The following is a 57,671-nucleotide window of genomic DNA, read 5'->3' as shown; positions in this document are numbered from 1 at the left end:
GGAATCCAAAGACACCAAATGACTTTCTTCCCTCCCGGAAACCTTGAGCCTAATAACGGTATCATCCGAAATTACCAAAGGTCTTGCATTTAGGTTATGGGGTGCAATAGGAGTAAGTATCAATGATTTTGCAGTAGGGGCAATTACAGGACCACCACAGCTAAGTGAATACCCGGTAGATCCGGTGGGCGTTGCCACAATTAACCCATCTGCCCAATAGGATGTTAGGTATTCATCGTTCAAATGTGTTTCTACAGTAATCATGGAAGTGGTATCCTTCCTGCTCACCGTAATCTCATTCAACGCAAAGTTCAATATCTTAAATTCAGGAATATCGGATTGTGCACTTACCTCCACCAGACTGCGCTCTACAATGGTATATGCCCCCGAAACGAATTCCTTTACTACCTTGCGCACATCTTCTTTTCTAAATGTGGATAAAAATCCCAGTCTGCCCGTATTTACTCCTACAATAGGTATTCCTAGGTCACGAACATAGGTCGTAGCCCTTAAGATGGTGCCATCGCCACCAAAACTCACAAACATATCAAAATGGGCGTCAAGGCCATTAGAGTCCGTAAATATGGAGAATTCGCCCACATTACGTTTGGCCATAATTAAACTGTAAAACTCTTTTTCAAAGTAGATTTCAGCATTTTCTTTATGAAGTTCATCCAATAACTCCACAATGTAATCCAAAACGTTATTCTGGCAAGTAAGTCCGTAAATGGCAACTTTCATAGGAGTTAAACATTTAGATATTTATCCAAATAATCAGATCTCTGTTTTAAATCCTCTATAAATTGATCGTCGTTATTACCGTAAAGTATGGTGTAGTTATACCTTCTGAAAGACTGTATAATTTCATTTAAATGTGTTGTACCTATTTTAATAGTGATCTGAATAACGTCGTTTCGGATATCCGTAATAAACCCGCCAATCAATTTAACATTGTTACTTTCCACTATTTGGGCAATTTCGCTAAAGGAGTAATCCTTTAAACCCTTTGCCAAGACGAGGATTCCACCTGGTTCTGTAAAAAATGGCGTATCTATAAACTCATCAACAATATCTATAAGGTCGTAATACCCTAAAACAAGGCCATTATCATCCAAGACGGGCAAAAGGTTTGCCTCGTTCTTTGAAAATATTTCCAGGACATCCAGCCAAGAAGTTTCCTTTCTAACAAAAAAAGTTTCCAGGTTATATCGATAATCCTCTATCCTCTTGTCCTTTTCATAATTATCAAGATCATTTTCACCCAAAACCCCAATAAAAACATTCCCTTCTACCACTGCAACATGGGAATAGGTAGATTCATTAAAGAATTTGATCACTTTTTTCAAGGAATCACCCACTTTAAAAATCGGCAATGTGACAATTATGTTGTTTTGAATGTTCATAACTTCATATTATAACGCAAAATACTAATAAAAATTTCTAAGAACCCGAATCTTCCAAAGTATTATTTACAAAAAGACCTAGCTTTTGCGAGCTGTTAAAAAACAATCCCGATAAATTATCAATACTCCAAAACCTTTCTATTCCAAAAGCCCTCAAAAACCACTTAAACCCAGTTGTCTATATTTTTTCACAATGGTTTAACCGAGCTTGAAAAACGAATTCTTCATAATAAAAACAGCAAAAGGTATGCCTAATTTGTATTTTTGCTTTTTAAACATACCAAAATCCTATGACAAAGCTTAGCGTTAATGTAAATAAAATTGCAACATTAAGAAATTCACGTGGAGGAAATGTACCCGACCTGTTAAAAGTAGCCAAAGATATTGAAGATTTTGGAGCTGAAGGCATCACCATACACCCAAGACCTGATGAAAGACATATAAAATACCAAGATGCAAGGGACTTAAAGAAATTGGTCCGCACCGAATTCAACATAGAAGGAAATCCCATACAATCTTTTATGGATTTGGTTTTGGAGGTAAAACCCACACAAGTCACCCTAGTCCCCGATGCTGTTAACGCCATTACGTCCAACGCCGGATGGGACACCATAAAACACAGGGATTTTCTAAAGGAAGCAATATCCACGTTTAAAGACAACGGAATAAGAACTTCTATTTTTGTGGACGCCAATATTGAAATGGTCAAAGGTGCCGCATTGACAGGTGCCGACCGCATTGAACTATATACCGAAAGCTATGCACACGAATATGCCAAAGGAAACAAGAAGGGGGTTGTAGCTTTTACGGAAGCTGCCAAAACAGCCCATCAATTAGGATTGGGCATAAATGCAGGACACGACCTTAGTTTGGATAACATAAAATATTTCAAAGAAAACATACCCCACTTGCTGGAAGTTTCCATTGGTCATGCCCTAATATGCGAATCCCTGTATCTAGGCCTGGAAAATGTAATTAATATGTACCTAAACAAATTAAAATAATGCCGGTATTGCATTCCAATATTTTAGGGGAAGGACAACCTATTATTATACTACATGGTTTTTTGGGCATGTCCGACAATTGGAAATCCATGGGCTCCAAATATGCCGAAGAAGGCTTTCAAGTACACTTACTGGATTTGCGCAACCATGGAAAAAGTTTTCACTCCACCGAGTTCAATTATGATTTATTGGCAGAAGATGTAAAACATTACATGGACTACCACCATTTGGGAGACGCCATTATTCTTGGACATTCCATGGGAGGAAAAACGGCCATGCTTTTCGCCTGCCGCTATCCCCAATTAACAAAAAAGTTAATTGTAGCAGATATTGCCCCCAAATTTTATCCACCCCATCACCAGGATATAATTAACGGTCTAAACGCCTTGGATATTAAAAATATTAGCTCTCGAAATGACGCGGATGAACAATTGTCCAAATACATCAAAAACGTAGGGATCCGTCAGTTTTTGCTAAAGAATTTGTATTGGGCAGAAAAGGGGGTATTGGGTTTCCGCTTCAATCTTGAAGTTTTAAGTGAAAAAATGGAAGAAATTGGCGAAAATATAGGATCTACGGACACTTACACAGGACCAACACTTTTTTTAAGGGGAGACAGATCGGAGTATATTACCCCAAATGATTTATCGGTTATAAAAAGGCATTTCCCTTTGGCCACGGTCGAAACAATAGACAAGGCCGGACACTGGCTTCATGCGGAGAATCCAACCCAATTTTTTGAAAAATCTATTCTATTTATCAAATAGACAATTCCTTTTTTACTTAATAAAATTTGCAGGGAAATTCTATACCCATTCGTAAAAACCATGAATATTACCCCCTCAACAGACAAAATAATTGTTTACTTTTAAAGGGATAATTTCATTGAAAAAACATTCCATTAACCAAAAAAAGTAAAACATGAACCTGATTTTAAGAATTCTCCTGAGTGCCATAGCAGTGGTTATTTTAGCAAAAATACTGCCCGGGGTGGGTGTGGACTCGTATACCACCGCCATTATTGTAGCCATTGTTCTAAGTTTGCTGAATTTTATTGTAAAACCCATCCTGGTCATCCTAACCTTGCCGGTCACTATCCTTACCTTAGGGTTGTTCCTGCTCATAATCAACGCTATAATTATCCTTTTGGGCGACTACTTTATTGATGGCTTTCATGTAAATAATATTTGGTGGGCATTGCTTTTTAGCCTTTTGCTTTCCTTTCTGCAATCTATATTTTATTCATTTCTAAATGATGACAAAAATATCTAGGGTACCTTTTTGACATTCAGTAATTTAAAAACTTGTTGGAGATTAGAAAATGTACTACTTTTGCATCCCATTTTATTTTAGTAAAATTAGATATAGAAATGAACATCACTAAAGAGCAGATTGACGAATTAAATGCAGTAGTAAAAGTTGCGGTAACCAAGGACGATTACTTCGATAAGGTAGAAACAATCTTAAAGGACTACAGAAAACAAGCAAATATACCAGGTTTCAGAAAAGGTCAGGTGCCCATGGGATTGATCAAGAAACAATACGGAAAAGCCGTTTTGGTAGATGAGGTAAACAAACTGTTACAAGACAATCTCAACAAATATCTTACAGAAGAAAAATTGGATGTTCTAGGAAATCCACTTCCAAAACAACAGGACAACTTTAACTGGGATTCTGAAGAATTTGCATTTGAATTTGAATTGGGACTTGCCCCTAATTTCAATGTAGACCTTAAGTCGAAAAAAGCCATAACGCACTACAAAATTGTTGCCGACAAAAAAATGGTCGATGAGCAGGTGGAGCGTATTCAAAAGCAATACGGAAAATTGATCAACAAGACCGAAGTTGGAAAAAAGGATGATGTAAACGGTGTTTTTAAGAACGAGGCAGAGGAAATAGACAATAAGACGGTAATCGAGATCGAAAAAATAAAAAGCAAAAAAGCATTGGACAGTCTTTTGGGCAAAAAAGTGGGCGATGTAGTTACCTTAAACACAAAGGGATTGTTCAAAGAGGATTATTTATTGGGCAGTTCTTTGGGTATCGATGGTGAAAAATCCGAAAAATTAGATATCGAAGTTACTTTCACCATTGAGGAAATTAACGAAAAAGAACCAGCAAAATTGGATCAGGAACTTTTCGACAAGTTGTTCGGGAAGGATGTTGTTACCTCTGAAAAAGAGCTTAAAGAACGAATCAAGGAAGATTCGGAAAAGCAATTTGAGCAACAGTCCGATCAGAAATTATTAAATGATGTTACAGAACATTTTATAGACAACATCAAATTTGACCTTCCTACGGAATTTTTGACCAAATGGATTCAGATGACCGGGGAAAAACAATTGACCGAGGAAGAAGCGAACGAAGAATTTGAAAAATCGGAAAAAGGCCTGCGTTACCAACTAATTGAAGGCAAGATTATTCAAGAAAACGGTATTCAGATACAGTTTGATGAGCTAAAAGAATTTGCAAAAGGCTTTATTAAGCAACAAATGGCGCAATTTGGTCAGTTGGACCCTAAAGAGGAGGAGTTGGATAATATTGCCGCAAGGGTACTTTCCAACCAAGATGAGGTAAAACGTCTTTCAGAACAATTGATGAGCCAAAAGCTTTTGACCCTTTATAAGGAAAAGGCAAATTTAAAAACGAAAGAAGTTACTTACGAAGACTTTGTTAAGGAAGTATACGGGTAATTCAAATTAGTTGAACCTTACATTTTAAATACGCTTCGATAGGAGCCAATAAAATAAAGTTTCACTAAAAATAAGTATATTTACAGTGTCGAAGAGTTGATTTTCGACACTTTTTTTATCTTATAAAACTATTGATTAAAATATGGATTACGGGAAAGAATTCAAAAACTATGCTATTAAACATCAGGGAATAAATAGCATGTATTACGATACTATTTTAAGTAGTATGTACCCCACCAACCTTACTCCAAACATTATTGAAGAAAGACAGCTAAATGCAGTAGCAATGGATGTTTTTTCGCGATTAATGATGGACCGGATCATTTTTCTCGGAACAGGGATCAATGACCAAGTTGCCAACATTGTACAAGCACAGTTATTATTTTTGGAAAGCACGGATGCTTCCAAGGACATACAGATATATATCAATTCCCCAGGTGGAAGTGTTTATGCCGGTTTGGGAATCTATGACACCATGCAGTTCATTAAACCCGATGTGGCTACCATATGCACAGGAATGGCTGCCTCTATGGGAGCCGTACTCCTATGTGCCGGAGCAAAAGGAAAGCGTAGTGGACTGACCCATTCCAGGGTAATGATCCATCAACCACTTGGCGGCGCACAGGGCCAGGCCAGTGATATTGAAATTACAGCCAGAGAGATCCTAAAACTTAAAGACGAATTGTACCAAATCATTGCACAACATTCTGGACAACCCCTTGAAAAAGTAAGTGACGATAGTGATAGGGATTACTGGATGAAAGCAGACGAAGCCAAGGAATATGGCATGATCGATGAGATCTTGGTAAGGGATAAGGACTAGAGACGACTAAAAGATTCGAAAAATCCGGGTTCCATTCTGTACGGATGCACCAAAGTGTGGATTATTTCGTTACTATTATTGAAAGTGATAAAATGATATGGCAAAAGAAAATTTAGAATGCTCTTTTTGTGGTAGAAAGAAACCAGAAACCAATCTATTGATTGCAGGTCTTGATGCGCATATATGCGATCGTTGTATAGAGCAGGCACACGGTATTGTCGCCGAAGAATCCAAACAGACCAAAAACAATGATCTTTCCTCCGAATTAACATTGAAGAAACCTTTGGAAATAAAGGAATTTTTGGACACCTATATTATTGGCCAGGACCGTACCAAAAAAGTAATGTCCGTTGCTGTGTACAACCATTACAAAAGACTTCTACAACCAAAAAGCAAGGAAGACGATATAGAGATCCAAAAGAGTAATATTGTAATGGTAGGCCAAACCGGGACCGGAAAGACCCTTATGGCTAAAACCATTGCCAAGATGCTCAATGTACCTTTGGCCATTGTTGACGCTACCGTACTTACTGAAGCCGGTTATGTTGGGGAGGATGTAGAAAGTATACTTACCCGCCTATTGCAGGCAGCAGATTACAATTTGGAAAAGGCAGAACGCGGTATCGTCTTTATAGATGAAATTGATAAGATTGCACGTAAGAGCGACAATCCTTCAATTACTCGCGATGTATCAGGGGAAGGAGTTCAACAAGGACTTCTTAAACTATTGGAAGGAACAGTGGTTAATGTTCCGCCCAAAGGAGGTAGAAAGCACCCAGATCAAAAATTTATAGAAGTAAATACAGAAAATATTCTATTCATTGCCGGAGGTGCCTTTGATGGAATTGAAAGGCATATCACCAAAAGGCTGAACATGCAGGCCGTAGGCTATAGCGCATCCAAAGCTGAAGAAAAGGTAGACAACGAAAATATTCTACAATACATTGTACCTAAGGATTTAAAGGACTTTGGATTAATACCGGAGATTATTGGTAGACTACCTGTACTCACCCATATGAATCCATTGGACAAGGAAACCCTAAGGGCCATTTTAACAGAGCCCAAGAACGCCATAATTAAACAATATGAAAAATTGTTTAAGATGGATGGAATTTCCTTTAAGATTACGGAACAGGCGTTGGACTATATTGTAGAAAAGGCCATAGAATATAAGTTGGGAGCAAGAGGTTTGCGCTCCTTATGTGAAGCCATTTTCACAGACGCAATGTTCGAATTCCCAAGTTCTAACGAAAAGGAGTTTAAGGTAACAAAACCTTATGCCGAAGAGAAATTATCCTTTGAAACCATTAAAAAGTTAAAAGCAGTCTCTTAAGACTGCTTTTAACTTTTATAAAACCTATAAATTGTTTTCCATAAATAAGATGGAAACGCAGGTGTTAAGCTACATATTGTTTTTGCATAACCTTGGCCAATAAATCTTGGCAGACCTTGCTGATAATTTTCTCATCGGTGTAGAGTTCATGCCCAAAACCCTTCACAACTTCAACATCTACACCAATTTGATCAGACCATGTAGATAATGGCCTAAACTCATCATTTTGTCCATAAAGCAGTTTAATACCCGCTGCTGCCGGCCTCTCGCTCTCAAAACGCAATCTGGTACTGGAAGTAGTATATAACGATTTTAAGGGCAAGCCTTTAAGCGCAGCTTTCCAGGCTATGGAACCACCAATACCAAAAGTCAAATAATGACTGGGCTCCGTTTCCTTTTTAAGCAAATGGGCAACCGCAGTTTCCACTCCCCCATCAATAAATTCCTTGTGGATATTTTCAGGAGAATTTACCTCCAAACTTATATTTGCCAAATGCTGACAATCATAAAAGGTAATATCATAATATTGTTGCAAATAACCCAAATAGGAGGTAATCCATAGCCCTTTTTTAGAACCCCACATATCTGATAATATCACTAATCTGTTCGCCATAATAAAAAGTATAAATTGTTAAAGGGAAACATTTAATACCTCTAAATTGAACATATTGACCGTTTTAATCACATTTATTTGTTCATCTGAAGCAATTCCTCGATATAATCCCTTTTATTGGACAATCTTGGAATTTTATGCTGCCCTCCCAACTTATCTTTTGATTTTAGCCAGTCATAGAATAGGTTTTCCCTGGCAATATGTACTTTGGGAAGTTTTAAAGTAATGTTGTTATAACGCTTGGCCTCATAATCAGAATTCAAGGATTTTAGTGCATTATCTAGAATTTCGGTAAAATAAGCCAGTTCTTCGGGAGCCTTTCTAAACTCTATTATCCACTCATGGGCACCTTTTTCCTTGCCTTCCATAAATATCGGCGCCACCGTATAGTCCTTTATTTCGGACCCCGTTTTTTTACAAATGGTCTTCAAGGCTTCTTCAGCATTTTCTATGATCAACTCTTCCCCGAATACATTAATATGATGTTTGGTTCTTCCGGTAATCTTGATCCTATAGGGATTGGTAGAGGTAAACCTCACCGTATCACCTATTTTATACCTCCACAGACCCGCATTGGTAGTAATTATTACCGCATAGTTCCTATCCACCTTCACATTCCATAACGGCAAGGTGATCTGCTCACTTGTACCGTAAGTTTCCATAGGAATAAATTCATAGAAAATTCCATAATCCAGCATCAGTAAAAGATCGTCCGCATTATTTCTATCCTGAATGGCAAAAAATCCTTCGGAAGCATTGTAGATTTCATAGTAATTAAAGTTTTTGCGCGGTAAGAGCCTGGAATATTGATCCTTATAGGGGTTAAAGCTTACCCCTCCATGAAAATATACTTCCAAATTTTCCCAAACCGTAAAAAGGTGCTCCTTTCCTGTTTGCTCCAGGACATTATTTAGGAGCACTAACATCCATGATGGCACTCCGGCCAAGCTGGTTACGTTTTCCTGAACACTTTCCCGGATGATGGCCTGTAACTTAGTCTCCCATTCGCTCATTAGGGACACCTTGTTACTAGGGGTACTACTCAGTTCTGCCCAGAAAGGCATATTATCTATAAGAATGGCAGAGAGATCACCAAAAACAGTACCATTATCCTGATAGAGTTCCTTACTCCCGCCCAATCGCAAGCTCTTGCCCGTAAACAACTGCGAGTTTTCATTGTTGTTTAAATATAGACAGAGCAGATCCTTACTGGATTTATAATGGCAATCCTCCAAAGCCTCGGAACTAACGGGTATAAACTTGCTCTTAGCATTTGTAGTACCACTACTCTTAGCGAACCACTTAATGGTTGTGGGCCAAAAGATATTTTGCTCCCCCCTTCTAGAACGCTCTATCATAGGTTCCACCTCCTCATAGGAGACTATAGGTACCCGCTCTGCAAAGGTTTCATAACTGGCAATAGATTCAAAATCGTACTTCCTTCCCATTTCGGTATCCTCGGCAAAGGACAATAACTGGTGCAACACCTCATCCTGCACCTCCTCAGGGTACTTTAAAAAAAGTTCAATCTGATGATATCGCTTTTTCAACAGCCAAGAAGCAATGGAATTGAATAATGTTATTGGCATTTTTAGGTATCTTTATCGCTGTTTAAAGCAGGGTTTTGAGCTAAGTGCCTGTTATAGAATTTATGAATGCTTTTTTTATGCCTGTTTTTGCACAATATCTTGTAAAATTTACAACACTAGCCGTTGCTAGGATTATAAATTTACCTTAAAAAAGTATCAAAAATGACATATAAAAATTATAACTATAAATTCCTAAACAAGCTCTAAATTAAATCGGCTAAAAATAGCTTTAATTGAATTCATATTCAAATTGATTTTACGTTAAGCAGAAAAAATATGCAGTATCAAGGAGTTTTAAGAAAAATGCAAACCGAACTGGCAGATCCCATTCAATATTACCTAATATTTGATGGTGACTTTTTAAATCTGAACCAGGTATTGAACAAGGAACTTACAATTTCCTTTATAAAATATCAATGTCTAAATTGCGGGGAAGATCGCCCAATTTTCAGACAAGGTTTCTGCAGAACCTGCTTTTATGAAATTCCTACAGCCGGGGATTGGATCATGAGGCCGGAATTAAGTACGGCACATCTGGGCAAGGAAGACCGTGATCTAGAATATGAAAAAAAGGTTCAGTTACAGCCGCACATCGTTTATCTTGCCAATTCCAGCAATATCAAAGTAGGCGTAACACGCAAATCGCAGGTACCCACTAGATGGATAGACCAAGGTGCCCATGAGGCTATAGAAATTGTTGAAGTCCCCAATCGTTATTTGGCCGGTGTTACGGAGGTTGCTTTAAAGGAGCACATCGGTGACAAGACCAACTGGCGTAAAATGTTGACCAACAATGTAGATGATGAAGACCTTGTGGAATATAGAAATAAATTAAAAAAATACATTCCGGAAGAGGCGGCCACATATTATATAGAGAGCAATACAGAGACCCATCTAGAATTTCCCGTGCTACAATACCCTCAAAAAGTAAAAAGTCTTAACCTGGACAAAACACCAACCTATAGCGGAGTCTTAAAAGGCATAAAAGGGCAATATCTAATTTTTGAAGACAGTACGGTCTTTAATGTCAGGGGAAGTGAAGGATACGTTGTTAGTTTGGAAGTGAAGTAGATCATATACGTGGAAAACATTGATTTTCATGCCATTTATCATTAAATTGTCCTTGTAGTTGGATTACCCCAAAATTACCAATTGGGATAAGAAGGCTGGTTTATTCAATCCCTATTCCTTATCGGTTTAGACCCTTAAACCTAAACTCATAATAATTTATTTCCAATTAATACAATGGCACCAAATATGAGTAATGAACACATTCCCACCTTATCCAAGGACCAAAGCCCAATTTCTATTTTTTGGTTTAGAAGAGACCTTCGAATAGAAGATAACACGGCACTGGCAGAAGCATTGGGCAAGGACATCACCGTTTTGCCCATATTTATTTATGATCGCCTTATTTTAAACGAATTGCCCGAAGATGACGCCAGAGTAAATTTCATCCGTCAAACAATTCTTAAAATAAAAGAAACCTTAAAAAACCATGGCTCGGACATTTTGTGTTTGGACGGCGAACCGGTATCAATTTGGAAGGATTTGATTTCCAAATTTAATATAGTTGCCGTTTATACCAACCGTGACTACGAACCTTACGCCATTGGCAGGGATAAGGAAATTTCCGAAATGCTGGCCGAAAAGGATATCCCCTTTTTTAGTTTTAAGGATCAAGTAATATTCGAGGAAAACGAAATTGTAAAAGGCGATGAAGAACCCTATACGGTTTTTACGCCCTATAAGAATAAATGGCTCGCGAAATTTGAGGAGGAAAATAACATATCACTTAGGACCCCCAAACTGGACAACCTTATTAAAGGAGATTACCCATACTTATCTTTGGAAAATATCGGTTTTAAAAAATCGGATATTGAGGTACAGGACTTTGACCTGACCCAATTACATCTTTATGCGGACCAAAGGGATTTCCCGTACGAAGACATCACCAGTCACCTCAGTCCCCATTTAAGATTTGGAACCATAAGCGTAAGACAGGTAATTGCCCAGATTGATAAAAAGCATGCCGTTTTTTTAAGTGAACTCATTTGGAGGGAATTCTTTATGCAAATTCTATTTCATTTTCCCCATGTTGTAACCCAAAATTTCAGATCCAAATATGATGGTATCCAATGGAGGAACAACAAGGAAGAGTTTAGACTTTGGTGTGAAGGAAAAACGGGATATCCCATGGTGGATGCCGGCATGAGGCAGCTTAACAAAACCGGTTTTATGCACAATCGGGTACGGATGATTACTGCCGGCTTTCTCTGCAAACATTTATTGATAGACTGGACGTGGGGAGAAAGTTATTTTGCCAAAAAATTATTGGATTATGAATTATCCTCCAACAATGGAAACTGGCAATGGGCTGCCGGAACAGGATGTGATGCAGCTCCCTACTTTAGAATTTTCAACCCCTTATCACAGCAAAAAAAGTTTGACAAGGATTATAAGTATGTAAGAAAGTGGATTCCTGAATTTGACTCCTTTGAATACCCAGACCCAATAGTTGAGCACAAATTTGCCAGGGAAAGAGCATTGAAAGCGTATAAAATTGGAATTGATTCCTAAAAACAAAAGCAGTTTCCCAAATCTTTAAATCCCCTTAAATGATTTTTTTGATTTAGCGTTAACCATGGTTATGGAGTTTAGCTCGTTTAAACGAGGATAAAGTGAACCTTTCTGGAAAAGAGAGAGTCTAAATTTAATTTTGTCTGAAGTATTTTTTGGGCACCAGCAGCATCCCGAAACATTCCCCTTCTTCCTTGCCCATATTTTTATGATGAATTTTGTGTGCCTTCCTTAACCCCAGCAAATACCTGTTCTTGATGTTTTTAAACCATTTAAATCTTTGGTGAATTAATACATCATGAACCAAAAAATATGCCATACCATAAAATAGGATCCCCAGACCAATAAAGAATAAATAGTTAAGGGCTGGGGTTACTCCGAAATAAAAAAGCGCAATACTTGGAATGGCAAAAATCACGAAAAAGGCATCGTTTTTTTCAAAAACATGGGGGTACTTAGGTTCATGGTGGTCGGCATGCAAAACCCACAAAAAACCGTGCATCACAAATTTGTGGGTACACCAGGTTACCACTTCCATCACTATAAAAGTCAACACAGTTGTAAGAATATACAATACTATTTCCATTTGCCTTTTTTTAATATCACTCATTTCTTATTTAAGGATTTTGTTCCAATCTGAGACTAAAGGAAAGTCCTTATACTTAATGACTAAACTACTTATCCCTAGAAACACAATACCTAAAGGAGGTGATTTCGATTGATTTTTAATTGTTAATAGGTTGTTTGGGGTAATGTTGTCCGGTCGATCCTGCCTTCCGCAGGCAGGCGCATCCCGATAGTTATCGGGAGAGACTTCAATTTAAAAATATAACTGCCTAAAACCTCTCGACTGCGCTCGAGGAGACAAAAACATTGATTTTAATTAATTGACAATCAATTATTTGCATTAAAATTAAAATCGAGCTCAAGTTAAATAGCGTTTAACTTGTACCTCACATAGCCCTTGGCCAATATCACCATTTTCATAGGATTGGATATATGAATTCTGCCGCTCAGTATTTTTTCGGATTTGGTGTTTTTTAGTTTTTTCAGCAGGTTGGAATAATACTTATAGGCAATATAGACCCCTAACCTACTTTCTATAGGTAATTGAACCAAACCTTTATAGGCTTTTTTAAAGTCCTCCTCAATTTCTGTGATGATTTCCCTTTTTACCTCATCGGTCAATTCCTTTTGCTGTACATTGGGAAAATAGGACCTGCCCAAACTTTCAAGATCCTGTTTTATATCCCTCAAAAAATTTACCTTTTGAAAGGCGGAGCCCAGGTATTTTGCCGAAGATTGAAGGGAATTGAATTTCTCGTCATCATTGTCTACAAAAACCCTTAAACACATGAGACCCACCACATCGGCCGATCCATAGATATAATTTTCGTAAGCCTCCTTGGTCGTATATTCAGAAACCTCAAGATCATACTTCATACGTTCCAAAAAAACATCGGCGTATTCATAAAGTTCATATTTATGCACTACCTCCTGAAACGAATTTATAATAGGATTTAAACTAATTTTTCTTTTTAAGGAAAGTTTATATTCTTTGATAAATTCCGTTAGTAATTCTTCTTGATCATAATCGTGAAAGGAATCCACAATCTCATCAGCATACCTAACAAAACCATAAATGGCGTAGATTACCGGTCTTATTTTAGGCGAAAACAGCCTAATACCCAAAGAAAAGGAAGTACTATAGGTATGGGTAACCAATTTACTACATTTTATACTGGAAGAATCGAAGAGCGCTTTCAAAATTTAAGATATTTAATTTTTAAATAATACCAATATGATAAAGAATAAAGTGAAACTGACGACCATTTAATGGCCGTCAGTCTCGGTAACCAAAATAAAGCACTAACCCTAATCTTAATGCAATAGGGCATCTATTGCCTCTTGTGGTAACAATACTTTATCAATTACATGTACTACTCCGTTACTAGCAGCGATATCAGCTGGTGCTACAGCTGCGTCCACATCGGTTTTATCCTGAATGAACACCCCACCTGTTAAGTTAACAGTTACGGATTCGCCCTGGGCGGTCTCTACCATTTGTCCATTGGACAGATCTGTGGAATAGGCCGCTGTTCCGGCAATTACGTGATATTTTAAAATCTGTGCCAACAATGCTTTTTCCTCGGGAGTATCGAAATCGCCCAAACCGTTGTAATCATCACCCAATGCATCCAATAGGGCAGCAAAGGCGGTATCGGTAGGTGCGAACACTGTAAAGGGACCTTCTGTCTGTAACAGGTCTACCAAACCGGCATCTGCCTGTACCAATGCTCCTACCAAAATAGATAGAAATTCGGTGTCCATTGCCAATTCCACAATATTTGGTGTTGGTGGCATTAGAGCATCCAATGCCTCCTGTGGCAATAATACTTTATCAATTACATGTACTACTCCATTACTAGCAGCGATATCAGCTGGTGCTACAGTTGCGTCCACATCGGTTTTATCCTGAATGAACACCCCACCTGTTAAATTAACAGTTACAGATTCACCCTGGGCAGTCTCTACCATTTGTCCATTGGACAGATCTGTGGAATAGGCCGCTGTTCCAGCAACTACGTGATATTTTAAAATCTGCGCCAACAATGCTTTTTCCTCAGTAGTATCAAAATCGGCCAAGCTGTTGTAATCATCACCCAATGCTTCCAACAAGGCTGCAAAGGCAGTATCGGTAGGTGCGAACACTGTAAAAGGACCATCTGTCTGTAACAGGTCTACCAAACCGGCATCGGCCTGTACCAAAGCTCCTACCAAAATAGATAGAAAATCGGTGTCCATTGCCAATTCCACAATATTTGGTGTTGGTGGCATTAGAGCATCCAATGCCTCCTGTGGCAATAATACTTTATCAATTACATGTACTACTCCATTACTAGCAGCGATATCAGCTGGTGCTACAGTTGCGTCCACATCGGTTTTATCCTGAATAAAAACTCCACCAGTCAAACTTACCGTTACGGATTCTCCCTGGGCGGTCTCTATCATTTGTTCATTGGACAAATCTCCCGAAAAGGCTGCAGTTCCGGCAACTACGTGATATTTTAAAATCTGTGCCAACAACGCTTTTTCTTCAGTAGTGTCAAAATCGGCCAAGCTGTTGTAATCATCACCCAAAGCATCCAATAGGGCCGCAAAGGCGGTATCGGTAGGTGCGAACACTGTAAAGGGACCATCTGTCTGTAACAGGTCTACCAAACCGGCATCGGCCTGTACAAGAGCTCCAACTAAAAGTGATAAAAAGTCTGTGTCCATTGCCAATTCTACTATGTTCGGCATTGGTTCTGGGTTTAGGGCATCCAAAACTTCCTGAGGGATCAAAACTTTATCTATAACATGCACTATACCATTGGAAGCCGAAACATCCGCAGGCCCCACTTTTGCATCCGTATCGGTCGGATCTTGAATATAAACATCGCCGTCAATTCTGACAGTAATTTTTTCACCTTGCAGAGTGGTAAATTCTTGACCATTGGTCAAAGAACTGGAAGTAGCTGCTGCTCCAACTACTACGTGGTACTTCAAAATAGCAGCAAGGATCTCCCTTTTCTCAGGAGTATCAAAGTCGCTTAAACTATCAAATCCATCCAGACTGGCCAATAGCGCAGTAAAAGCACCATTGGTCGGTGCAAAAACCGTAAAGGGACCATTGCCGCTCAATGCTCCTATCAAATCTGAATCTGCGTTTTCATCCGCCTTTGCCAAAGCAGCAACCAAGCTACTTAAAATGTCCGTGTCCTGAGCTGTTTCCACAATGGTCTTCAAAGTGGGCTCATCAATTATGTCATTGTCATCGTCATTACTACATGATACAACAAATAACATAGAACTGAATAATGCTAAAAAATAAATGCCAATTCTTTTCATGTCTAATTATTTTAGGTTAATACTTTGACAAATATAAACATTTAATTTCTTTGTCCAACTTTTTTGTATAAATTTTTAGACAAAAACATTTAAAAGCCTCCTCCTCTGAAATATTTGTTTAACTTTACCCTGTAATTTATTAGACAGCAATATGAGCAGATATTCCATGGCGCAGGTAGTTTCACTAACAGGTATCAATTCACATACCCTGAGAAAATGGGAAAGTAGATATGATTTTTTAGTACCGGAAAGAACAGATACCAACATCCGGTTCTATACGGATGCTCAATTAAAGAAGTTATTAAACATAAGTATACTAAGAAGTCAAGGTGTGCGTTTATCTACTATAGGCAAGATGACGGACGAGGAAATCAACAAAATGATTGAAGACGCCTTGATCGAGTCTAACCAAGACGCTGATGTGAAGGCCTTGGTATTGAGTATGATTAATTTGGATGAACAGGAATTTGACAACATTATCAAATCCCAGGTATTAAAAAATGGCATTCTAACCACCTTTACCGAGGTAATTTATCCATTTCTACATAAAGTTGGAGTTCTTTGGGGTATCAATAAAATTATGCCGGCACAGGAACATTTTGTTTCCAACCTGATCCGTCAAAAAATATGTTCGGCCATAGATTTACTACCTATTGCACCAAAGAATGCTCCAAAGATAATAATGTTCCTGGCCGAAGGCGAAAATCATGAGATTGGCCTATTATTGGCTCACTTTATTGCCAAACAACTAGGATGGAGGGTTTTTTACCTGGGACAGAATGTGCCCTATGATAATGTAAAGACCATGGCCGAGTTGGTAAACCCCAATTATCTACTAACCTTTTTTGTTACCACAACCCCTTCCGTGGTTGAAGACAAGGTTCTTAGATTATCATCGGAGACCAAAACACCACTTTTGTTCTCTGGAAGTCCAATTAATCTTGAAACTGAAAACAATGATAATATGGTAACCTACCTTAAAAGTCCCAAGGATTTAATTACAGTTTTGGAGGAAGTTATATCATCAGCTCAGGATTAGGATCCTCCCTCAGATCGGTTTAACCAATGTAACAACGATTTTAGCCATACATTAAATAGGTGCATACTACTTCCTCTGATTTAGTATGCACCCATAAATTTCCGGCCTAAAGCCAATCTAAATATTTCACTTAGGGTTTTAGACCTTCTAGAAGTTGTTTACTGCACACTATCTTTTTTCTTTTCTTCCTCCTTTTTCTTACTAAATAGTCCTCCTATAATTTTTTTAGCTACTTCTTTCTGAGCTTCCTTTTTGGCCGTAGTAGTGGAATCTGTTTTTACGGTAGAATCCGTTTTTTTTGTGGCAGCTCCCAAAAGACCTCCTATGACATCTTGGGTTTTCTCCTGGTTTTCTTTTTTGGTAGAGTCCGTAGCTTTCTGGTTTTTTGCAATAAGATCACCTATAAAATCCTTGGCCTTGTCCTTACCCTTATTGATCAATTTTTGTTTTTCGATCTCCACAAGCTGTGCCGTTAGATTTTTTATGCCAGAAGTAAGGTCTGTAGTAACTGTAGGATTGGTATAACCTCCGCCAATATTGGCAGTAACGGGGATAGTTAAATTTTCCAATGACTTTTCGTCAATCCTTGCTATAATGTTATTAATATCCTTTCCCAAATACTTGGCAGGCACTTCAATAGTAGCCGCATAGTTCAATTTTTGGTCGAAAGTGTGGCTACCGGCTATATTTATGGCAAAATCTTGATATTTAATCGTAAATGGCTTAACCTTTACCACACCGTCCTCGAACGTCAATGCCGTTTTCAAATCCTTTAAATTTAATTTTTCAAGATTCAAAAAACTTAGCTTACTATCCAGTTCACTAAGTAAAGGTGCACTTTTGGCATCAATTTGGTTGGTCATCAACTCGGCCAAAATATTACCGGAAATGGTATTTAAATTGGGAGTAAAATCATCCTTTAAACTTCCTGATATCTGTACATCTGAATTTAAAGTTCCCTGAAGAATCTTAGCTATAGGCGCCAATGTCCTAAACATTTCCAAGGCCTTGAAGGTCTCTGCTATCTTAAAACTTTCCATCCCCAATTTCATGGCAAAGGTAGGTGTAGCATCCTTGGTGGACACCTCACCGTTCAAGGCCAATTTACCATCAAATATAGAAGATGTCATATTGGTCAGAATTGCCTTCTCGTCCTTAATTCGAAGAGTTCCTTTGACATCTTTCAAGGTAAGATTGTCATAAATTACAGTGTTGGCGCTAGCATTTATGGTACAATCCAAAAAGGAAGGTATCTTTATTTTTTCCTCTGTGGATGTCGTTGGAGACCCCTTTTCTCCCCCACTGTTCCCAGTAGTTGTTTCAGCCACCATAAAATCATTAATGGCAAAAGTGTTGGACTTTAGATTGAAGTTGCCCTCGACATTTTCATTGTTGAACATAAATCCCAGTAGATTATTGATAGTCCCGGAGGCATCAAAATCGGTCTTGCCAGTTGCCCCTTCCAATTTGTTTAGGGTTACCGTGGCCGGATTAAAAGTAACCGAAGTACTTTTTAAAATAATAGGGTTGGGGAATTCATCTGACTTATATTCAAAGTCCTTTAAATTTAGGGTACCGTTGGTCTTCGTATTCTCATACTTCTTTTTTTCTATGGATGCCATATCGAAAGCAGTAGAAATATCGGCATTTAAAATTCCCTTTAAATTTAAATCGGCCGGCACCGGATAAGCTTTGGAGATATTTGCCAAATTCATCTTACCATCTATCTTGGCATTCACCTTGGTATTACCCATAAGGTCACTTATTTTGGCAACCATATTAAATTTGTCCTCGTCTATCATAAAGGATAACTTACGGATATCCACATAGGTATCTTCCGTAATACCAGTATTGTTTGAAATTTCGGTATCTATAAATACGTTTCGGACCGATTTTGGCAAATCAGGGTATTTAAAGGAGGCGTTATCAGAATTTATATCGATTTTGAACTGGGGAATGTGATCATCATCCACAATCCCTTTAAATTCACCGGCAACGGTAAAGTTTCCAGTTGTGGACACCTGTGCAATATCCTTGGAATAAGCCTCTGGAATAACTGCCAAAAAGTTTTTAAAGTCGGAAGAAGGCGTTTTAAAGCTAATATTTACCTCCTGGTTGTCCTCATTCAATTTCACAAACCCCTCAAACACCAAGGCCAGTTGATTTACCATGGCCTCATTCTTTAAAAAGGTATACTTGCTTTCCTTTAAATCTACACCTATAAGGGCCTTTAATTGAACCGGGTTCTTGTTCAGATATTGCGTACTATCCATTACAAAAGAAACCAAACCACTGGTCTCTGTGTCGAGTTCAGAATTTTCCAAGGAAAGATCTCCCTTACCGCTATGGTTCATTTCTGTAATGGCAAAGTACATGCCACTGGAAAGGTCATCATATTTTATGGCCGCATTATTAATTGCGTAGGATTCCATGGACAAGGTAAATCCTCCTTCGGAAGAGGATGTATCCGCAGTTACGTCTGGAGAAGTTCCATCATTAATGGCAATATCATAGTTGGCATTTTCCTCCTTATCCACTTTTACATTTAACAACGGACCATCGAGGATTAAACTTTTTATTGCAATGGGCTCATTGGCATCCTTAAAGAGTTCCTTAATAGACATGTCCAAGGTTACCTTATTAGAGGCAAAAAGGGTATCGCCCTCAAAGGGAGCCTTATTTATAAGTGTTATTTTATCCAAGGTAATCGTGGCATTGGGAAAACTTCTGAAAAGAGTTAAATCGGCCTCTGAGAAATCAAAAGTAGCATTAATACTATTATTTACCTTATCCTTGATGATACCCGCAATTTTACCTTTTAAGAAAAACGGGGCGGCAATAAGTAGTAAAATCACTACCAAAAATAAACCACCAACAATCTTTAAAATTTTCTTTTTCATCTGTTACTATTTATAATATTATAAGCAATACAATCAATTTTAGGCCGGACAGGAGCAATTCACCCCTTTTATGAGCAATCTTTTCTTTTACATTTAGGCATATGGTCCAATATTAAATAGAAATTGGCCATAAGATTAAACGTATACCTTTAAATATTGACGCAATTCTACGATATATCACCAAGTAAAATCAAAATTCCCACCTAGTTTAAACAAAATTTAACATCGAAATAAAACACAATTTGAATACTGTCGCCCCAACTAGTTCACCTATATTATAATTAAAATATTAGCCTACTCGATTAGAACAGCAAAAAGCAAGTTTTATTATGCCTCAAGATCAATTTCCTGGTTTACTTTCAAATTAAACCGCCTTCTAAATAGATATACGAAAAAATACAGAAAAGGGGTGTCGAAGAAGGCCACAATTACCTTAAAAATAAAACCACTGACAACGAGTCCGTAGAACATGGACCATGGCAACACTTCAAATACACACAGAAGGCCCACTACCGTAAAGGTATCTATGAATTGGGAAAGAAAAGTAGAAAAATTATTACGTAGCCAAAGATGTTTCCCGTCGGTCAATTTTTTCCAGAAATGATAAATACCTATATCTATGTACTGAGCAAAAAGATAGGCCAACATTGATGCAAGAACGGCAATTGGAGATAATGCAAAAACATGGCTAAACACCTCATCACTAACTGGCGAATTCGGCAATGCAGGGACCAAGTTGGCCAGCAATACAATCCCCATGGAAAAAAAGGATGCAAAAATTCCCGCAGTAACAATTTGGTTTGCCTTTTTTCTGCCATAAATTTCCGAAATAAGGTCCGTAATCAAAAAGGTAAGGGGATAGGGCAAAATACCCACCGAGATTTCAAATAACGAAGCTCCTAAAACCGAAACTTCCCCAAAAGGCCTCCAATAAAAAAACTTTTGAAAAATTAGATTGGAAACAACCAAGGAGGTAATGAACAAAGCTCCCAAGTAGAGGTAAATCCTAAAAGCCAACTTCTTATCCTCTTCCTTTAAGACCGATTTTCCCATAGAAAAATTAAAAATTTTAACATATTATAATTTAATCCCAATTAAAGCGTTCCTACAATTTGGCCCTTGAAAAAACCAAATTTACGAGAACAGGGGTCGATTAACAATAAAAAAGAAATAAACTAAATTTTTAAGCATGAACAAAAGCATTTTAACAGCATTCATTATTTTAATTGCCGCAACGGTACAGGGCCAATCTTACATTGGTTTTGGAACTGACAATTACAATGGGGTGCACGGCCTAATTTCCAATCCCGCGAATATTGTTGATTCCAGGTTTAAAACGGACATTAACCTTATTGGGGTTAGTGGACTCATTGGAAACGACTATTATGGTGCAAAATTCGGGGACCTTATTAAAGACGATTTTGATTTTGATGATGATGGAACAAAATCCCCAAAAAATGCAAATAGTGCTTATGGCAATGTTGATATCTTGGGACCATCATTTATGTTCAACATTAATTCCAGGAACTCATTGGCAGTTTTCACCAGGGGAAGGGTATTTTTTAATGTAAACGATATTAATGGAGATACCTATGACAATATTTCCAATGAGTTCGACGAAAATGAAGATTTCAATGTAAACGAAGGCGACTATCAGATGAGCGCCAATGCCTGGGCAGAAACAGGAATCACCTATGCCACAGTGCTAATGAACGAGGAACAACATTTTCTTAAGGGAGGTATCTCCTTAAAATACCTAATGGGATATGGCAACGCCTATTCCAGTGGAAGGAATATAATTATAGATTATGATGCAGATGGTTCCGGAACCACAGGAAGCATTGATTCCCAAGGTGAAATATCCTATGGCAACAGTGACAACATTACGAACGATTTTGAAGACTACGAATTTGTCAAGAGTGCGGACGGCTTTGGAGTAGACCTAGGTTTCATTTACGAATGGAGGCCCAATTTTGCAGACTATACAGTAACTGACAAGGATGGCAATCCCTACGCTCCAAAGGACATCAACAAATACAAATTGAAATTTGGCCTATCCTTAACGGACTTGGGTAGCCTTAAATATAAAGGGAGCGAAGAGGCCTATGACATTACCAATTCTATTAGCGAAGACGATTTTGATAACGAAGAAGGTTTTGAGGACAAGTTGAACAACCTTTACACACAAATCAGGTCTGGAAACGCATCAAAAGCAGTTTTACCTACAGCCTTGCATCTAAATGCTGATTGGAACATAAACAATCACTTTTATATGAATCTAAATACCGATTTATCAATAACTTCAAAAAGCAATACCAATACCAATAGTATTGCCAATATTGTATCTCTTACCCCTAGGTTCGAAAGCAAATGGTTTAGTTTTTATTCTCCCGTTAGCTATGTACAAAACTTAGGTATCCAGTGGGGAGCTGGCCTTAGGGCAGGGCCACTGTATATTGGTTCTGGTTCCATTTTAACAGTTTTGACCAGTGACAACTCCAAAGGTGCGGATGTTTATGCCGGATTAAAAATTCCTATTTACCAATCCAGACCAAAAGATAAGGACGAGGACGGTGTGTTGGATAAGGTTGATGGATGTCCAGAGGTTCCCGGACCTGTGGAAAACAATGGTTGTCCCTGGAAAGATACGGATGGCGACCAAGTGTTGGACAAAGATGACAACTGTCCTGAGGAAGCAGGACCTGTAGAAAACAAAGGATGTCCTTGGGAAGATACCGACAATGATGGTGTATTGGATAAGGACGACAATTGTCCTGAAGAAGCAGGTGTTTTGGAAAACAACGGATGCCCTTGGCCCGATACAGATGGTGACGGTGTATTGGATAAAGATGACAATTGCCCTGATGTAGCTGGAACGGTTGCCAACAACGGATGTCCAGAAGTTACCGAGGAGGTTCAAAAAACTCTAAACGAGTATGCCAAGACTATTTTGTTCAACTCTGGCAAGTCCACCATTAAAATAGAATCTACCAATGTCCTAGTAGATATTATAAAGATCCTTAACGAATACCCTAATGCAAAATTTAGCATTGAAGGGCATACGGACAGTATCGGAAGTGTACCACTTAATCAAAAGCTATCGGAGGAAAGGGCACTTGCCGTTAAGAACTTCTTAATTGAAAAGGGTATCAACAGCTCTAGATTGACTTCCATTGGATATGGAGAAAGCAAACCTATAGCCACCAACATGTACAAAGCAGGGCGTGCAGAAAACAGACGGGTAGAAATAAACTTGGTGAAAAACTAATAAATAATTAAACCCAAATAGAGTAAGGCCGTTCCACAAATAGTGGGACGGCCTTTTTATTATAGCAATTTCAAGGCTTAAATGCGAAACCTAGGTTTCTAAAACTAAAACTCCCTACCCCTATCCTCTATTATCCTGTATTTTGTGGTAAAAAAATCATCGGCAACTTTATTAAATTCATCTGTATGGGTCACCAATGTATAATGCCCGGAATTGGGCAAAATCCACAAATATGAATTAGGAATATTGTGAAATATTTTTAAGGTATGATCTGGTTTAATAACATCGTGATCTCCTCCGATAACCAATGTAGGTGCGGTTATATTATGTAGTTGCTCCACTGTTATATTGGGCTGTTCCACCAATAGCTTTATATACTTATAAACTATGGAATCCAGTGGTGTTTTAGCGTCTTTTGCACTAAACATTTTCTCAAACATATTATAGGTCTTGGCAACCCTTTTCAATACATCCGGTGAAACTGCCGTAGAATCCGGTTGCAGGTTGGCTCCTGTTACAGCCAATTTTTTTACTTTTTCGGGGTGTCTTATCGCCAATAGCAAACCATTTACACCTCCGTCACTCCATCCCAAAACATAAGCGGAATCAATTTTCATTTGGGAAAGTAAGGCGGCGTAATCATCTGCCATCATTTCATAGGAAAGGGAATCCAACTTATCTACAGATTTACCGTGATTTCTGCTATCGGCTACAATAACCTTATACTTTTTTGAAAAGAAGGGTATTTGTTTAACAAAGGCACTGATACTTGCCCCGTTACCGTGAATTAAAAGCAATGGATGCCCTTCACCATAAGTTTCGCAATACATTTTGAAGCCCCGGATGTCATAATATTTTCCGGTATCCGGATTGTTGCCATAATTGCTGTTTATTGTTAAACTGTCATATTCCTTCTTAATTTCATCCAATGATTTCTGTCCTAAGGCAACAAAACAGGAACATAAGAAAATTATATAAACCAAAGTTGTTTTAGTCATCATACCTAATGATTTAATTTGTGTTAAACCTAAAGAACATAATCTCTTTCCGAAATCGCATAAAGATGTGATTTTGGACGTATCACAAAAATCCAAGTATTGGTTCAATTGATGCTTACTGCAAAAAGTGGCCCTGCTATTTGAAACATCCAAAACTTTTGGGCAAAAATTAAGATTATGGTGCTTAAAACCAAAGGATCCGATAAATTAAAAATCAAAAAAAAGACCGTCCAAATGTTTTTGAACGGTCTTTTGGTCTCAATCCTTTTTTGGATTAAATATTTCCTATCTGATATTTAAGGTAAAAGGCATTCTGGCCTGAATCCCCTTATTTTCCATCGCGGATTTTATCTCCTTTAAAATGGCATATGCCTCTGCACCGATTTCTTCTTTTATAATGCTTTCCTTGCTTTTGGTTGTGGCACCCCCCAAATCTTCCATTAACTTCTCAAAATCCGATTTGTACTTAGGAAGTTTTCTTATTCCATAGTTGTCCAAATCCACCATTTTAGCAGCCGCTGCAATAGCCTCATCCAGTCCGCCCAATTCGTCTACCAGTCCCAAACGCTTTGCATCTACCCCACTCCATACCCTACCTTGGGCAACACTATCGGCCTGTGCCATGGTAATTCCACGGCCCTGGGCCACCTTCTCCAAAAATGTTTCATAAGTGGCCTCGATCCCCTCCAGAACATTGCTCCTATAATTATCGCCCATAGGTTCAAAAAGTGAATAGTCCACCGAATTTTTATTGGTCCCCACCTGTTCTGCATTGACCCCTATATTTTCGGCCAGTTCACTTATATTGGGAATAGTTCCAAAAACTCCGATAGACCCGGTAATGGTAGTAGGTTCTGCGAAAATCTTATCGGCTCCCGCCGCAATGTAATAACCTCCCGAAGCAGCAACATCGCCCATGGAAACCACCACTGGTTTGGATTGCTTGGTAACTTCGATCTCGTGCCAAATAATATCGGAGGCCAATGCACTACCGCCAGGGGAATTTACCCTCAACACTATTGCCTTTACATCCTCATCTTCCCTAGCTTTTTTTAGGGCGTCATTAATAATTCCTTGACCAATTACATCGGAGCCACCTTCCCCGTACCAGATTTCACCTTGGGCATAGATTACCGCAATTTTATTCTTGCCACTATTGATTCTTATCTTGCCGGCTGTTCGTATATAATCGGATATAGGAACATAGTTGATATCTTCTGCCGACTCTACCCCCATCTTTTCCTTAATCATGCTTTCATATTCATCAAAATATACCACCTCATCGATCAACCCTGATAAAGTTGCGTATTTTGAGGTCCGGGTACCCAAGGTATCCGCGATATGGTTCAAATCCTCAACGGAGATTTCCCTACTTTCCGAAATGTTGGTAAGCATAGATTGCCATAAAGCATCCAACAGCTCCTTGATCTGTGTCCTATTGGCCTCACTCATTTCGTTGGCCAAAAAAGGCTCTACCGCACTCTTATACTTCCCATGCCGAATGACCTCCATTTTAATACCAGACTTTTCCTGTAGATCCTTAAAAAACAATACCTCGGTAGACAATCCTTTAAAGTCCAAGGCACCAACGGGATTAAGGTATACCTCATTGGCCACACTTGCCAAATAATAATCCTTCTGAGTATAAAAGTCCCCATAGGCATATATAAACTTCCCACTTTCACCAAAATCGGTCAAGACATCCCGAATGGCCTGTGTTTGGGACAAACCGGCCATAAGCACATTATTGTTTAAGCTAATCCCTTTAATTTTATTGTCTTCCTTGGCAACTCGAATGGCATGCAATATATCGTCCAATCCTTGGTTTACATTGAAAAGTCCGGCAAAGGGATTGGATTCGTCCATTCCCACATAATCATTGATCGGGGTCTGTAATTGAATTTCCAAAACTGAATTATCCTTGACCACTACGGTATCCTCACCTTGACCGATGAGGGCCGCTAAAACAAGAAACATGACAAACATGATTGCAAAAGCGATGAGACATCCTATAATTGCAGCTAATAAATTTCTTAAAAAGTTCATTCCTCGTATGTATTGCTAATAACTTGCAAAGATAACCAATGTAGCATTGTTGCAATTATAAATCTTGAAATTTATACCCTATAACCACCTTATCCACAATTTAAAAAAGGCCATTAAAAATTGGACCAGTTTTTGGTATTTCCCTTTATGAAGTTAATTACTTTTGTTTACTTTGCTCGCCTATTATGAACAAGACCACAACAACATATCTTTCACTTGGAAGCAATCTTGGGGACAAACTCAACCATTTGCAGGAGGTGGTATTTTTAATCCAAGCCAGTGTTGGCGAAGTGGTAAAAACATCCCCAGTATATGAAACGCCAGCATGGGGTTTTGAAGGTGACAATTTCTTCAATGCGTGCATTACGGTAGAAACCACACTTACCCCTTCCGCTCTTTTGGAGAAATTACTGGAAATAGAAACAAAGTTGGGCAGGGAGAGGAATAAAGGGACAGGCTACTCTTCCAGGACCGTAGATATTGATATACTATATTTTGATAAGGAAATAATAAATACCGATTTACTGACCATTCCCCACCCCAACCTACAACTGAGACGGTTTGTACTTAGACCATTGGCGGACATAGCTCCGCAGTTCTATCATCCAATTCTAAATAAGGATACCAGAAACCTATTACAGGAATGTAAGGATAAAAGCAATATTACCAAAACGCCCCATAAGCTATATACGAACAGATCACAGCTTTTCTCCCAATTGGAATATATTGCCATTGAAGGTAATATTGGTGCGGGAAAAACAACCTTGGCCCATAAGATTGGACAGGATTTTAATGCAAAATTGGTCATGGAACGATTTGCGGACAACCCTTTCCTGCCCAAGTTTTATGAAGATCAGGGTAGGTTTGCCTTTCCCTTGGAAATGTCCTTTCTTGCCGATCGGTATCAGCAATTTATGGACGATACTTCCCAGTTTGATCTGTTCAAGAACTTTATGGTAAGTGACTACGACATCAACAAATCCCTAATTTTCGCCAAGGTCACCCTTCAGGAAGAGGAATTTAAACTGTACAGAAAGCTCTTTAACCTAATGTACAAAGAGATAAAAAAGCCGAAAATATACATTTACCTATACCAAAACACGGAACGATTACTACAGAATATAAAGCAAAGGGGAAGGGAGTACGAACAAAATATAGCGCCAGAATATTTGGAGCAGCTAAACCGAGGGTATTTTGATTATATAAGGAGTTTTCCCGAGCAAAATAATCTAGTTTTGGATATTAGTGAATTAGATTTTGTGGCAAACCCGGCCGATTACGAAGTGATTCTGGACCAAATCCAGAAATATGCGGTGAAACTCTCATTTTAAGATAATTTATACATATTATTTGCACAGGACAAATCAATTTATTTACTTGCGCCTCCATTAAACTGGTTTTAAGCCGGATGAACATCAAAAAATTCGACAAAAAACTTTAAGGTTTTAAACTAACTAACTCAAACTATATATTGCCAAACCCAGCCAATCGGTTGGGTTTTTGGTTTTAAACAAGTTCCTCTTTTATTTGATTTCACCCTTTCAATTTCGCCCAGAGGTCCCAAACCACAATACCCACACTAACCGAAATATTAAGGGAATGTTTTGTACCGTACTGCGGAATTTCCAAGACCAGATCGCTACCTGAGACTACTTCTTGGGAAACCCCCTTTACCTCGTTGCCAAAAATTAGGGCATACTTTTTATTTTCTTCTACCTTAAAGTCGTTCAACATAACTGCATTCTCAGCTTGTTCCACAGAAAGTGAGGTATAGCCCTCTGCCCTTAATTCCTTCAAAAGTTCCAAGGTACTCTCCCTATATTCCCAAGCAACACTATCCGTAGCCCCTAATGCAGTTTTATGTATTTCCTTGTGTGGCGGGGTTGCGGTAATTCCACACAGGTATATCTTTTCGATCAAAAAGGCATCGGCCGTTCTAAATACCGACCCAATATTGTTCAAGCTCCGCACATTGTCCAACACAATACAAATCGGCGTTTTTTCCACCTGTTTAAACTCGTCTACATTAAGTCGGTCCAATTCGCTATTCTCCAGTTTTCGCATGTAATCCAATTTTAATTTTCACTCTTTCCCCAACTTTCCCTAGGACATTACCTAGCCCAAAACGACATAAAGTTATCCCCAAAATATCAACAATAGTGTACATTCCAGTAGATAAACCTTACATTCGTTGTTTAGGAAAGGAATGCAAAAATAAGTTAATAAAATCGCTTTTGGCAGACTCGGGAAAAACAAAAAAGGTAACCCCTTTAATGAAGCAGTACAATACCATTAAGGTGAAATATCCTGATGCCCTATTATTGTTCCGTGTTGGGGATTTTTATGAGACTTTTGGGGAAGACGCCGTAAAGGCTTCAAAAATACTGGGCATTATTCTTACCCATCGGAACAATGGTGGTGACAGAACAGAACTTGCCGGTTTTCCGCACCACTCCCTAAATACCTATTTACCAAAACTGGTAAAAGCGGGGCAACGGGTAGCCATATGCGACCAGTTGGAAGACCCGAAACTTACCAAGACCATAGTAAAAAGGGGCGTTACGGAATTGGTTACCCCTGGGGTGGCCATGAACGACGATATCCTTTCGGCCAAGACCAACAATTTTTTATGTGCGGTTCATTTTGGACGAAAAAGATTGGGGATATCCTTTGTGGATATATCCACAGGCGAATTTTTAACTTCGGAAGGCAATGAGGAACAGATAGACAAATTGCTCCAAAATTTCTCTCCGAACGAGGTATTGGTATCAAAAGCCAATAAAAAGGAATTTTTGGAGGTCTTTGGCAAAAACTTCCATACCTTTTTTACAGAAGATTGGATCTTCCAGGACGATTATGCCCTGGAGACACTCACCAATCATTTTAAAACAAAAAGCCTAAAAGGTTTTGGAGTAGACCATTTGGCCCATGGTATAGTAGCAGCCGGGGTTGTACTACATTACCTTTCAGACACACAGCATAGGCAATTACAGCATATCAACACCCTTCAGCGCATTGCAGAAGAGGAACATATTTGGATGGACCGGTTTACTATAAGAAACCTGGAACTTTACCATTCCAACAATCAAAATGCGGTTACCCTTTTAGACGTCATAGACAAGACTATTTCGCCCATGGGCGGTAGAATGTTGAAAAGATGGTTGGCGCTTCCTTTGAAGAATATCGAAAAAATACGAAGAAGACATCAGGTAATTACCCATTTAACCGAAAACGAAGCCGCCCATCATAAATTACAGAGCGGCATAAAATTAATCGGCGATCTGGAAAGATTAATTTCCAAGGTAGCCACGGGAAAAATAAATCCGAAGGAAGTTGTACAGCTTAAAAATTCCTTGGAGGCCATTGTCCCCATAAAGCAGATCACTACCAAAAGCAAGAACGAAGCCCTGAACCTTATTGGGGACCAATTGCATACCTGCGATATGCTGAGAAGCAAGATCAAAGAAATGGTCAGCGAGGAAGCACCGGTAAATATGCTGAAAGGCAGTACCATTGCCAAGGGCTATTCCGCAGAATTGGACGAACTTAGGGGACTGGCCTTTTCCGGCAAGGACTATCTGGATAAGATGTTGGAAAGAGAAACCCAACGCACGGGTATTAGTTCCCTGAAAATAGCCTCCAACAATGTCTTTGGTTATTATATAGAAGTAAGGAATACCCATAAGGACAAAGTTCCGGAAGATTGGATCCGAAAGCAGACCTTGGTCAATGCCGAACGATATATTACCGAAGAGCTCAAGGAATACGAAGCTAAAATATTAGGGGCAGAAGAGCGCATTCTAAGTTTGGAGCAGCAGTTGTTTTCACAGTTGGTGGTCTGGATGCAGGAATATATAGCCCCCGTACAAAATAATGCCTTTCAGATCGCGCAGTTGGACTGCCTCTGTGGCTTTACCCAATTGGCCAAGGAGAACAATTATGTTTCCCCGGACATGGACGATTCCACCGAACTATCCATCATTGGAGGCAGGCATCCCGTCATTGAAAAGCAATTGCCTTTGGGCGAAGCCTACATATCCAATGATGTTACCTTAAATAGGGACGAACAACAGATCATTATGATCACCGGCCCCAACATGAGTGGTAAATCGGCTATCTTAAGACAAACAGCCCTCATTGTGTTGTTGGCCCAGATGGGAAGTTTTGTACCGGCCGATACTGCCAAAATTGGTTATGTGGACAAAATATTTACACGGGTTGGTGCCAGTGATAATATCTCTATGGGAGAATCTACCTTTATGGTGGAAATGAACGAAACCGCTTCCATTCTAAACAACCTATCTGAACGCAGTCTGGTTCTTTTGGATGAGATAGGTAGGGGCACCAGCACTTATGATGGCATCTCCATTGCCTGGGCCATTTCGGAATATCTACATGAGCATCCCGCCAAAGCGAAAACATTATTTGCCACGCATTACCACGAGCTCAATGAAATGACCTCCACATTTACACGTATCAAGAACTACAATGTCTCAGTGAAAGAACTAAAGGACAATGTGCTCTTTTTACGAAAACTTACCCCGGGCGGCAGTGAGCACAGTTTCGGTATACACGTGGCCAAAATGGCCGGTATGCCGCAACAGGTAATCCACAAAGCCAATAAAATCCTTAAGAAACTGGAAAAATCACATTCCAGCGAAGAGCTTTCCGATAAACTGCAATTGGTCCAAAATGAAATGCAACTAAGCTTTTTTAATTTGGACGATCCTCTATTGGAACAGATTAAAGAAGAAATCACCCATCTGGATATCAACACCTTAACCCCTGTGGAAGCTTTGATGAAACTTAATGAAATTAAGCGTTTGCTCACTAAAAAGAAAAATGCTTAGGGGATGTACCGGGGAGCCATTTGGTCTATAAATCCCATCTAAAATATTCACCTTGCGCACATTATAAATATTTTGATTCTTTTTAGCGAAAAGTTCTTTGCTTTTTATAGAATTATATTAAATTTGCTCCCGCATCTGAAAAGGATGCACGTTCATTATATAAAATGCGAAAATAGCTCAGTTGGTAGAGCGCCACCTTGCCAAGGTGGAGGTCGCGGGTTCGAATCCCGTTTTTCGCTCCATTGTAAAATCTCTACTGCTCTGAGCAGTTAGGCTCGAGTGGTGGAATTGGTAGACACGTTGGACTTAAAATCCAATGGACATTAGTCCGTGCGGGTTCAAGTCCCGCCTCGAGTACAAATGAAGAAAGACCAAAGTGAAAGCTTTGGTTTTTTTGTGCCTTCATTTTTGCCAAATTTATTTGGGTAAAAATGCAGGAAGCAAAAATAGTAGTCCTGCAAGGACTGGTCTTTTCTTATCAACATGTTCGACCGGGACTCACCGAACGAAGTGAGGTAATTCCCGCCACTGTAATATGACATAACCCCTTATTAGTTATACCAAAGTGGAAGCCATGGGCGTTTTTATTTTGGACGATGAGCCAAATTTATTTGGGCGAAAACGAATAGAGCGTTTAGGTAGCTTACCCAATTAACCGAATACCAACAACATTTTAAGATAAAACACAAATGCCCAGTATTTTCAGACTTGACTATTAATTTAAAATACTATTTTAGACCCTTCAAACAATAATTCAATTTATGAAAGTCCAATTCAACAAAGCACTTATCACTATTTTCTGCATCATTGGTCTAGGTATAATCTCCACTGAATGTTCAGCACAAAAAAATATGAAGTGGAAACAGCTGTTCAACGGAAAGGATTTAAATGACTGGCAAATAAAAATAAGACACCATGAATTAAATGATAATTTCGGTAATACTTTTCAGGTGAACGACGGAAATATTCAAGTAAGATATGATGAATACAGCAAATTTGATGAACAATTTGGACATCTATTTTACAAGGAACCATTTTCATCCTATTTAATTGGGGTTGAATATAGATTTGTTGGCGATCAAGTTAAGGGAGGACCGGGTTGGGCCTATAGAAACAGTGGTATAATGGTTCATGGCCAAGATCCGGTAACCATGACGGTAGACCAGGATTTCCCAAATTCCATTGAAGTGCAGTTACTGGGAGGCAATGGAAAAGACGAACGTTCTACGGCCAATTTATGCACCCCGGGCACCCAATTTGTAAAAGATGGAAAAATTATAAAACAACACTGCATCAATTCCACCTCCAAGACCTACCACGGAGATCAATGGACAAGGGTAGAAGTCCTTGTTTTAAGGGACTCTTTAATTGTCCACTACGTAAATGGAGAAGAAGTTATGCGTTATACCAAACCCCAACTTGATCCAATTAAGGGATCAGAGCAGGGAGAACTCCTAAAGTCCGGAAGTATTTCCTTACAAAGTGAAAGTCACCCGGTAGACTTCAGAAAAGTAGAAATTATTGATTTGGAAAAGTACGCCGATAAACCCAAGAAACTGAAAAAGGTAATCGGAAAACTAATGGCCAAAAAACGTACAGCGCTGTAACAATAGCCTATTCCATCTAGGTTAATCGATATTGGTTTTAGTCTTTAGGCACTTTATCCAAAATTTATTTTGCCCTTGCTTTTGCACAAAAATCGATTCCAAGATAATAGCGGTGTGATTATTGAGTATCTTTGATAAAAACAAACGCTATGGCAAAGAGTCAAGACGCAAAAAAGAATGTGAAAAAGGAGCCAGTTTTATCCGCCAAGGAAAAGAAAGCTGCAAAAAGAGAAAAGAAGTCTAAAAAATCATAAGTAGGTAGGACCATCTCAATTTTTGCCTTTTAAGGTTTTTAAAAATCTACGCCCCAACTTTATAGTTATCAACCTTAGTTTAGAGAGGCTTATATATACGAAACCAACCAAGACCTCATTACTTTAATACAGAATAAAGTCCACTCTTATTTTTATTTAACCAGATTAGACCTTCCCTATAAAAGGGGATAATCTTGGATGAAATGCACCGTACATGAACATTTATTTACAATTCATCGATTATTTATACCGATAAAAGTATTTATAGAATATTGTACTAACTATTTCTGAAAATTTGACATATAAATCCTCCATAAAATGAAAAAATACGTTTACTTATTCTTGATATCTATCTCTTTAATTATTACTGGATGTAGCAAAGATGATTCTACTGCAAAATCTTCCACAAGTGTTAAAGTGTACACACTGAGCTCTGTTTCCAATTCCAAAATTACAGGTAAAGTTACCTTTAAAAAGAATGAAGACGGATCAACTACCGTTCTATTGGAGATAAACGGTTCTTCGACAGACGTGCATCCTGCTTTTATTTATTTTAACAATGCGGCAACAGGTGGTGAAATTGCGATAACACTAGAACCGATTGATTGCGATTGCGAATCCAGTAGCACAATTGTAACTACGTTGGATGATGGCACACCCATTACCTACGAACAATTGCTTAAATTTGATGGTCATATTAAGATTCATCAAAACGAGGAGCATCTTGAAATAATTATTACTCAAGGTAATATTGGTGCCAATGCCAATTAAATTTTATAGATTTTAAACAACTATTTCAACCCCAACTAAATTAAAGTTGGGGTTTATTTTTTTTGGTATTTATTATTACTATTATTGCCTAATATCCTAAATAAGATTGAACAAAACCGCATACGTTCCGGCCAAGGGTAAGCTTTGATTTATTTTTTTTATATTGATTATATTGACGAATGATTAAGAAAATTGGCATTGCGATTCTTATAGGGATATTATCCACATATGTCATATTGCTTTCTTGTAACAAAGTCATTAAAAAAGCGGCCGAAAACAGGACTTACTGGAGTGTTGAAAATATCCCCAAAAACAGGGTGGGCCTTGTCTTAGGCACTTCCAACAGACTTGTTGGGGGAGGCCCCAACCCCTATTATACGAATAGAATCAAAGCAACCCTGGAACTATATAAGGCCGGAAAAATAGATTATGTATTGGTCAGTGGGGATAACAGTACGCAATACTACAATGAACCTACCGTTTTCAAAAAAGATCTTGTAAAAGGAGGTATTCCCAGCGAAAAGATCTTTTTGGATTATGCGGGTTTTCGCACTTTGGATTCTATGGTCAGGGCTAAGTTTATTTTCGGATTGGACAGTGTCACCATTATTTCCCAAAAATTCCATAACGAACGCGCTATTTATATAGCAGAGCAAAAAGGATTGTTTGCCATAGGTTACAATGCTGAAGATCTTTCCATAAAACACGGTTTAAAAGTACAAATAAGGGAATATTTTGCCCGCGTAAAAGTGTTTATTGATTTAGCACTCAATACCCAACCAAAATTCTTTGGGGACAAAATTGAAATCAAGTAAACTTAGCTATATTTACTCCCGCTATGTCAATTGTGGCTTCCATACAAAATCTAATTAAAAACCTTGGTCCTGGCCTGCTTTTTGCCAGTACGGCCATAGGAACTTCCCATTTAGTGTTATCCACCAAGGCAGGAGCACAATATGGGTGGATTATGGTTATTCCCATTATATTGGCAAATATCTTGAAGTATCCTTTTTTTGAATTTGGGGTGAGATATACGAATATTACCAACAAAACACTTATAGAAGGTTATCTTAATCGTGGCAAGGCTTATCTAATCTTCTATGCCATTATTACCTTATTCAGTACCTTCACCATTCTAGCCGCGCTCTATGTGGTTACCTCCGGATTACTAATAAATCTTTTTCAATTAGCCAATACACCTGTAAGTGTTGTAGCCGGCGGACTTTTTATACTAATCTGCGTTCTACTTATCGTTGGACGATATAAATTTCTGGAAATCTCACTGAAGTATGTGATATCCATTTTATTTTCGGCCCTTTTGGTCACAACAATTTTGGTAATCTTCAATGGGAAGGTTACTGCAGTAGAAAACTTTGAAACACCCACAATTTTCAATGAAGTGGGAATCCTTTTTCTAATAGGTCTAATGGGATGGATGCCAACAGCTGTCGAGGCCTCTGGTTGGATAAGTCTTTGGAGCATTGAAAAATTTAAGAATTCCAAACAAAAACCCACTCTAAAAGAGGCCCTCCAAGAATTTAAATTCGGTTATTTTACAACAGCTATTTTGGCCATTTTTTTTATGATTATTGGCTGGTTTACCCTCTATGGAACTAACACGGAATTGAGTAATAGCGCAGTAGTTTTTGCAGACCAACTGGTTCAACTGTTTACTGTTAATATTGGATCCTGGGCTTATATTTTAATAGCAATAGCCGCGTTTGCCACCATGTTTAGTACCTGCATTACAGCGCACGATGCTCTTAGCCGGGTAAGCGTTGACATCTTGAGCTTGCTGTTCCCTGAAAAGGAGGTTATAAAAAATAAAGGCTTTACTATCGGAGTGTTGTTGCTTGCTGTAATAAATTTTATGGTCATAAGTATCTTTTCTGCCAATATGGGGATCCTCGTTGCCCTGGCCACTTTTGTTTCATTTGTTATGGCACCAATCATAGGGTACATGAATCTAAAGAACGTCACGAGCCTCGAAATACCGGTAAAAGACAGGCCCAACAGAAACCTGCAAATATTAACCTATCTCGGTATAATCTTTCTCACCCTCTTTTCCATTTATTATTGTTGGATGCTATTGTTTTAATAGAAAGCATCTATAAACAACATTCATATTAGTGGATCTAGGTCATTTCTAAGTGTTTAATAAAGACTTAACACCCAAAATTTGCTTTTGGAAATTCTATCTTTAATCTTTGTACGATATGAAGAAGAAGCGCAGAATAATGAAATTGATACGTATAAAGAGAAATACAAGGAACGAAAAGCGTTATAATTCCAAAATGGGGATCTTATACACACGGGTGACGTATATAAAAGAAGTGGTTTTCGGTATTCCCGTGAGGACTCTCCATAAATACAGGGAAACCTATTACGGCGAAATCAAGGACTGTAGTGCTTGTAATTTAGCAAGGTAACCTTACAATGGTCCTTCATTATATACCACAAAGCCGAAGGCAAAGAATTTAGAATATTACAAAATACTCTTAATACAAGAGATTGTAATTAAGCACAACTATTAATGATCGCTCATTCTTATTGTGTAGCATATCCAAACAAAAAACACCATTCTTACACCCGTTTAGTAGTTTATCTTCCCCATAACCAACGGAATAGAGTATATTCCCTGCTGGCACTCCTTGTTGCATAAGATAATCTTTAATGGCATCCGATCTTTTTTGTGACAAGGTAAAATTGTAACTTCCCCCTCCCCTACTATCGGTATGGGATTCTATCCTAAGCTGTAATTGGGGAAATCTCTCAATAAGGTCTACAACCTTATCCAATTCTTGGGCAATGTCTGAATTGATATTGCTCTTTCCCTTATCAAAATAGAACTTTTTCAATTTCACTACGGTTTGGTCCTCTTGTTCCTCTACCAGATCGTCCAAAAATTTAATGCCCATATTAAAAGCTTTATTTTGGATTTCGTCCAATTCCTTGCCCTGATAGGTCATAGAAAATATTGAATGTTTTTCTTTAGTCGATTCAATAGTAACGATATCTTGAAAAGGAACCTCAACGCTATAATCACCATTTTCATTAGTAAACACCTCCTTAACAAGCTCTCCGTTCTTGTCCAACAATCGGATTTGGGCCTTCGATATCCCATTATTGGAGGTAAGATTCACCACTCTCCCTTTAAGGGCCAAGGTTTTTAATCCAGGCTTTTCGGTAACATTAAAGCCATATATATCGTCATTGCCCTTACCGCCATCCCTATTGGACGAAAAATAACCCAATAGCCCATTAGTATCATTATTCCTAATAATTAACCCAAAGTCGTCCTTGGAAGAATTAATACCCTCTCCAAGGTTTATAGGAATACTAAAACTGTTATCGGAAATAATATTGGATTTATAAATATCCATTCCTCCCAGCCCATAAAAAATATCCGAAGAAAAATAGAGGCTGTTTTCAAAAATATAAGGCGCTATTTCATTACCAGGGGTATTAATTCTTGGACCTAAATTTACCGGAGCAGACATAATAAGCCCATTGTTGGTGTACACATAATAAATATCCGTGCCGCCATAACCGTCTTCAAAATTTGCTGCAAAAAATAATTTTCCTTTACTTGCTTCGTAAAAGGGATAATAAAAAGAAGTGTTTAAATCTCTTAATATGAACTGAAAAGCCCCACTTTCATCAATCCTCCCCATGGCCAAAGTGTTTTTACCGTTTTCACTAAACTGTAAAACCTCCCCATCGGCATTGGAAAGTACATAAAATATATAATTGAGCTCCTCAGAATAATAAGGCGTTGCACGATGAAAATTGGTATTGGATATGCCTTTAAAAACCTGAGGCCTTTTTATGTCGCCCTGAGCCTCAATGTTGGACTCATATATATTTAGATACGATTCACCAGAAGGATTATAAATCCTCTTGGTGCCATCAGGCCTGCTACTGGAAAACAATAACTTTTCCTTATAAAAAGCAGGGGAAAAGTCGGCCTGCGGACTATTTCCACTTATATTAAATATCTCAAAATCTAACTCCTCATTAGTGTTGGTTGCTATCAATTCATAATTAAAATCCGCGTTTTCCAATAATTCCGGGGCCAATTCATCCTTTTTTGTAGACAAATAAGCCCTAACCTTTTCAATTTCAGATGTTTTGGACAAAGATTGTAGCATTTTATTAAAATGGAAAGAAGACATAGTAGTGTCTTTCTGAAAAACATTCACATAAATTTCAGAGGCCTTTTTAAAGTTGCCAATCTTCATATAGGAATCCGCTAGGTTCAAATATTGTTTATTGCTAAGTACCCCGTCCCTTAATTCCTTTTGATATTCTACAATGGCCTGATTATAGGAATATTCAAAAAACAGTATATCCCCCTTAGATTTTTTTTGCTGTGCAAAAACGAAGGATGACAAAAGGATAAAAAATACAATTGTTAATTTAAACTTCATGTTCATATTAATTTTAGAAAAACCTAGGGGTATCTATTTGTTTAGGTTTCCCTTTTTGATCTCTATTACTCTCCTTTTTAACTTTGCTACTTCCCTTTCCTAAATAAAACTTCAATATTACCTCATGTGAACCCTGACTGTACTCCCCAAGTCCATTGGTATTGTAATCATAGGAATACCCTAGAAATAGACTATTGGAAATCTGCAATCCGGCCAAACCGCTTATAGCGTTATCCAATCTATAGGAGGCCCCTAAAGTTACGACATCGCTAATTAAAAAATTTGCAGATAAATTTAAGTTTAAAGGCGAACCATTTAAATAGTTCATTAAGAAAGCCGGTTTAAATTTGAGGCCTTCGGAAAAATCAAAAACATAGCCCCCTATAAAATTAAACTGCATCTTGTCCTCCACAATATTGGCCACTTCATCCGCGTACAAGCCAGAGGTTAAAAAGTTGGGAACGGACAATCCTAAGTACCAGTTTTCCTGATACATAAATATACCGGCACCTACAGTAGGATAAAATTTATTAAAGGTATCCGCATTATTCAACAAGGGCTCATTTTCATCTTCAAAGTCGCCTTTCGTATAATCCACATCCAATAAAGAACCACCTGCATCCACGCCAAAGGACAGCTTAGTTTCTTCTGTTAGTTTAACTTGGAACGAATAGGCAACATCTATGTACGTTTGGGTAGTAGGCCCCAATTGATCACTTACCACATTAAATCCCAAGCCATTTTTTTCATTGGCCAAGGGTAGATTTACTCCGAACCGCATGGTTCTGGGCGCACCTGGAATTCCGGACCATTGCACACGGTACAAACCCGTAATATCCGGAGTCTCCACTGTACCCACATAGGCAGGGTTAAAACTGCCTATATTGTACATATACTGGGTATACTGGGGTTCTTTCTGAGCAAAAAGCATGCCCGCAGAAAAAAACAGTACGCTACAAAGCAATAAAATATCTCTATACCCTATTCTGTATATTCTTAAATTCATAATCTATATTATCTTATGATTTGGATCCAACCTTTTCGCACTTCCGTGCCGTCACCTAAATCCAAGATATAAAAGTAGGTTCCTTTTGGCAAATCTCCATTTTTTCCAGTTCCCTCCCAAGTATTGTCATAACCATTGGCCGAGAAGACCTCATTTCCGTAACGATCATAAACCTGAATACTATTGTTGGGGTAATCTTGAATACAATTTATATAGAGTGCATCGTTTTTTTCATTCCCATCAGGAGATATCATATTAAAGAGGAATCCACATTCGCTCGATGACCTAGGTGTCACTGTTACGGTAACGGAAGCCGTATTGTTGGTAGCATCCGAGTCCTCTGGAAAGGAGTCCACAATGGCGGCCGTATTCTGATAGACACCCACTTCAGGTACCTCGGCGGTAATAGTTAAGGTGACCACCTCATCGGCCAAAATCTCCTCCAATTGCCATACCCCGGCATTTTCATCATATGTCCCTTTCGTGACCGTACTACCCACATATTGAAACCCTAAGTTGGGATCTATAAGATCATTTACCACTATGTTGGTGACCAAAATCTGGCTCAGATTGGTTAAGGTAATCGTAAAAGTAACCTCTCGGCCTACCAATACACTTTCTAAGTTTACCTCTTTCTCTAAACTGAGATCAATTTGGCAGGCATCCGAGATATTTGGTATACAGGGATTATCATTGGCGGGATCAAGCTGATCAACAACACCATCATTGTCCGAATCCAAGATATTGGAATCCAAGGCATCTATTATTCCGTCATCATCTGTGTCAATAGGGTTGCTTACATCGGGCCCTACTTCATCTCCATCATTGATTCCGTCCGCGTCCGTATCCGGATCATTGGGATCTAAGCCCAAAGCTCTTTCGTCCCTGTCTATAAGGCCATCCCCATCACTATCCATAGTACAAGTAGTTACGGCAATGGTCACATCCACACTTTCGTTAACACATGGAGAAACAGCGGTATTCGTCGTAAATCTAAAAATGTAGTCCCCGTCTGCGGCTCCCTCAAAATCAACAATATTGCCAGCAGCTATTGCGACCTCGGTTGGGGGAGTGCCTACAATGGACCAAACTCCAGTATCTCCTCCCGATCTAGTAGTATCTAAATCAATGGTTGTTGTTGCTCCACCACCACTTATACTACAAGCCGAAGTAGCTGTTGTTGTACCAGTCTCGACCGGATCCGCAACAGTAACTGTTACCGCAACACGCTCCGAGAAACAACCATTGGCAAAAGCCTCTACGTAATAAGTAGTAGTTGCACTGACATTGGGCGAAAAGCTACTTCCCTCTTCCAATGAATCCCCACCTGATTCAGAAGCAAACCAAAACAAGCTACCTCCTGCAGTTACCGTAGCACTAATTGTAGCAATACCTGGTCCGCAAATAGTGGTTGGAGTAGTACTTAATATTTCAGGAGGTTCATTACGTACCAGGGTAACTTCCAGCGGCGGACTAACACAGCCCGTACCTTCATTATACAAAAAGCCATAAAAGGTAGCCTCAAAATCTATTACACTAGTGTTCAACCTGGCGCCGGTAACTGAAAAATCACTGTTACTACTCCATATCAATTCAAAACCAGAAGGTATGGCAGTATCCGTATAAGCATCCAAATCCTGGGTAAAGGCACCACAAAATATAGTTGATGTATCGTTAATTAATGGAGCTTCAATACAATTATCATTATCCGTTATAGTTCCTACTCCCTGTGGCTTTGCTATTTGGGCAAACCCAGTAACATTGGAAAGGTTTACATAAAAGGATTCCGTGCCTTCTACAATAACATCCTCCAAAATATCAATTACAACAGTCTTTGTTTCCCCATTTAAGCCCAAAAAGGTAAGGGTGCCTGATTTGCTAACATAATCGAATCCCGCCGAGGCCGTATTATTGGCGGTTTCGTATTTCACCGAAGTGCCAAATAGCACACCTCTATTTAAAATTACCGTAAAAGTTGCAGTTCCGTCCCCTTCATTTACGGTTACATCGCTTATGGAAATACCAGCAGTATCATCGTCAATATTAACTACTGCAACATCCGCAACGCCTCCAGCGTTTAGTGCGTCATAGCCAGTGTCCGAAGAGGTAACATTACCGGTAACAATGGCATAGGAAATGTCGCCATCCACCACAATATCATCTACTCCGGTGACCGTCACCGTTTGTGCAACGTTCCAGTTACTTGGTGTGAAGACCACTGTGGATACCGCAAGTGTACCCTCTGCAGTATTATTACTGCTCAAGGGTATAGTTACATTCCCTGTGGGCTGGCTGTCCAGAACCAATGTAAAGGTAGCTGTGCCTCCTGCTTCCGTTGTATTACCACTTATCGCTGATACCGTAACCCCGACCGCGTCGTTGTCCACATTAATCACCGCAACATCCGCAACATTGGCAGCCGTAAGAGCATTATAATTCGTATCCGCAGAGGTTACATTCCCGGTAACTATGTTATAAGCAACGTCACCGTCAGCAACCATATCGTCAACCCCGGTCACCGTCACCGTCTGGGCTACGTTCCAGTTAGCTGGCGTGAAAGCTACATTTAGTACCGCTATAGTCCCTTCAGAGGTATTGCTACTGCTAAGGGGTATGGTCACATTGGCCGTAGGCTGGCTGTTCAGAACCACCGTGAAGGTAGCCGTGCCACCCGCCTCCGTTGTATTACCGCTGATCGTAGATACCGTAACGCCGACCGAATCATTGTCCGTATTGGTCACCGAAACATCTGCAACACTTGCTGCATTTAATGCATTATAGGCCGTGTCCACAGAGGTCACGTTGCCGGTAAGTATCGTATAGACTATATCCCCGTCAACCAGGGCATCGTCAATCCCTGTGACCGTCACAGTCTGGGCTACGTTCCAGTTCGCAGCGGTGAAGACCACATTGGCCACCGCTATCGTCCCTTCAGAGGTATCGCTGCTGCTAAGGGGTATGGTCACATTGGCCGTAGGCTGACTGTTCAGAACCACAGTAAAGGTGGCCGTACCGCCCGCCTCCGTAGTATTACCGCTGATCGCGGATACCGCAACCCCGACAGCATCGTTGTCCGTATTGGTCACCGAAACATCTGCAACACTTGCTGCATTTAATGCATTATAGCCAGCATCTGCAGAGGTCACATTGCCGGTAAGTATCGTATAGGCTATATCCCCGTCAACCAGGGCGTCGTCAATCCCCGTGACCGTCACAGTCTGGGCTACGTTCCAGTTCGCAGCGGTGAAGACCACATTGGCCACCGCTATCGTCCCTTCAGAGGTATCGCTGCTGCTAAGGGGTATGGTCACATTGGCCGTAGGCTGACTGTTCAGAACCACCGTAAAGGTGGCCGTGCCGCCCGCCTCCGTAGTATTACCGCTGATCGCGGATACCGTTACGCCGACCGTATCATTGTCCGTATTGGTCACCGAAACATCTGCAACACTTGCTGCATTTAATGCATTATAGGCCGTGTCCACAGAGGTCACGTTGCCGGTAAGTATCGTATAGACCACATCTCCATCTGCCAGGGCATCGTCAATCCCCGTGACCGTCACAGTCTGGGCTACGTTCCAGTTCGCAGCGGTGAAGACCACATTGGCCACCGCTATCGTCCCTTCAGAGGTATCGCTGCTGCTAAGGGGTATGGTCACATTGGCCGTAGGCTGACTGTTCAGAACCACCGTAAAGGTGGCCGTGCCGCCCGCCTCCGTAGTATTACCGCTGATCGCGGATACCGTAACCCCGACAGCATCGTTGTCCGTATTGGTCACCGAAACATCTGCAACACTTGCTGCATTTAATGCATTATAGCCAGCATCTGCAGAGGTCACATTGCCGGTATCTATCGTATAGACCACATCTCCATCTGCCAGGGCATCGTCAATCCCCGTGACCGTCACAGTCTGGGCTTCGTTCCAGTTCGCAGCGGTGAAGACCACATTGGCCACCGCTATCGTCCCTTCAGAGGTATCGCTGCTGCTAAGGGGTATGGTCACATTGGCCGTGGGCTGGCTAGTCAGGACCACTGTGAAGGTAGCCGTGCCACCCGCCTCGGTCGTATTCCCACTGATCGGAGATATAGTAACTCCAGCGGTATCGTTGTCTACTATAGTCACCGTCGCCGAGGAAGGACTCCCGGTTACATAATTTAAAGCATCATCTAGAATGAGTACAATAACAGTTTCATCAACCTCATCAACAAAATCATCAATCACATCCACGGAAATATTTGCGGAACCTCCTAAACTAGAATAAAATACTGTAACAGGCCCTGTCAAAATAGTGTAGTCAGACCCAGCAGTCGCCGTACTTGAGACCAAAACTGCATAATTGACATCCACGCTGCCCAACCCTAACGAAAAATCTGGCTCCACCGTGACTGTAAAGCTTCCTGGGATTATACCACCTTCCAAACCGTTATTGTTATTTGCTATGGAAATAGTAGGCAATTGCGCATAACCATTAAGTGCAAATAATAAAAGGGTTCCTATAAGCAACAAAGACTTAAGTCTTCCAGCATCCAAAAAATTGGAAAGTATTATATATAGGGAATTTATTTTCATAACCGGTTCTTTCATACTAAGATTTAACCAGGGCATAGATACACCACACCCCTACAAAAATGGGCAATCAATATTAAGAAAAAATACCCCACAAGCCTAACAATACTGCTCAAATATGAATTTATCAGATAAAAAGCAAACTTAGAAAGGTCAGCGGTTTTAAAATAAACGCTCCCCAAGGCATTTTGGCGATCATTACAGTTGTTTATTACAATTATTTCCGACCCTAAATAGACTTAATCATGCTAACCAAAATGACTCATAATCCCAACACCGGTTTCCCCTAGCCCATAATCTGGATCCATCCTTTTTTGACTTCCGTTCCATCACCCAAATCCATGATATAAAAATAGGTACCCTTGGGCAAAACCCCATTTTCTCCTCTTCCATCCCATGAATTATCATATCCCCTTACTGAATATACCTTATTGCCATACCGGTCAAATATTTCCAAAAAAATATTTGAAAACTCCTGAATACAATTTACTATTAGCCGATCATTGATCCCATCCGCATTAGGTGATATCTGATTGAAAACAAATCCGCAGGCATCCACCGATCTGGGCCCAACATGGACCGTGACCGAAGCAACATTATTGGTTACATTGCCATCTTCAGGTTGGGAAGAGACTAAAGAAGCCGTATTTTGAAAAAACCCCTCCTGCAAAACGCGAACTTGGATTTCCAAGGCATGTATTGCTTCCCCTGCAACTTCCGATAGCAACCAGACGCCTGCAGCTGGGTCATACAGTCCGTTATCTACCCTATGGGAAATATATTGAAACCCCATGGAGGCATCTATTAACTCATTTATTCTTATATCTACAGCCTCCAATACGGTTAAATTGTAAAGGACAATTGTAAATTTGATGTGCTCTCCAACAATTGGATTAGAATTATCCACTTCTACCTCTAGCGCAAAATCAATTCCACAGCCCACGGTCATAATTGGGATACATGAATCTTCATTTGCAGGATCCTGTTGGTCGACCACGCCATCATTATCAGCATCCAGAATATTGGACTCCAGTGCATCTATTACAGAATCCCCGTCTTCATCAAGGGCATTACTTACATCCGAACCAACTTCAACCCCATCACGTATCCCGTCCCCATCCGTATCCGGGTTGTTAATATCGGTCCCCAGAACTGTTTCCTCGCCATCCAGTAAGCCGTCATTATCGGTGTCCAATGTACATTCACTAACCGTAATAGCCACGTCAACACTAGCTTTCGGACATATATTATTTGTGGTTGAAGTGGTAAATCTGAAAACATAATCCCCGTTGGAAGCACCTAAAAAATCAACCACATTCCCAGACCCTATTGTTATTGCGCCAGGAGGTGTCCCAACAACACTCCAAACACCAGTAGATACACCATCCCTTGTGTTGTCCAGATCCACACTTGAAACGCCATTTCCAGCTACACTGCAGGCCGAGGTATTGGCTGTAGTTCCAGCGTTGGATTCTTCAATTACCGTGACCCTAACCGGAACACGCGCTGATGCACACCCATTGGCCGATGCTTCCACAAAGTAATCCTTGCTCTGATCGTTATAGGGAGTCGTAAAACTGCTTCCTTCGGCCAAAACTTGGGAACTATTGGCAGAATCATACCAATACACACTACCGCCTTCACTAACTGTAGCACTTAATTTAGCTGTTCCAGCCCCACAAATGGTAGCCGGATCAATTCCTATAATCTGTGGTATTTTACTCTGCACCAAATTAACTTCCAATGGAGGACTATTACAATTTGCACCCTCATTGTAAAAGAATCCGTAATAGGATGCTGCATTATTCACCACAGAACTGGCCAATCGGGCACCCGTAATGCTAAAATCGCTACTACTACTCCATATTAAATCTACACCGGAAGGTATTGGACTGCTATTATATTCATCTAAATTTTGACTGAAAGCCTGGCAAAAAACAGTGGGTACATCCGGATTTAGTGTAGGTGCGGCCTCAACAGCAGGGCAATCAAAATCATCATCCACATTAATTACGGTCACAGTTTTTATACCCACATCCTCATAATCATCATCACTATCCTTGATTCCGATAGTTATGAAATAGGTAACATCACCATCTATATCCTCATCATCTACCGGTTCTATACGTACTATCTGGGGGGAGCTCCACTTGTCCTTTTTAAACTTTATTTCATCCTTGGAAACAACACCTTCAGAAGTATCCCCAGAATCTATAAACAAGGTAACATCATCTTTTGGTCTAGCTGTCAATACAATACTCAACTGCACGGCAGGACCCTTTTCTCTAGTTCTCACCGTTTGCGGTGTAACTATAAAATCTGCCAAGTCATTATCCTCATTAACCACCGAAACATCCAATACATCATCTGCCTTTAAATCGCCATAACTGTCATCTTCGGAATCCACCTTCCCTGTGATAATCCTGTAAACAACATTCCCATCCACAAGATCATCATCCACGCCAGTTACGGTAATGGTTTGCGCAATATTCCAATTTGCTTCCGTAAAGGTCACATTCTTAACTTCTATGGTACCTTCGGATTCGTCACTACTTTTTAAATCAATTTTTACGTTATCCTTCGGCTGGGAATTGAGCACTATGGTAAAAGAGGCAGTTTGCCCAGATTCATTGGTACTTCTGCTAATAGCACTAACCGTGATACCTGCTCTTTCCTGCAAGTAAAAAGACACCCTTTCTAAAGATTCTAAATTATTTGAAATCCCATTGGCTGATTCAAAGGCATATATACCCTTATAAATGGCAAAGGGTAAAACTTTAAAATTGTCAATTGGAAAAAGGTAAAATAAGATTAGAAGCAAACGCTTCAGGCTCAACCGATATATGAAATTAAAATAATTATCGAGTATTCCCATATACCAACTGCTAGGATAAGATTATTAACCATCAGGAGGAAAATCATTGTAAAATTAGGGCGACCAATAATACGCAAATAACATCTCTTGAATTGACAAATTCAATTTTAAAACGAACTCAATCGCAATTATAGACTGTCCTGAATCATTCCAGATTCGCAGACTCTGTTTCAGCTCCTGGATGAATTTTTTTCACCAAGCCCTGAAGCACCTTCCCAGGCCCAACTTCCGTAAATAACGTTGCACCATCAGCTACCATTTGCTGCACACTTTGCGTCCATTTTACAGGAGCCGTCAATTGCGCTATTAAATTAGCCTTTATGGTCTCTGGATCCTTTACCGCAGTAGTAGGCACATTTTGGTATATAGCACAGCTTGGCGTATTAAAAACAGTGTTTTCTATAGCCGCAGCCAATTCTTCCCTTGCAGGTTCCATTAAGGGCGAGTGAAACGCTCCGCCTACCGGTAAGACTAAAGCTCTACGGGCACCGGCTTCCTTCAACTTTTCGCAGGCGATATTTATGGCCTCCACTTCCCCGGAGATAACCAGTTGTCCTGGACAGTTGTAATTGGCAGGTACCACAATACCTGGAACCTCTGCACATATTTTTTCCACAACGGCATCATCCAATCCCAAAACCGCCGCCATAGTGCTCGGTTGTATTTCACAGGCCTTTTGCATGGCCAAAGCCCGCTGGAACACCAATTTCAATCCATCTTCAAAATCCAAGGCTCCATTGGCCACCAATGCAGAAAACTCTCCCAAGGAATGCCCTGCCACCATATCAGGTTTAAAGCTATCGCCCATAACCTTGCTCATAATCACCGAATGTAAAAAAATAGCAGGTTGGGTTACCTTTGTTTCCTTCAAATCCTCTGGAGTACCCTCGAACATAAGATCGGTAATGGAGAATCCTAAAATTTCATTGGCGGTTTCAAACATTTTTTGAGCCAAGGGGTACTTTTCATAAAGATCCAATCCCATTCCTACAAATTGCGCTCCCTGTCCTGGAAAAATATATGCTTTCATCTGTTTATTTTTATTCTATTTATTATCTGTGCAAAAATAAGATTATTTGATTAGGAGTTTATCCGGAATTCTACGAATTATTGCTCATTTGGATTTTCAAACCACAGCTGCAACACGATCAACGCTCCTATTATTTCTTGATATTATTCCTTGAACCAACCGGAATATTTTACATTTTCACCTCACCCGGAACCGTTGAAAAAGACAGTTCCGACCTCTCCAAAGGAGAGGTAGACCAGGTTTCCCTTTCTACAAGCATACAAACCTGAAAATATTCCTTGAAGTATATTTAAAAATAAAAAAATCACTCCTTGAACCAACCGGAATATTTTACATAAGCGTTGGCGATACGCTCTACCTCCCCAACACTTAAGTCGGTGCTGATATCCTTAATTTTTTTTGCCGGCATTCCCGCAAAAACTGTACCTGAAGGCACATGTGTTCCCTTGGTAACCACCGCACCTGCCGCAATGATACTATTGCTTTCCACAACACAATCATCCATAACGATACTCCCCATTCCTATTAACACATTATCATGAATGGTGCAGCCGTGAACAATGGCATTGTGACCTATGGAAACATTATTGCCAATATTGGTAGGCGACTTTAAATAAGTGCAATGTATAACGGCACCATCCTGTACATTCACCTTATTTCCCATTTTAATATAATGAACATCTCCCCTTAAGACCGCATTGAACCAGATGCTGCATTGGTTTCCCATAACTACATCCCCTACAATGGTGGCATTCTCCGCAATATAACAATCCTCTCCTATCTGGGGCGATTTACCATTTATGGTTTTAATCATTTCGATTTATTTTTAAATTATTTGGGCAGGTTTTATTTTATATTCTACTCTTTAATTGACCCAACTACACCGGGAACCTACCACTTGGGGCAAATCTACGCTATTCAAAAAACGACAGCAAATCCTTCTTTTTGGAAGCGGAAACCATTATCTCCTTGCCGTTGGAAATTACCACACTGCCACCCTTGCCCTTTTTATACTTAACGATCTCATTTACATTTACCAGATACGACTTATGGACCCTGGCAAAGGTATAGTCGGACAAGGCTTCCTCAAAATATTTAAGCGTTTTACTCACCAGAATTTTATGTTTCTCCAAATACAATTCCGTGTAATTGTCATCTGCCCTACAATATAGGATATCCGCCACATTCAACACCTGGAAGCCATCTTGTTGCGGCAGGGTTATTTTTCCGTCCACCTTATTAAACTTAGGGGTAAGAACACGATCTTCAATCGCCTTTTCCTTCTCCCTTATTTCAGCAACGTAATCCACTGCTTTTATAAGCTCATCTATGCTAATGGGCTTCATTAAATAATAGGCAGCATGGGCATTTAGTGCATCTACGGCGTACTGATTATAGGCTGTGACAAAAACGGTCTCAAAATTACGGTCCGGTAGCTGATCCAACAAATCGAAAGCATTTCCAAAAGGCATTTCCACATCAAGGAATACCACATCAAGATCGTTGCTATTGATCAGGGCAAGCCCTTCCTTTATGGTTGCCGCTTCGCCTACCAAATTAACGGAGGGACAATATTTGGCCAAATAATTGCGTAGAATTTCCCTGCTATTGGCTTCATCTTCTACAATTAGGGCGTTTAACTTCATTCTTAAATTTTGTGTTTATTATCTCCCCTTAAGGCCTCTTTGACCTCCCCATCTCAATATTTTTATCTTTTATCAGTCCCTCTTAATAGTAAATAGCACCTTGGTACCGGTCCCATTTGTTTCCAGATCGGAAATAAAAACATCTACCTTATCCTTATACATATCGTTCAATATTTCTATTCTCTTTTTGATGTTGCCCATACCCTTGGATTTTTGTTTTTTCTGATTTTGGGTCTTTAAGGCCGCCGAATTCTTTCTGCCTATACCGTTGTCCGTTATAGAAATCTCCAAGGCATGCCTATCTTTCTGTTTGAGCTCAATCTTTAGAAAACCCTTGTCCTCCCTATAGCGCAAACCATGCCAGATAGCATTTTCTATATAAGGTTGCAATAGCATGGGCGGTATTTGAAAAGCATCAATATCAATATCCTCATCCACTATAATTGCGTAGTCGAATTTATCCGAAAAACGGGAGTGCTCCAACTTGGTATACAGCTCCAGCAATTCCAATTCCTTTGACAGGGGAATAAAATCCTCATCGGAATTTTCCAATACCGCTCGCATCAGGGTTGAAAAATCGCTCAAATACCTATTTGCACTTCTTTCATCACTTTTGGCAATAAAATTATTTACTGAATTTAAGGCGTTGAATATAAAATGGGGATTCATTTGTGACCTCAGCGATTTTAGGGCCAATAAATTATTGGCCAACTTTTGTTGCTTATTGCTCCTGTAAAAGAAGTAGGTCGCCAACCCCATTAAAAGCATTCCAAAAATCAAGGAATAAATGATCCAATTTTGACGTTTTATACTTTCTGCCACCAATTGCTGCTCCGTCAGCGCAAGACTGTATTTACTTTGGGTAAGCTCCCGCTCCTGCTCAAGGCCGGATATTCTACTTTGCTTGGAGGCAAGCTCCCTATTAAATCTAGCCGCTCTGGCTATTTCTTGTTCCTTTCTAACATATAGGGTATCTACAACGGCTACGTACTCCTGATAGGTCTCCAAAGCTTTGGTGTAATCACCCTTATATTTATAAACTTCGGATAATTTGCGCGTGGCATCTTTCCGGACCAACAAATCATCGTCAACATCCGCATCCTTTATACTCTCTTCCAAATAGGGTATAGCTTCATCATATTTATCCTGAGCTATATAGGCGTTGGCAATTTTATAATTTATTCTTTGGGCCGATATGGAATCGTTTTCTATGGATAATCCGCCCGCTACCTCATTTTTAGGAATCTTTTTTAAATCCTCCAAACTCTTTTTGCGCAATTGGATTTCCTGGCCATATTGATTTTTTTGATTGTAAAAATCGGCCACTTTCTCTTTCTCCTGGACTGCTCGTTGTGGCGCTTGTCCGGAGGAAAGCTCCAATGAATTATTAAAATAGGCATTTGCTTCCTGAAGTCGATTTCCCTTTGCGTAGGCAGTGGCTATTTTTGAATTTAGGTCGATGGTTTTCGGGGCAATCTGATTCTTATCGGCTATTTTGAGACCCTCGCCATAAAATGCCACAGCATTATCCACGTCTCCCAATCCAACATAGGCATCCCCTAGGGTCTCGTAAAGCTCCACCCTTTGAAATGGCACCATATTGGTTATTTTCTCCAGTGGCAACAACAACTTTTCAGCTTCCCCGTACTCTTTGTTCAAGACATAGGTCTTGCCAAGCATCAAGGATGTTTTTAGCGTCTTGTTGGCCAACAAGGCATCCTTATAACTGGAGATGGCCAAATCGTACTGCTTGTGATATTGATATACCTCACCTAGTGTTGAATACGCTATAGCCAATTGTTCTTTATTACCCATCCCCAATTGGGAAAGTGATTGGGTTATAAAATCGATGCTTTTTCGAATATTGCTCTTTTTGTAATAATTGGCCGAATCGATATAACTATTGTACAAAGAGACCGATCTTTCCCCTTTACTACTTCTGCTTATACCAATATTACCCTTGCTATTGGCCTCCACTACAATTTCCAAATCGTCCTTACTTGTTACCCTATACCGAACGGTTTCCATACTGGGACTCTCAAAGACAAGTTCCTGCCCCATGCCTACCTTTACTTTAAATTCCCCTCTAGCATTTGTCAGTGTATACTCACCACTATTGGTCGACACAGCCACTCCGGAAAGGCCTTGGCTACTCCCCATTTCCTTGACCACGCCCTGTACTTCAAAATTAGCCCCGGTCTGGGATATTTGGGAATGCCCTGCCACAGAACCCAGCACCAATAATAAACATATGTAAAAACATTTGGTCATGCCCATTCAATATATATGATAAACTTAATTGATTTAAACCGTACTAAAAAATGCCTTATTCCTATAAATAGCACAGTTTTTAAACACAAAATAAGCTTAACGAATCCAAAACCCCTGTTGCCTCATCCAAAATGCCCGTTCACTCATTGCTTATTTTTTTTGAAAAATGTTGATCCTACTTTTAACCTATGATATCACCAATTAATATCCAAAAACATAAAACTATGGTGGTTCATAACACTCTAAAAATAGTGGTAAGCCATAATTATCCAACCACTAAAGGGAAATAGGAATCAATGTTTAACTAAAATAAAGTACCGATGAAAAATGTAAAGCAAATATTAGTTTTAGGGGCTCTTACCCTAGGAATGGGCCAAAGTTTTGGCAACGATCTTAATAATGGGAATACTCTAAAAGACCCTGTTTTCACCGAAGTGGTCATGGAAGATTCCAAGCCGGCCAATAATATGGTTAAGATTGCTCTTTTGCTGGATACCAGCAATAGTATGGACGGACTAATTAATCAGGCGAAAGCGCAATTATGGGATATTGTGAACAAATTTACGAATGCCAAATGCGGCAACGATGGCAGGCCTCAGTTGCAGATTGCCCTCTACCAATACGGAAACGATAATTTATCCTCCAGGGAAGGATTTATTCAACAGGTTTTGGGCTTTAGCGGTGATCTGGATGAGATATCAGAAAAACTATTCTCCCTGTCCACCAATGGAGGGGAAGAATATTGCGGGCAAGTAATCCAAACTTCTTTGAGCCAATTGGATTGGGGAAAAAATCCCGACCAGCTAAAGATGATCTTTATTGCCGGCAATGAACCCTTTACTCAAGGAAAATTAAATTATAAGGATGCCGTTGCCAATGCCAAGGAAAAGGATGTTATTGTAAATACCATTTTTTGTGGTGCCTACGAGCAAGGAATCAATACGGGATGGAAAAATGGGGCCCAACAAACAGGAGGAGAATATATGGCCATTGACCATAACCGTGAAGTGGTGCATATAACCACCCCTTATGATGATGTAATCATAAAATTAAATTCCAAACTGAACAAAACCTATATTTCCTATGGGGCCTTAGGTGCCTCAAAAATACAACAGCAAAGCGCCCAGGACAGTAATGCCATGGAAATGGAGGAAGTTGTTGCGGTTAAAAGAGCGGTTAGCAAATCGTCCAGACTTTACAGTAATTCCTCCTGGGACTTAGTTGATGCTTCCAAGGCTGAGGATTTTGACATAGACAAGATTAAAAAGGAACAACTGCCTATGGAGTTAAAGGAAAAATCCAAAGCCGAAATTACTTCTTACATAGAAGGAAAGAAAAGAGAGCGCAGCGACATTCAAAAAAAAATCCAAGACCTGAACAGCAAAAGGGAAGCCTATATAGCCTCGCAGAAAAAGAATGATGAGAAGGGTGAATTGGAGAATGCCATGCTTACCGCCATTCAAAAACAGGCGGCCAAAAAGAATTATAGCTGGGAGTAATCCGTTTAGGCAAAAAAGTCTTGTCTATGCTTTACTTAAAGTTGTAAATAAATGAAAGATATAAAGCAAATGTTCAATGGATCTAGCGAATCTATTGAACATTTAATTATTGTACATCCGTGAACTATTCATCAATAAAAAAGGAAATTATACCAACTGCGAAACGCAACTTAGGAATTAGTAGTTAACTGCCGGACATTTACAATCGTATCTTTTCTCGGATTGTCCAAAATCGTACCCCAGGGTAATTTGGTGAAATCCACCGTTGTCAAATCTAACATCCCCCATTTGGTAGGAATAGTTGTAGGAGACCAGAAAATTCCTGTAGTTAACCCCCACTATTGGCGTAAAAAGCTGTAAACGCTGTTCCCCAAAATCGCTAGTAGTTTGGTATTGGGCACCATCAAAACTTCTTCGGTAGGAAACACCGCCCCAAACCGTTCCAAAATCCACACTTTTATAGACTTTGGCGTTTATATCGATAGCTTTTTCTTGGGTAAACTCCGTAAACTGAAATAGTACGGAAGGCTCTACCTGCCATTCGCTCTTCCCAAACACGTAACCCGATGATATTAAGTATTTTCTTAAGTTATTGGACTCTATGGCCGAATATAGATCCCTACCTCTCCCCATTAGATTATGAACGGCTGCATGGGCATAGAATTCCATATAATTATAAGACATTCCCAAATCCATATTAAAATAGCCTACACTATTCCTGGAACCCGTAATTATTGGATCTGGAATAACAGAAACAAACTCCGACTCGTCCAAATTACTTTGTTGAATTCCCGCACTTAGTCCGAAAGAGAGTTGATTTAGACTTCTAAAATCCCCGCCCAATCTCAAATGATGTGCATAGGTAAGCTTAAATCCCGTTTGGGAATGATAACCATTGGCATCATTAAAGACGGTTGCTCCGTAGCCACTACTTTCACCAACCCTAAAATGTGCGTTTAAGGTCTGCATATTGGGAGCCTCATCCACACTAAACCATTGTTTTCTAATAGTTGCCCTAATTTTCCCTCCTTCACCAATTCCGGCCATAGATGGGTATACCAAATAGTAATTATCCGCTAAATAATCAAAATAGACAGGAACGCCTTCTTGAGCAATGGACTGATAGCCCATCGCAAAAAATGAAAGTAAAATCAATAAATGTTGTTTCATTTAGGATGAGGGGTGTGTTAATAACATCGACCAAATATAAATTATAACGGTTGAAATACTACATTATTATATATGCCATAACTTAGAAAACCTTCGTACTTTTGTAAAAAATATTTAAATGGAGGAGTTTGTAATTACCGTGGTGCCCACGAAGAATCCGGCGATACTTAAATTTGAAACTAATCATTTCATCACAAAAAATAATAACTACGAATTTAAAAACATAGACGAAGCTAAAATTTCGCCTTTGGCCCAACAGTTATTTTACCTGCCTTTTATAAAAACGGTGTATATATCAGGTAACTTTATAGGATTGGAGCGTTATGATATTGTGGAATGGGACGATGTTAAGGATAGTGTGGCACAGCAGTTGGTAGATTATCTTAATGCCGGCGAGCCTGTTGTTAAGGAGGATGAAAATCAAAAGAAGGTTGCAGTAACGGTGTATGCGGAAGTTACTCCCAATCCGTCCGTGATGAAATTCGTGACCAACAAAAGAATTGTACCAACAATTTTTGAATTCAAGAACATAGATGAGGCCAAGGATTCAGAATTGGCCAAGCAGCTATTTATGCTTCCCTTTGTAAAAGAAGTGTTTTTTGATGTAAATTATGTTTCCATAAACAAGTACGATGTTGCGGAATGGGACGATATTACCTTGGAACTTCGTGAGAAAATCAGGGATTTTATTGCTGCTGGCAAAGAAGTGGTATCGGCCAAGAGTCTTCAACAACAAAAAACAACTGCCCCGGAAGCCCAATTGGAGGACACCAATTTGGACGACATATCCAAGCAGATCATTGATATTTTGGAAGAGTATGTAAAACCGGCCGTAGCTAGTGATGGTGGCAATATTCTTTTTAAGTCTTATGAAGAGGACACAAAAACAGTAAACGTTATTTTGCAAGGTGCCTGTAGCGGCTGCCCCTCGTCTACCTATACCTTAAAAAATGGTATTGAAACCATGCTCAAAAATATGATGGGCGATATGGTGAATGAAGTGGTTGCCTTAAATGGTTGATTTTCAATATTAAAAGTGCGAATTCTAGCTTTTATTTGTTAACTTTAAGAGAATCTAAAACTAAATATTATGGCTATCTTAAAAGTTATCGAAGTACTTGCAAATTCAAACAAAGGATGGGAGGATGCTGCTAAAAAAGCTGTAGAGCAAGCTTCCAAATCAGTGAAAAATATACGTTCGGTCTACATTAAAGAACAAAGTGCAACGGTTAAGGATGGGAAATTGGACGATTATCGTGTAAACGTTAAAATTACTTTTGAAGTGAATTAATTTTATTCGCATTTCAATCAACAAGCGCCGTTAAAAGGCGCTTTTTTTGTACTGTCTTTTTATTATAGCACGCGGACAGTTAGAACCTTAAGTGCAAGCTCCCAAGATTAACAATTGTTTAGTGCTTAGAATTTGACAAGGAACCGGAATTTTTATTGTTTTGCAAAAATTTAAAATTACATGAATATATTTAACGAATACGAAGATAATATTGCTAAAGCTCAAGAATGGGCGTGGGAAATTCTGCCCGGATTAGTCACCTCTATAGTCACTTCCGTACTTATACTTATCGTAGGGCTTTGGGTAATTAGATTGGTCAATAGAATGGTTAGAAAGTTCTTTAGGAAGACGGAATACGACCCTTCTTTGGAATCGTTCCTTCAAAGTTTTGTGAGTATCGGTTTAAAATTAATGCTATTCGTACTGGTTATCACACAATTGGGTGTACAATCTTCTTCCTTGGTAGCCATTATTGGTGCCGCTGGCCTGGCCGTTGGTTTGGCCTTGCAAGGCTCCTTGGCCAATTTTGCGGGAGGAGTACTTATATTAGTCTTTAAACCGTTTAAGGTAGGTGATTTTATATCGGCGCAGGGTGTAGATGGCACGGTTAAAGAAATCACCATTTTCACAACTAAAATAAGCACTTTTGGAAATCAAATTGCCGTTGTTCCCAATGGTCAATTGTCCAACAATAATATTATTAATTATAATGCCCAAAACACCCGTAGGGACAAAATAGCGGTAGGCATAGGATATAATTCCAATATTAAGGAGGCAAAGGATATATTGTTACAGATATGCTCGGAGAACGAGAACATCCTTAAGGATCCGGCTCCCGAAGTATATGTGGCCGAATTGGGCGATAGCTCCGTTAATCTCTCCCTGCGTTTTTGGGCCAAAAATGAAGTATTTTGGGCGGCCCACTTCCATGTTATGGAAGAGCTGAAAAACAGGTTTGATGCCGCCGGAATTGAGATTCCATTCCCACAAAGGGTTATCCACCAGCCTAAGGCCTAAGCCTTTTTGGTTGGCAGCATAAAATCCTTTAAATAATACGGTTCAAAGTAAGCGACATTTTCAAAATCGTTTGCTTTGAACTTTTTATAGGACAATTCTCCCATCTCGTTAGCTGTGGGCAATGCCGAATGATAATTAAAATTTGGATGATCCAACAGTTCCCGGCATTTCTCCGCTCCGTCCCCAATTAATAAAACACTGCCTTTTTGAGCGTATTCCAAAAAGCTGTCCTTGTTGATTATTTCTGCCCTGGTCTCCCTTATATTGTTCCCTTCCGCATCAAAAACTGCCGAATACACTTCCATTCTCCTGGCATCCAATAGAGGAATTATAAAATCATAGTTTTTTGCATATCCCTGCTTGGCCAAACTTTCCAAGGTAGAAACCGAGATCAGCGGGAGATCCAACGAGAAACAAAGTCCCTTGGCTGCTGACACTCCTATGCGCAGACCAGTGTAGGACCCCGGCCCCTTGCTCACGGCAATGGCGGATATATCCTTAAAAGTCAAGGAAGCCCCTTTCAAAGCTTCCTCTATAAAAATGTGCAACTGTTCCGAATGCGAATAATTGGGACTATTATCTTCCCTTAAATAAATTATTTCCCCATTCCTAGCAATACTCACTGAACAATTGGTGGTTGCAGTCTCTAAATTTAATATCATAGTCATATAGACCGCAAATATAACTTAATCCAATGTTATAGGTAAACCAAAATAAAATTCCAGAACCTTTAACCTAAATATAAAGTCATATTTTGTCCTAATCAATTCTGCCTCCGCATTATCTACCCTGGACTGTGACTGACTAAAATCGAAGGCGTTCATTAGGCCAACATCAAATCGCTCTTTCGAATAATTATAGGCCAACCTGCGTGCATCCAATGTTTTTTGGGCAGCTTCATAGGCTTTGGAAAAACTCTTAACATCTACATAGGCCTGATTAATATTGGTTTCCAAATCCAATTTGTCCTGTTCCAACTGCAAACGTGACTTCTCTACCCCAATTTTGGCCCTTTTAATATTGTTGTTAACACTAAACCCATTGAATACCGGAATATTCAACTGCAGTCCATAAGCAATACCATCTGTTAAATACAACTGATCTGCAAAAGCGATCCTATTAAAGGTTAACGGATCCCTAAATTCGCTTGAGTATCGCGTGCCATAATTAAAGAAAGCCCCTAAGGTTGGGTAAACTGCACCTTTGGCA

General features: G+C 39.5%; 44 protein-coding genes and 2 tRNA genes (2 of these 46 cut by a window edge). 23 read left to right on the top strand and 23 right to left on the bottom strand.

The genetic code is table 11. The features are described 5' to 3' along the window. Together KO529_RS23100 and KO529_RS23095 are read right to left on the bottom strand one after the other, a co-directional pair. Nucleotides 1-741, bottom strand: partial view of an NAD kinase gene (locus KO529_RS23100; protein ID WP_215950215.1) — the 5' portion only. Its footprint begins 141 nt before the window's first position; the window shows 741 of its 882 coding nt (coding positions 1-741); the start codon lies at nucleotides 739-741; the stop codon falls past the left edge of the window. Nucleotides 742-746: 5 nt separating this feature from the next. Then, on the bottom strand, nucleotides 747-1,403 hold the full coding sequence (locus KO529_RS23095) for a CBS domain-containing protein (protein ID WP_215950214.1): 657 nt from the start codon (nucleotides 1,401-1,403) through the stop codon (nucleotides 747-749). A 290-nt stretch (nucleotides 1,404-1,693) separates the two neighbouring features. Between KO529_RS23095 and KO529_RS23090 the strand changes: the two genes are divergently transcribed. From KO529_RS23090 to clpX, 6 genes are all read left to right on the top strand, one after another. After that, the gene (locus tag KO529_RS23090; protein WP_215950213.1) at nucleotides 1,694-2,407 is read left to right on the top strand and encodes a pyridoxine 5'-phosphate synthase; all 714 of its coding nucleotides are present in this window, start codon (nucleotides 1,694-1,696) and stop codon (nucleotides 2,405-2,407) included. Beyond that, nucleotides 2,407-3,174 (top strand): alpha/beta fold hydrolase, encoded by a 768-nt coding sequence (locus tag KO529_RS23085; protein ID WP_215950212.1) that lies wholly within the window; start codon nucleotides 2,407-2,409, stop codon nucleotides 3,172-3,174. Before KO529_RS23090 ends, KO529_RS23085 begins: the two co-directional genes overlap by 1 nt. A 154-nt stretch (nucleotides 3,175-3,328) precedes the next feature. Beyond that, nucleotides 3,329-3,679, top strand: coding sequence for a phage holin family protein (locus tag KO529_RS23080; RefSeq protein WP_215950211.1), 351 nt, complete (start codon nucleotides 3,329-3,331; stop codon nucleotides 3,677-3,679). Nucleotides 3,680-3,777: 98 nt separating this feature from the next. Beyond that, nucleotides 3,778-5,100: a trigger factor gene (gene tig / locus KO529_RS23075; protein ID WP_215950210.1), complete on the top strand. Its 1,323-nt coding sequence runs from the start codon at nucleotides 3,778-3,780 to the stop codon at nucleotides 5,098-5,100. Nucleotides 5,101-5,242: 142 nt separating this feature from the next. Continuing rightward, entirely contained in the window at nucleotides 5,243-5,923 is a 681-nt protein-coding gene (clpP, locus tag KO529_RS23070; protein WP_215950209.1) for an ATP-dependent Clp endopeptidase proteolytic subunit ClpP, read from the top strand. Nucleotides 5,924-6,020: 97 nt separating this feature from the next. Next, nucleotides 6,021-7,256 carry an ATP-dependent Clp protease ATP-binding subunit ClpX gene (gene clpX / locus KO529_RS23065; RefSeq protein ID WP_215950208.1) on the top strand — a complete coding sequence of 412 codons (1,236 nt, stop codon included), beginning with the start codon at nucleotides 6,021-6,023 and terminating at the stop codon, nucleotides 7,254-7,256. Nucleotides 7,257-7,320: 64 nt separating this feature from the next. Here the strand turns inward: clpX and KO529_RS23060 are convergent, their stop codons facing one another. Further along, entirely contained in the window at nucleotides 7,321-7,869 is a 549-nt protein-coding gene (locus KO529_RS23060; RefSeq protein WP_215950207.1) for a hypothetical protein, read from the bottom strand. A gap of 74 nt (nucleotides 7,870-7,943) precedes the next feature. Then, nucleotides 7,944-9,458, bottom strand: a complete 1,515-nt coding sequence (locus KO529_RS23055; protein ID WP_215950206.1) for a GH3 auxin-responsive promoter family protein — start codon at nucleotides 9,456-9,458, stop codon at nucleotides 7,944-7,946. Nucleotides 9,459-9,734: 276 nt separating this feature from the next. Between KO529_RS23055 and KO529_RS23050 the strand changes: the two genes are divergently transcribed. Beyond that, nucleotides 9,735-10,529, top strand: coding sequence for a DUF2797 domain-containing protein (locus KO529_RS23050; RefSeq protein ID WP_215950205.1), 795 nt, complete (start codon nucleotides 9,735-9,737; stop codon nucleotides 10,527-10,529). Nucleotides 10,530-10,703: 174 nt separating this feature from the next. Further along, nucleotides 10,704-12,038 carry a cryptochrome/photolyase family protein gene (locus KO529_RS23045; RefSeq protein WP_252734533.1) on the top strand — a complete coding sequence of 445 codons (1,335 nt, stop codon included), beginning with the start codon at nucleotides 10,704-10,706 and terminating at the stop codon, nucleotides 12,036-12,038. A 133-nt stretch (nucleotides 12,039-12,171) separates the two neighbouring features. Here the strand turns inward: KO529_RS23045 and KO529_RS23040 are convergent, their stop codons facing one another. From KO529_RS23040 to KO529_RS23030, 3 genes are all read right to left on the bottom strand, one after another. After that, the gene (locus tag KO529_RS23040; protein WP_215950204.1) at nucleotides 12,172-12,624 is read right to left on the bottom strand and encodes a sterol desaturase family protein; all 453 of its coding nucleotides are present in this window, start codon (nucleotides 12,622-12,624) and stop codon (nucleotides 12,172-12,174) included. Nucleotides 12,625-12,968: 344 nt separating this feature from the next. Beyond that, complete coding sequence (locus KO529_RS23035; RefSeq protein WP_215950203.1) at nucleotides 12,969-13,805, bottom strand: phytoene/squalene synthase family protein; 837 nt, start codon at nucleotides 13,803-13,805, stop codon at nucleotides 12,969-12,971. Nucleotides 13,806-13,919: 114 nt separating this feature from the next. Next, nucleotides 13,920-15,929, bottom strand: a complete 2,010-nt coding sequence (locus KO529_RS23030) for a fasciclin domain-containing protein (protein ID WP_215950202.1) — start codon at nucleotides 15,927-15,929, stop codon at nucleotides 13,920-13,922. Between the two features lie 151 nt (nucleotides 15,930-16,080). On the opposite strand from KO529_RS23030, the gene KO529_RS23025 reads away from it, so the two are divergent. Then, nucleotides 16,081-16,968, top strand: coding sequence for a MerR family transcriptional regulator (locus KO529_RS23025; protein WP_215950201.1), 888 nt, complete (start codon nucleotides 16,081-16,083; stop codon nucleotides 16,966-16,968). A gap of 158 nt (nucleotides 16,969-17,126) precedes the next feature. On the opposite strand, the gene KO529_RS23020 is transcribed toward KO529_RS23025, so the two are convergent. Continuing rightward, the gene (locus KO529_RS23020) at nucleotides 17,127-19,868 is read right to left on the bottom strand and encodes an AsmA family protein (protein ID WP_215950200.1); all 2,742 of its coding nucleotides are present in this window, start codon (nucleotides 19,866-19,868) and stop codon (nucleotides 17,127-17,129) included. A gap of 327 nt (nucleotides 19,869-20,195) precedes the next feature. Continuing rightward, nucleotides 20,196-20,921 (bottom strand): queuosine precursor transporter, encoded by a 726-nt coding sequence (locus KO529_RS23015; RefSeq protein WP_215950199.1) that lies wholly within the window; start codon nucleotides 20,919-20,921, stop codon nucleotides 20,196-20,198. A 136-nt stretch (nucleotides 20,922-21,057) separates the two neighbouring features. Between KO529_RS23015 and KO529_RS23010 the strand changes: the two genes are divergently transcribed. Continuing rightward, nucleotides 21,058-23,136, top strand: coding sequence for a DUF5723 family protein (locus tag KO529_RS23010; protein WP_215950198.1), 2,079 nt, complete (start codon nucleotides 21,058-21,060; stop codon nucleotides 23,134-23,136). Between the two features lie 104 nt (nucleotides 23,137-23,240). Here KO529_RS23010 and KO529_RS23005 read toward each other — a convergent pair whose 3' ends face one another. Then, entirely contained in the window at nucleotides 23,241-24,137 is an 897-nt protein-coding gene (locus tag KO529_RS23005; RefSeq protein ID WP_252734532.1) for an alpha/beta fold hydrolase, read from the bottom strand. A 282-nt stretch (nucleotides 24,138-24,419) separates the two neighbouring features. Next, complete coding sequence (sppA, locus tag KO529_RS23000) at nucleotides 24,420-26,180, bottom strand: signal peptide peptidase SppA (RefSeq protein WP_215950197.1); 1,761 nt, start codon at nucleotides 26,178-26,180, stop codon at nucleotides 24,420-24,422. 185 nt (nucleotides 26,181-26,365) lie between these two features. Between sppA and folK the strand changes: the two genes are divergently transcribed. Next, the gene (gene folK, locus KO529_RS22995) at nucleotides 26,366-27,511 is read left to right on the top strand and encodes a 2-amino-4-hydroxy-6-hydroxymethyldihydropteridine diphosphokinase (protein WP_215950196.1); all 1,146 of its coding nucleotides are present in this window, start codon (nucleotides 26,366-26,368) and stop codon (nucleotides 27,509-27,511) included. Nucleotides 27,512-27,713: 202 nt separating this feature from the next. Here folK and KO529_RS22990 read toward each other — a convergent pair whose 3' ends face one another. Continuing rightward, on the bottom strand, nucleotides 27,714-28,244 hold the full coding sequence (locus KO529_RS22990) for an RNA methyltransferase (RefSeq protein WP_215950195.1): 531 nt from the start codon (nucleotides 28,242-28,244) through the stop codon (nucleotides 27,714-27,716). Nucleotides 28,245-28,453: 209 nt separating this feature from the next. On the opposite strand from KO529_RS22990, the gene mutS reads away from it, so the two are divergent. The 8 genes from mutS (at nucleotide 28,454) to KO529_RS22950 (ending at nucleotide 36,091) form a co-directional block, all read left to right on the top strand. Further along, entirely contained in the window at nucleotides 28,454-31,030 is a 2,577-nt protein-coding gene (mutS, locus tag KO529_RS22985; RefSeq protein WP_215950194.1) for a DNA mismatch repair protein MutS, read from the top strand. 166 nt (nucleotides 31,031-31,196) lie between these two features. Continuing rightward, nucleotides 31,197-31,272: transfer RNA gene (locus tag KO529_RS22980), tRNA-Gly, on the top strand. Nucleotides 31,273-31,303: 31 nt separating this feature from the next. Next, nucleotides 31,304-31,387 (top strand) — tRNA-Leu (locus tag KO529_RS22975). Between the two features lie 404 nt (nucleotides 31,388-31,791). Further along, complete coding sequence (locus tag KO529_RS22970) at nucleotides 31,792-32,637, top strand: 3-keto-disaccharide hydrolase (RefSeq protein ID WP_215950193.1); 846 nt, start codon at nucleotides 31,792-31,794, stop codon at nucleotides 32,635-32,637. Between the two features lie 572 nt (nucleotides 32,638-33,209). Further along, on the top strand, nucleotides 33,210-33,662 hold the full coding sequence (locus tag KO529_RS22965; RefSeq protein WP_215950192.1) for a hypothetical protein: 453 nt from the start codon (nucleotides 33,210-33,212) through the stop codon (nucleotides 33,660-33,662). 179 nt (nucleotides 33,663-33,841) lie between these two features. Then, nucleotides 33,842-34,477: a SanA/YdcF family protein gene (locus tag KO529_RS22960; protein WP_215950191.1), complete on the top strand. Its 636-nt coding sequence runs from the start codon at nucleotides 33,842-33,844 to the stop codon at nucleotides 34,475-34,477. 23 nt (nucleotides 34,478-34,500) lie between these two features. Continuing rightward, nucleotides 34,501-35,760, top strand: coding sequence for an NRAMP family divalent metal transporter (locus tag KO529_RS22955; RefSeq protein ID WP_252734530.1), 1,260 nt, complete (start codon nucleotides 34,501-34,503; stop codon nucleotides 35,758-35,760). Between the two features lie 139 nt (nucleotides 35,761-35,899). Then, complete coding sequence (locus KO529_RS22950) at nucleotides 35,900-36,091, top strand: hypothetical protein (protein WP_085496579.1); 192 nt, start codon at nucleotides 35,900-35,902, stop codon at nucleotides 36,089-36,091. Between the two features lie 69 nt (nucleotides 36,092-36,160). On the opposite strand, the gene KO529_RS22945 is transcribed toward KO529_RS22950, so the two are convergent. From KO529_RS22945 to KO529_RS22910, 8 genes are all read right to left on the bottom strand, one after another. Further along, nucleotides 36,161-38,092 carry an OmpA family protein gene (locus KO529_RS22945; RefSeq protein ID WP_215950190.1) on the bottom strand — a complete coding sequence of 644 codons (1,932 nt, stop codon included), beginning with the start codon at nucleotides 38,090-38,092 and terminating at the stop codon, nucleotides 36,161-36,163. A gap of 13 nt (nucleotides 38,093-38,105) precedes the next feature. Next, nucleotides 38,106-39,098 carry a PorP/SprF family type IX secretion system membrane protein gene (locus KO529_RS22940; RefSeq protein WP_215950189.1) on the bottom strand — a complete coding sequence of 331 codons (993 nt, stop codon included), beginning with the start codon at nucleotides 39,096-39,098 and terminating at the stop codon, nucleotides 38,106-38,108. Between the two features lie 8 nt (nucleotides 39,099-39,106). Further along, the gene (locus KO529_RS22935) at nucleotides 39,107-43,681 is read right to left on the bottom strand and encodes a gliding motility-associated C-terminal domain-containing protein (RefSeq protein WP_215950188.1); all 4,575 of its coding nucleotides are present in this window, start codon (nucleotides 43,679-43,681) and stop codon (nucleotides 39,107-39,109) included. Nucleotides 43,682-43,949: 268 nt separating this feature from the next. Further along, the gene (locus KO529_RS22930; protein WP_215950187.1) at nucleotides 43,950-46,355 is read right to left on the bottom strand and encodes a gliding motility-associated C-terminal domain-containing protein; all 2,406 of its coding nucleotides are present in this window, start codon (nucleotides 46,353-46,355) and stop codon (nucleotides 43,950-43,952) included. Nucleotides 46,356-46,683: 328 nt separating this feature from the next. Then, nucleotides 46,684-47,568 carry an ACP S-malonyltransferase gene (gene fabD, locus KO529_RS22925; RefSeq protein WP_215950186.1) on the bottom strand — a complete coding sequence of 295 codons (885 nt, stop codon included), beginning with the start codon at nucleotides 47,566-47,568 and terminating at the stop codon, nucleotides 46,684-46,686. 304 nt (nucleotides 47,569-47,872) lie between these two features. Then, a complete protein-coding gene (locus tag KO529_RS22920) occupies nucleotides 47,873-48,382 on the bottom strand; it encodes a gamma carbonic anhydrase family protein (protein ID WP_215950185.1) in 510 nt (169 codons plus the stop codon). A gap of 100 nt (nucleotides 48,383-48,482) precedes the next feature. Next, a complete protein-coding gene (locus tag KO529_RS22915) occupies nucleotides 48,483-49,214 on the bottom strand; it encodes a LytR/AlgR family response regulator transcription factor (protein WP_215950184.1) in 732 nt (243 codons plus the stop codon). Between the two features lie 72 nt (nucleotides 49,215-49,286). Further along, complete coding sequence (locus tag KO529_RS22910) at nucleotides 49,287-51,485, bottom strand: tetratricopeptide repeat-containing sensor histidine kinase (RefSeq protein WP_354667791.1); 2,199 nt, start codon at nucleotides 51,483-51,485, stop codon at nucleotides 49,287-49,289. A 320-nt stretch (nucleotides 51,486-51,805) separates the two neighbouring features. On the opposite strand from KO529_RS22910, the gene KO529_RS22905 reads away from it, so the two are divergent. After that, the gene (locus KO529_RS22905; protein WP_215950182.1) at nucleotides 51,806-52,984 is read left to right on the top strand and encodes a vWA domain-containing protein; all 1,179 of its coding nucleotides are present in this window, start codon (nucleotides 51,806-51,808) and stop codon (nucleotides 52,982-52,984) included. 177 nt (nucleotides 52,985-53,161) lie between these two features. On the opposite strand, the gene KO529_RS22900 is transcribed toward KO529_RS22905, so the two are convergent. After that, nucleotides 53,162-54,154: a PorP/SprF family type IX secretion system membrane protein gene (locus tag KO529_RS22900; RefSeq protein WP_215950181.1), complete on the bottom strand. Its 993-nt coding sequence runs from the start codon at nucleotides 54,152-54,154 to the stop codon at nucleotides 53,162-53,164. Between the two features lie 118 nt (nucleotides 54,155-54,272). On the opposite strand from KO529_RS22900, the gene KO529_RS22895 reads away from it, so the two are divergent. The 3 genes from KO529_RS22895 (at nucleotide 54,273) to KO529_RS22885 (ending at nucleotide 56,462) form a co-directional block, all read left to right on the top strand. Then, nucleotides 54,273-55,175, top strand: coding sequence for a NifU family protein (locus KO529_RS22895; protein WP_215950180.1), 903 nt, complete (start codon nucleotides 54,273-54,275; stop codon nucleotides 55,173-55,175). A gap of 69 nt (nucleotides 55,176-55,244) precedes the next feature. Then, nucleotides 55,245-55,445 carry a dodecin family protein gene (locus KO529_RS22890; RefSeq protein ID WP_215950179.1) on the top strand — a complete coding sequence of 67 codons (201 nt, stop codon included), beginning with the start codon at nucleotides 55,245-55,247 and terminating at the stop codon, nucleotides 55,443-55,445. A 180-nt stretch (nucleotides 55,446-55,625) separates the two neighbouring features. Then, the gene (locus tag KO529_RS22885; RefSeq protein WP_215950178.1) at nucleotides 55,626-56,462 is read left to right on the top strand and encodes a mechanosensitive ion channel family protein; all 837 of its coding nucleotides are present in this window, start codon (nucleotides 55,626-55,628) and stop codon (nucleotides 56,460-56,462) included. Here the strand turns inward: KO529_RS22885 and tsaB are convergent. Together tsaB and KO529_RS22875 are read right to left on the bottom strand one after the other, a co-directional pair. Then, nucleotides 56,459-57,130, bottom strand: coding sequence for a tRNA (adenosine(37)-N6)-threonylcarbamoyltransferase complex dimerization subunit type 1 TsaB (gene tsaB / locus KO529_RS22880; protein WP_215950177.1), 672 nt, complete (start codon nucleotides 57,128-57,130; stop codon nucleotides 56,459-56,461). The genes KO529_RS22885 and tsaB overlap by 4 nt on opposite strands. An 18-nt stretch (nucleotides 57,131-57,148) precedes the next feature. Then, nucleotides 57,149-57,671, bottom strand: the 3' portion of a protein-coding gene (locus KO529_RS22875) for a TolC family protein (protein WP_215950176.1). Its footprint extends 818 nt past the window's final position; 523 of the gene's 1,341 nt are visible here — the last part of the coding sequence; the start codon falls outside the window, past its right edge — the gene reads right to left on this strand; it ends in the stop codon at nucleotides 57,149-57,151.

Source organism: Arenibacter algicola (assembly GCF_018860365.1).
Classification (GTDB): Bacteria; Bacteroidota; Bacteroidia; order Flavobacteriales; family Flavobacteriaceae; genus Arenibacter; species Arenibacter algicola_B.
Note: the sequence above shows the minus strand (reverse complement) of the source record. Positions and strands in the feature narration are given on the sequence as shown.

What these genes read in the sequence shown, in the direction of transcription:
- KO529_RS23095 (WP_215950214.1), bottom strand. Translation starts at nt 1,403, where the DNA reads ATGAACATTCAAAACAACATAATTGTCACATTGCCGATTTTTAAAGTG.
- KO529_RS23090 (WP_215950213.1), top strand. Translation starts at nt 1,694, where the DNA reads ATGACAAAGCTTAGCGTTAATGTAAATAAAATTGCAACATTAAGAAAT.
- KO529_RS23085 (WP_215950212.1), top strand. Translation starts at nt 2,407, where the DNA reads ATGCCGGTATTGCATTCCAATATTTTAGGGGAAGGACAACCTATTATT.
- KO529_RS23080 (WP_215950211.1), top strand. Translation starts at nt 3,329, where the DNA reads ATGAACCTGATTTTAAGAATTCTCCTGAGTGCCATAGCAGTGGTTATT.
- tig (WP_215950210.1), top strand. Translation starts at nt 3,778, where the DNA reads ATGAACATCACTAAAGAGCAGATTGACGAATTAAATGCAGTAGTAAAA.
- clpP (WP_215950209.1), top strand. Translation starts at nt 5,243, where the DNA reads ATGGATTACGGGAAAGAATTCAAAAACTATGCTATTAAACATCAGGGA.
- clpX (WP_215950208.1), top strand. Translation starts at nt 6,021, where the DNA reads ATGGCAAAAGAAAATTTAGAATGCTCTTTTTGTGGTAGAAAGAAACCA.
- KO529_RS23060 (WP_215950207.1), bottom strand. Translation starts at nt 7,869, where the DNA reads ATGGCGAACAGATTAGTGATATTATCAGATATGTGGGGTTCTAAAAAA.
- KO529_RS23055 (WP_215950206.1), bottom strand. Translation starts at nt 9,458, where the DNA reads ATGCCAATAACATTATTCAATTCCATTGCTTCTTGGCTGTTGAAAAAG.
- KO529_RS23050 (WP_215950205.1), top strand. Translation starts at nt 9,735, where the DNA reads ATGCAGTATCAAGGAGTTTTAAGAAAAATGCAAACCGAACTGGCAGAT.
- KO529_RS23045 (WP_252734533.1), top strand. Translation starts at nt 10,704, where the DNA reads ATGGCACCAAATATGAGTAATGAACACATTCCCACCTTATCCAAGGAC.
- KO529_RS23040 (WP_215950204.1), bottom strand. Translation starts at nt 12,624, where the DNA reads ATGGAAATAGTATTGTATATTCTTACAACTGTGTTGACTTTTATAGTG.
- KO529_RS23030 (WP_215950202.1), bottom strand. Translation starts at nt 15,929, where the DNA reads ATGAAAAGAATTGGCATTTATTTTTTAGCATTATTCAGTTCTATGTTA.
- KO529_RS23025 (WP_215950201.1), top strand. Translation starts at nt 16,081, where the DNA reads ATGAGCAGATATTCCATGGCGCAGGTAGTTTCACTAACAGGTATCAAT.
- KO529_RS23020 (WP_215950200.1), bottom strand. Translation starts at nt 19,868, where the DNA reads ATGAAAAAGAAAATTTTAAAGATTGTTGGTGGTTTATTTTTGGTAGTG.
- KO529_RS23015 (WP_215950199.1), bottom strand. Translation starts at nt 20,921, where the DNA reads ATGGGAAAATCGGTCTTAAAGGAAGAGGATAAGAAGTTGGCTTTTAGG.
- KO529_RS23010 (WP_215950198.1), top strand. Translation starts at nt 21,058, where the DNA reads ATGAACAAAAGCATTTTAACAGCATTCATTATTTTAATTGCCGCAACG.
- KO529_RS23005 (WP_252734532.1), bottom strand. Translation starts at nt 24,137, where the DNA reads ATGATGACTAAAACAACTTTGGTTTATATAATTTTCTTATGTTCCTGT.
- sppA (WP_215950197.1), bottom strand. Translation starts at nt 26,180, where the DNA reads ATGAACTTTTTAAGAAATTTATTAGCTGCAATTATAGGATGTCTCATC.
- folK (WP_215950196.1), top strand. Translation starts at nt 26,366, where the DNA reads ATGAACAAGACCACAACAACATATCTTTCACTTGGAAGCAATCTTGGG.
- KO529_RS22990 (WP_215950195.1), bottom strand. Translation starts at nt 28,244, where the DNA reads ATGCGAAAACTGGAGAATAGCGAATTGGACCGACTTAATGTAGACGAG.
- mutS (WP_215950194.1), top strand. Translation starts at nt 28,454, where the DNA reads ATGAAGCAGTACAATACCATTAAGGTGAAATATCCTGATGCCCTATTA.
- KO529_RS22970 (WP_215950193.1), top strand. Translation starts at nt 31,792, where the DNA reads ATGAAAGTCCAATTCAACAAAGCACTTATCACTATTTTCTGCATCATT.
- KO529_RS22965 (WP_215950192.1), top strand. Translation starts at nt 33,210, where the DNA reads ATGAAAAAATACGTTTACTTATTCTTGATATCTATCTCTTTAATTATT.
- KO529_RS22960 (WP_215950191.1), top strand. Translation starts at nt 33,842, where the DNA reads ATGATTAAGAAAATTGGCATTGCGATTCTTATAGGGATATTATCCACA.
- KO529_RS22955 (WP_252734530.1), top strand. Translation starts at nt 34,501, where the DNA reads ATGTCAATTGTGGCTTCCATACAAAATCTAATTAAAAACCTTGGTCCT.
- KO529_RS22950 (WP_085496579.1), top strand. Translation starts at nt 35,900, where the DNA reads ATGAAATTGATACGTATAAAGAGAAATACAAGGAACGAAAAGCGTTAT.
- KO529_RS22945 (WP_215950190.1), bottom strand. Translation starts at nt 38,092, where the DNA reads ATGAAGTTTAAATTAACAATTGTATTTTTTATCCTTTTGTCATCCTTC.
- KO529_RS22940 (WP_215950189.1), bottom strand. Translation starts at nt 39,098, where the DNA reads ATGAATTTAAGAATATACAGAATAGGGTATAGAGATATTTTATTGCTT.
- KO529_RS22935 (WP_215950188.1), bottom strand. Translation starts at nt 43,681, where the DNA reads ATGAAAGAACCGGTTATGAAAATAAATTCCCTATATATAATACTTTCC.
- fabD (WP_215950186.1), bottom strand. Translation starts at nt 47,568, where the DNA reads ATGAAAGCATATATTTTTCCAGGACAGGGAGCGCAATTTGTAGGAATG.
- KO529_RS22920 (WP_215950185.1), bottom strand. Translation starts at nt 48,382, where the DNA reads ATGATTAAAACCATAAATGGTAAATCGCCCCAGATAGGAGAGGATTGT.
- KO529_RS22915 (WP_215950184.1), bottom strand. Translation starts at nt 49,214, where the DNA reads ATGAAGTTAAACGCCCTAATTGTAGAAGATGAAGCCAATAGCAGGGAA.
- KO529_RS22910 (WP_354667791.1), bottom strand. Translation starts at nt 51,485, where the DNA reads ATGACCAAATGTTTTTACATATGTTTATTATTGGTGCTGGGTTCTGTG.
- KO529_RS22905 (WP_215950182.1), top strand. Translation starts at nt 51,806, where the DNA reads ATGAAAAATGTAAAGCAAATATTAGTTTTAGGGGCTCTTACCCTAGGA.
- KO529_RS22900 (WP_215950181.1), bottom strand. Translation starts at nt 54,154, where the DNA reads ATGAAACAACATTTATTGATTTTACTTTCATTTTTTGCGATGGGCTAT.
- KO529_RS22895 (WP_215950180.1), top strand. Translation starts at nt 54,273, where the DNA reads ATGGAGGAGTTTGTAATTACCGTGGTGCCCACGAAGAATCCGGCGATA.
- KO529_RS22890 (WP_215950179.1), top strand. Translation starts at nt 55,245, where the DNA reads ATGGCTATCTTAAAAGTTATCGAAGTACTTGCAAATTCAAACAAAGGA.
- KO529_RS22885 (WP_215950178.1), top strand. Translation starts at nt 55,626, where the DNA reads ATGAATATATTTAACGAATACGAAGATAATATTGCTAAAGCTCAAGAA.
- tsaB (WP_215950177.1), bottom strand. Translation starts at nt 57,130, where the DNA reads ATGACTATGATATTAAATTTAGAGACTGCAACCACCAATTGTTCAGTG.